Origin of the sequence: Methylogaea oryzae, assembly GCF_019669985.1 — a bacterium.
GTDB classification, from domain to species: Bacteria; Pseudomonadota; Gammaproteobacteria; order Methylococcales; family Methylococcaceae; genus Methylogaea; species Methylogaea oryzae.
In genome coordinates this window covers 113,382-168,920 of sequence record NZ_AP019782.1, presented here as the reverse complement: position 1 = coordinate 168,920, position 55,539 = coordinate 113,382, and the positions used below count along the sequence as shown (strand labels likewise).

Genomic DNA, 55,539 nt, shown 5'->3' with positions numbered 1-55,539 from the left:
CGCGGCCCACGCCGCCTTCCCCGCCCCAGATTTTCCATTCGCCATCGCACGCCCTCTCGCACCGAAACCTTGCGGGAATTGTAGTCGCGAACGACAGGATATCGACATGAGCCATGCGCCTGCCATCGCGCCCTTGCCGCGAAACGCGGCAAAAGCCGCTTTGCCGGCGCCGTGCGCCTTACTCGATATTCTGTACTTGCTCCCGCATCTGTTCGATCAGCACTTTCATCTCCACCGAGGCGCGGGTGGTTTCCGTGTCGGCGGATTTGGAGCCCAGGGTATTGGCTTCGCGGTTGAGTTCCTGCATGAGGAAGTCCAGGCGGCGGCCGATGGGTTCCTTGGCCCGCAGCACCCGCTCCACTTCGTCCAGGTGTTCGGCCAAACGATCCAGCTCTTCCGCCACATCCAGCTTTTGCGCCAGGAATACCAGCTCCTGCTCCAAACGGCCGGGATCGGCGTTGACGCTAAATTCCGCCAAACGGGCGACGAGGCGTTCGCGCAAGCCCTGCAACACTTGCGGCAAGCGGATCTTGGCGGCTTCGGCCTGTTGCCGCATGAGGACGCAACGGGATTGGATTTGCTCGGCCAACTGCCGGCCTTCCCGCGCGCGCGCCGTCACCAGCGCGGCCAAGGCTTGATCCAGCAAGTTTTCGATGGGTTGGCGCAGGCTTTCCGGCTCGTTTTCCGCCTCGCCCAGCACGCCGGGCCAGCGCAACACGTCCAGGGCGCTATAGGGGGCGGGCTGCGCCATCAGGCCTTGGATGCCGTCGGCGGCGCGGATAACGCTCTGCACCAGCGCCTGGTTGACCTTGATCTCGCCGACGCCGCCGGCCTGGCGCCGGCATTGCAGGATGCAGTCCACCTTGCCCCGCTTGACCGCTCCGCCCACCCGGTTGCGCAGGTCGCCTTCCAGGAAGCGGAAGGCTTCCGGCAAGCGCAGGGACACGTCCAAGTAGCGATGATTGACCGTGCGAATTTCCCAGCTCAGAGCGAATCCGCCGGCTTCGGTTGCTTCGAGGGCAAATCCCGTCATACTCCGGCACATAACTTTTCCTTATAATTATTCGATTGGGGAATGTTAACCGATTAACCCCGCACGATTACAGGGACGCCAGTGAACCACCACGCTTCGCCCGCCAACGGCCTGCCCTATTTGCCGCGAGGGACCGAAATCGATGATTACGTCATCGAGCGTCCCTTGGGGGGCGGCGGTTTCAGCCTGGTCTATCTGGCCCGCGGCGCGGCCGATCATCGGCAGGTGGCGATCAAGGAATATTTTCCCCGCAAGCTGGCCAGCCGGGCCCAGAACCACGCCATCGTCCCCACCGACGAGGAATCCGCCCGGGCGTTTTCCCGCGGCCTCATGCACTTTTTGGAAGAAGCCAAAGTGCTGGCCCGACTCAAGCATCCCAATATTTTGGACGTGCGGAGTTTCTTCCAGGCCAACGGCTCGGCCTATTTGGTGATGAGTTTCTGCTACGGCCGCATCCTTTCCGACTATCTCACGGAAAAAAAGGGCCGCCTGAGCGAAACGTTTTTGCTGCATTTGTTCTACGCCCTGCTCGACGGCCTTCAGGCCATCCACGCTGCCGGCCTGCTGCACCTGGACATCAAGCCGCAAAACATTCTCATCCGCCCCGGCGGCAGCCCGCTGCTGCTGGATTTCGGCGCCGTGCAGCCCTATCCCAACTCCCTCACCTGGAAACCGGGCAAGGTACTGACCAAGGGGTTTTCGCCCATCGAGCAATACAGCTCGCGCCACGGCACCATCGGGCCGTGGAGCGACATTTACGCCCTCGGCTCCACCATGCGCAGCTGCCTGGACGGCCGGGCGCCGCCGCCGTCCATCGAACGGCTCAAGGAAGACCCATTGCAACCGGCGTCCGCCATCTACGCGAAAACCTACTCCCCTCCCCTGCTGCAGGCCATCGACTGGGCCATGGCGGTGGAACAAGCCAAGCGCCCGCAAACGGCGGCGGAGCTGCGCTACATGCTGCCCGCCATCCAGGACAACGGGGACTAGGATTGCGGCGGCCGCCGCAGGCGCTTGAGGTATACTGCGCAACTTTTACCCGGAGCTTGCCCATGAGACCCAGCGGACGCCAACCGGATCAGCTGCGCAACATCACGCTGACCTGCCACTACACCAAACACGCCGAAGGGTCGGTGCAAGTGGAATTCGGCGACACCCGCGTCATCTGCACCGCCAGCGTCGACGAACGCGTGCCGGGCTTCCTCAAGGGCAAGGGCAGCGGCTGGATCACGGCGGAATACGGCATGCTGCCCCGCTCCACCCACTCGCGCATGGACCGCGAGGCCGCGCGCGGCAAACAAGCCGGCCGCACCCAGGAAATCCAGCGGCTGATCGGCCGCTCCCTGCGCGCCGCGGTGGACCTGACCGCCCTGGGCGAGCGCACCATCACCATCGACTGCGACGTGATCCAGGCCGACGGCGGCACTCGCACCGCCGCCATCACCGGCGGCTTCGTCGCCCTGTGCCTGGCGGTGGACAAGCTCATCAAAAACCGCAAGATCAAGGCCAGTCCGGTGCACGGCCAGATCGCCTCGGTGTCCGTTGGCATCCACCAGGGCGTGCCGGTGCTGGACTTGGACTACGCCGAGGACGGCTCCGCCGAAACCGACATGAACGTGGTGATGAACGACGCCGGCGCCTTCGTGGAAGTACAGGGCACCGCCGAGGGCCACGCTTTCCGCCGCGACGAACTGAACGCCATGCTGGACCTGGCCGACAAGGGCATCACCGAGCTCATGGCCAAGCAGCGCGAAGCCCTCGACGCCGCCCGCAAAGGCTAGGATCGGACCATGGAACGCATCGTCCTCGCCAGCGGCAACCGGGGCAAAATCCGCGAGATCCAAGCGATCCTGGGCGAGGGCCGCTACACCGTGCTGCCGCAATCCGACTTCGCCACGCCGGAAGCGGAAGAAACCGGCCTCACCTTCGTGGAGAACGCCATCCTCAAGGCGCGCAACGCCGCCCACCACAGCGGCCTGCCGGCCATGGCCGACGACTCCGGCCTGGCGGTGGACTGGCTGGACGGCGCGCCCGGCGTCTATTCGGCCCGTTACGCCGGCATCGGCGCCAGCGACCAAGCCAACCTGGAAAAGCTGCTGGAAGCCATGCAGGACGTGCCCGACGAGCAACGCGGCGCGCGCTTCATCTGCGCCATGGTGTTCCTGCGCCACGCCGCCGACCCCTGCCCCCTCGTCGCCCTGGGCCAATGGGAAGGCCGGATTTTACGGGAAGCCCGGGGCGACAACGGCTTCGGCTACGACCCCGTTTTCTGGGTGCCGGAGCAAGGCCGCGCCTCCGCGGAACTGCCGCCGGACGTCAAAAACCGCCTGAGCCATCGGGGACAAGCGGTGCGGGCGTTATGCGCCCAGCTGGAACGAGCCTTCAACGGGACGGAACCGCGCTAATCCCCCGAGCGCCGCGCGCACGTCGCCGCCCCGCCAGGGGCCGGAAAAACGCGGCGGTTTCGCGCCCCAACCACAACGGCGGCAAATCCGGCCGGCAGCCCTGCTAAACTGGGTTATCCCTTCCCCAACCCGAGGCCATCCCGGTGAATATCGCGGCCGTTGCCAACGAAAAAAAGCTGTTCGTGCTGGACACCAACGTGCTCATGCACGATCCCACGGCCATCTTCCGCTTCAAGGAACACGACATCTTCATCCCCATGGTGGTGTTGGAGGAGTTGGACAAAGCCAAGAAAGGCCTGTCGGAACTGTCCCGCAACGTGCGCCAAGTGAGCCGTTTTCTGGACGACCTGATCCAGCACATGGACCTGGCCGCCATTCGCGACGGCATTCCGCTGGCGAGCGCCGAGTACGCCGCCCGCATCGACAGCAGCAGCGCCGGCCGGCTCTTCCTACAGGTGCATCCGCTGGACGCCAGCCTGCCGCAAGGCATGACCGGCAACATGCCGGACAACTCCATCCTCAGCGCCGCCCTGGCCTTGGCCAAGGAGCGGCCCGACACCCTGGTGATCGTGGTGTCCAAGGACATCAACCTGCGCATCAAGGCGGCGGCGCTGGAGATAAGGGCGGAGGACTACCACAACGACCAAGTACTGGAAGACGTCAACCTGCTGTATAGCGGGGCTTACGAACTGCCGGAGGACTTCTGGAGCAGCCACAGCCTCCGAGGCGAAAAGTGGCAGGAAAACGGCCGCAATTTTTTCCGCGTGAGCGGTCCGCTGGTCCCGCAATGGAGCCCTTGCGAGTTCGTTTACCAGGCGACCCAGCCGGGTTTCGAAGCCGTGGTGCGCTCGGTGGTGGGCGACGTGGCGGTGCTGGAACTGGCGCGAGACTTCCGCGAGGGCGGCCTGAACGCCTGGGGCGTGCACGCCCGCAACCGGGAGCAAAATTTCGCCTTCAACGTGCTGACCGATCCGGACATCGATTTCGTCACCCTGCTGGGCACCGCCGGCACCGGCAAAACGCTGCTGGCCCTGGCCGCCGGACTGGGCCAGACCCTGGACGACAAGCGCTACCGGGAAATCATCATGACCCGCGAAACCATCCCCATCGGCGAGGACATCGGCTTCCTGCCCGGCACCGAGGAGGAAAAAATGGGACCGTGGATGGGCGCCCTGCTGGACAACCTGGAGTTGCTGGCCGCCCGCGAGGAAAGCGGCGGCAGCTGGGAAAAAGCCGCCACCCAGGACGTGCTGCTCAAGCGGGTGAAAGTGCGCTCCCTCAACTTCATGCGCGGCCGCACCTTCCTCGACCGCTACATCATCCTGGACGAGGCGCAGAACCTCACCCCCAAGCAAATGAAAACCCTGGTGACCCGCGCCGGCCCCGGCACCAAGATCATCTGCATCGGCAATATCGGCCAAATCGATTCGCCCTACCTGACCGGCACCACCTCGGGCCTCACCTACGCGGTGGATCGCTTCAGGCCCTGGCCGCACGCCGCCCACATCACCCTCAAGCGGGGCGAACGCTCGCGCCTGGCGGATTTCGCCTCGGAAAATTTATAGCCCGACCTTGAAAGCGGCGGCGGCGAGCGCCACTATGAAAGCTGACCACCGCTGGAGACGCGCCATGCCCGATTTGTTCCCGCCCCGCCGGCTCCGCCCCGTTTGGCTGGCCGTCTGCTGCCTGGCATTGGCCGCCTGCGGCGCAAGCAATCCGCGCGTCAGCTACGACTACGACCCGGCGGCGGACTTCGCCAACTTCAAGCAATTCGCCTGGGCGAACCCGGCCACGCCGCGCCGGCCGGACGATCCGCTGCTGGATAACAGCCTGCTGGACGACCGCATCAAAACGGTGATCGAACACCAATTGCTGCAAAAAGGCATCACCCGCAGCAGTAACGGCAGCGCGCCGGACTTCCTCGTGAGCTACCAGGTGGTGACGCGCAAATACCGCGCGGCCAGCCCCGCGCCTTTTGCTTACAGCCCGTTTTACCCTTACGGCATGGGATACGGTTACGGCCGGGGCGGCTGGGCCTACGGCGGCGCCTGGGGCATGGCCGGCGATTATTGGGAAGAATACGAAAGCCACTCCCTGGTGGTGGACTTCCTTCAGCCGGCCACCGGCAAGCAGCTATGGCGCGGCGTCCTCCACGACGCCTTGGAGCTGACCGGCGACCCGGCGGCGCAGAAATACCATCTGGACGGCAAGGTGCACTACTTGCTGCAAAAGTTCCCGCCGCTATTGGCGCCGAGAAAACCGGCCGACTGACCGACGACCGACGGCCCCCTTATTTTTCAACCGACCACCGACAGGAAAGCCATGACACCGCAAGAGCAACAAGCGCTGGAAAAGTTTCTGGGCCACCTGGTTCAAGCGCCGGCCACGGCCAAAGACCCGCAGGCGGACGGCCTGATCCAAGCCGCCCTGGCGAAGCAACCCGACGCCGCTTATTTGCTGGTACAGCGAGCCATGCTGCTGGAGCAGGCGCTGGAGCAAGCCAAGGCGCAAATCGCCCAGTTGCAATCCCAAGCCGGCGGCAGCGGCTTCCTGCCGCGCAACAACCCCTGGCTGGCCGGCGCGCCGACGGCGCAACCCGGCGCCATGCCGACGGCGCAGCCCGCTACCGCCCCGGTCAGCGGCGGCGGCGCCTCCAGTTTTCTGGGCAATGTCGCCACCACGGCCGCCGGCGTAGTGGCCGGCTCGTTCCTGTTCCAGGGCTTGGAGCACATGCTCCACCCGCAACATGGCGGCTGGATGGCCGACGACGGCTTTAGGGGCGGGGAAACCGTGGAGGAAACCACGGTCATCAACAATTACTACGGCGATGCGCAGCCGGACGACCAGCCCGGCGCGATGGATTTGGTCGATTTTGCCGACGACGGCGACACGTCGGACGACGACAGCAGCTGGATTTAAAACCACGCCAGGGCAGGGAAAAACGCCGCGACAGGATAGAGCGGCCAGGTTTTTTCAGCTGTTTCGAGAAAAAACTGAAACTATCCGGAAAACGCCGGTCTAACTGCTCAGTTTCAGTCGTTCGCTCGCAGTGCTTAGCTTCCCCTGCCACTGCACCCTGCTACGACGACAAGGATGTCGTCCGTTTTTTCCCCGATTATTTTCCCGCCGCCAACCAGGCGTCGAAATGGGATTTTTCCACCGCGCCGCTGACCGCGATCCGCTTGTGGGCCGCATCGTAAAAATAAGCGCGCGGCAATTCGCCGTACCAAGCCGGATCGATTTCGTAACGCAGCCGCTGAGCGTCGTCCTCGGCAAAGATCCACGACTCGGCCTTGCCCAGCCCGTGCAGTTCCAGCACGGAACTCGCCTCGCCGCCGGCCGAGGCTTCGTCGGTAGAAATCAGCACCATATCCATGCCGGGATGCTCGCGCAGGGTTTTCGCCAGAAAATCCAGCTCTTTCATGCACACGGAGCACTCCAAAGACCACAGCAACACCACGAAAGGCTTGCCCTGCCGAGCCTGGGCGATTTGCGCCAAGCTTCCGGCGCGATAGGCGCGAGGCTGTTCTCCGGCCTGCGCGCCGGCCCAGCCGGCCAGGAACAGGCTCAACATCAGGAAACATTGCATCAGGGTGCGGGCAACCGTCTTCATGGGATTTCCTCTACGCTCGTCGTTATTCCAAAGCCATCAAACGATAGCCCTGTTCGCTGCTGTTCCAGGATAAAAAAATCTGCCGGCCGTCGCTGACCAGTTCCGGGTAGTCCGACGCGCCTTTGGCTTGCGCGACCGTTTTGACGGCGGACCAACGCTCCCCGCCGTCCTGCGACAGCATCGCCTTGATATGGGTAAGGCGGCCGTCGAACTCCTGCCACACCAGCGCCACCCGATACCCCAAACTCAGGACGACGGGATGGCTGGCAAGCGCGCCGGCGTCGCCGAAAGGCATGAAAGGCGAGAAATGCTTACCGTGGTCGTCGGAACGGGCGTAAAACAGGCCCTGGCGGTTTTTGCCCTGGGTGAACCAAGCCACGTGGTAACGCCCATCCGGGCCGATGGAGAAAGCCGGGCCTTGCACCGGGCAAACGTCCGCCTCCCAATCGTCGTCGGTCACGCGCCAGGACGACCAGCCTTTGCCGTCGGACGTCACCTTGACCAAGCCGTGATCCCTTTCCTTGATGGGAAAGACGAAGCGACTGAACAGCACCGGCAAGCCGTCGCTGTCGAAGGCCACCTCGATGGGGCAGCGCTCGCAAGCCGTGCGCAACACGCGCCTGGCGACGGGCGTGCGCGCCGCCGCCGTATCCAGGCTGGCGTAATAGAGGGAGCCGCCGCGGGCCGAATCGCGGCCGCCGTTGCCGTCGCGCTCGTCGTGCCAGAAAAAGTGCGGCCGGCCCTCGCCGTCCACCGCCAATTGGGCGAGATAGCCCCGGGCGCTGGCGGCTTGATCGCTCACCGGAACCGGCTCGTTGAAACTATTGCCGCCATCGCTGGAATAGCTGAAATAGGCGGTGCCGGACTGGGCGGCGTCGGCCGAGTACGTGACCCAAATACGGCCGGCCTTATCCACGACGATATGGGGCCGGTCGTCGTTACTGACGCGAATGGACTGGGCCTGGCGATTCACCGCGACCGGCCGGCCAAAGCTTTTGCCCAAATCGCTGGACGCGTCCACGTAGACATGCTGCGTGTCGGCGGTGACGCGCCACAATCGCCCGTCCGAGCCAAACGCCGCCGCCACGGGCGCGGCGGCCGAACCGGCGCCGCGGGTGCGGGCGCGATCCATGGCGCAACCGGCCAAACTTAACGCCAACGCAGCGGCCAGCAGCGTCGCCAGCGCATGCAGTACTCGAATGCGCCTGCCGGCGGACAACCCCAACATCATGCACTCTCCCATCGTCTGCATCAGCATTGAATAATACGCCCGATTTTACCCCGGCATCTGCCGAACCCCAATGGAGAGGATGCGTGGGCTGCTGCGCTTACTCCACCCTAAGCATCTGGAAACCGTCGCGGCGCGTGGTCCATTGCAGGAATATCCGCTGACCGTCGCCCACCAGCAAAGGGTAATCCGCTTCGGATTCGGTGCGCCCCAGGGTTTTGACCGCCGACCAATGCTCGCCCCCGTCCGTCGACAACATGGCCTGAATGCGCTTCTCCTTGCCGTCGAATTCTTGCCAAGCCACAGCGACTTTCGCCCCCAAGCTCAACACCGAAGGGTGGCCGGCCAAGGCGCCGGCATCCCCGAAAGAGCGCGGCGGAGAAAAATGCGCGCCGTGGTCGGAGGAATAGGCGTAGAACAAGCCGCTGCCTTTCGCCCCCTGGGAGAACCAGGTGGCGTGGTAGCGGCCATCGGGTCCGATGGACAACGCCGGCCCCTGTTCCGGGCAAACGCCGATGGACCATTCGTCGTGGCTGACGCGGCTGGACGACCAGGCATCGGCCGCCCCGTTCAACTTGATCAAACCGTGGTCTCGCACAGTGCCCGAATAAATGGCGCGGGCAAACAGCACGGGACTCCCATCCACGTCGACTTTCACCGCCGTCCGGCAGCATTCGCAAATATCGCCCGCCGCTTTGCGGCTCGACTTGGACAGCCCCCCCGCGGGGCCGCCGACCGCGTAATAAATGGACGCGCCGGCATCGCGCCAGTCGGCGCGGTCCCGTTCGTCGTGCCAAAACACGAAGACGCGGCGATCAGGCGTCACCAACACGTTATTTTCATAGGTGTTGGCTTCGGCGGCGGTGTCGCTGACCAATACCGGCTCGGAAAAACTTTTGCCGCCGTCGGTGGAAACGCTGTAATAACTCGACGACGGTTGCGGCAACTCGGCGGAATAAACCACGTGGATCACGCCGCCGGCGTCCACCGCGATCTGCGGACGATCCTCGGCGCGAACCCGGACGCGCTGAGGCGCCTGGTTAACCGCCGTCGGCGCGGCGAAAGTCTTGCCGTCGTCGCCGGACACATCCACCAGCACCTGCTTCCCCTCCACCGACACCCGCCACAAACGGCCGTCCGGCCCGAACGCCGCCGACATCGGCAAGCGCCGGTCCTCCTCGGAAGCATGGCCGTGCATCGCGTGGCCCATCCCCTGCAATTCGCCGGAAGCGCCGCAACCGGCCAGCCACAGCGGCGCCGCAACCGCCGCCAGGCAAGGAGCCAGCCAGCGCCGAATCGGCGAAAACGCCGCGATGAGAGAAACAGTCATAGGGATGCGATCCAACGAAAAATGGAACAACGCTTCGCCGCGCTTAGAACGTCACCGCGATGCGGTTGACGATGCGATAGGAAGGATCGACCTGGTTGCCGCCGTGATCGGCCACGATGGGCGCCCCCACGGACAGGGCCATGTTCCAATTGCTGCCGCCCGCATAGCGCACGCCGGGAGAGATATAGACGATATTGCTGCCGGAATTGGGATCCACCGCGCCGCGCCCGGTCAGCGGACTGAGCGTGCTCTGCGGCGCCCGCCACTCGCCGTTCAGCTCCAGCACCAGCGTCAGCGGAACATTGTTGGAGGAAGCCTGCAGGCCGCTGCGCACCGGACCGGAACCGACCGCATAGGACAAGGCGATGTTGTAATTGAAGATATCGCCCAAATTGGTGTGCTGCGCGCCCTGGTTGACGAAGGTGTACATCAGGCTGCTATCCAGGGAAAACTGGCCGAGCCCCTGGGTGAACGCCACCCCCAGCATGGGATCCCAGGAATCCGAACCCGGCTGATGGTGCGTTTCGAAACGGGTGTAGGCGCCGCCCGTGCCCGTGTCGGGATCAATCGGCGTGCGCACGCGGGTTCGCACCGTGGATTCGCCGGTCGGCATTTTCAAACCGGCCAGCGCGGAAACATTGGTCAGATTATCTTCGGAATGGAAAAACCGATATTGCCCGAAAGCGGTAATATCTCCCAACCCTGCGGCATCGCCCAGATTATTGACGGCGGTATTTGCATCATTGGGCTGGCGCACGTTAAAGCGGAAGTTATAAGGAACCCTAATACCCAAGCTTAAATCGTCGGTAACGCCATAAGCGGCAAACGCCGAAGGCTGTAAAAAAGAATCTACGCTGTGAATATCCCCATGGGCATCGTCCTTGGCATTCGCCTTCATAGCCATCATCTGGCTGGAGGAATACCGATCGAAGCTGATATATTGAGTGCGAAGCCCCGTCGCCCACATGCCTTGCGGCAAGGTAACGCCGGTGTCGGTGATAATCGGCGAGGCCGTGCCCAGCCCGAAACCGAGGGAACCATGATCGGCAAGCGCCGGGGCGCTCAGAACGACGGCGAGAGATAAAACGGCAATTTCTCGACAAACACCGCAGGACGATTTCAATCCGGACATACGACCGATTCTCCCCAACAAGAGTAGTTTTATGGTTTTGGCCACGGCAAAAGAATACCGGCGGACTCGCACGATCAGGCGCCGCAGCTTACGCACCGCCACTTAACCAAAACTTATTGGGACACCAATACCCTGAAGGTGAGGCATATGCCTCGCAGTATATCGCTGGGTTATTCCGACCCGACCAACCCCCGATAACGAACCAGCTCGGCCTCTGCGGCGGACAAATAACCGTCGGCGCTCAGCAAGCGCGCCCGGTGCAATCGATAACCCGCCGCCGGCCAGTTTCGCGTCGCCGGCGGCAACAGAGCCGCGGCGGCCTCCGTCGCGCCGGCAAGCCGATCCAACAGGGCCAGCAAATCGTTGCCGACGAGCATGCGGACCTGGCCGGTCTTCTGCCGCCGCTGCATCACCGGCGCCTCCCGTTCGACCACGGGAAAGTCGTCCCGGTTGACCGGCGCGTCCCGGTACAAATCCCGCAACGCGGCATCTCCCGCCACCAGTCGCGCCGCCAAAGGCACGGCATCCATTTGGCCGAACAATTCCGGCTTCTCCCGCACGGCCGCCTCCGCCGGCAGCGGCGCCGGCCCAGTGCGGGCCAGCAAGCCCAGCACCGGACGCCGCACGGAAAAATCGCCGCGCCACAGGCTCACGTCGGGAAAGGCCTGCTGCAAGGTGCGGACGACGGTGGCGAATGTCTCCGGCGTCAGCTGGTAAGCCGGCAACCACTGCATAAACCAACCGTCGTCGCGCAAACGGCGGCGCACGGTCTGGAAATGCTCCAGGGAATAGAGGCTGCCGGCGCCGACCTCCCAGGGCACGAACAAATCGCCGACGATCACATCGTACCGCCCGGCGCTCGCCGCCAAGAGATTGCGCCCGTCCTCCGGCACAACGCGGGCGGCGGCGCTCCGGAACAAGCCGTGCTGGTAATCGCCGAAAAACTCCCGGGCGGCTTCCACCGCGGCGGGCAACAGCTCGGCCACGGCGACACTCCCCGCGCCCGCCGGCAAGGCGCCACCGGCGCTGATGCCGGTCCCCAAGCCCAGGAAAAACACCCGCTCCGGCCGCGGATGCAAACGGACCGGCAAATACCCCAGCAAGGCCTCCTGGAACCGCGAACAGGTGCCTCCCAGGGTGTAGTGGTTGTTGACCTTGATACGGCGCTGGCCGTCGTCCTTTTGCACCACCGCCACCGTCGCCGCGCCGTCTTCCTTCAACCACAGCAAATGCTCGTCGGCCTCCAAGCGCAGCGACGGCGATGGCGACACGTCCAGGACGGTAAAAACCAAAATCAGCAACAAGGCCGGCTGCCAGAGGCGTCCCTTGAGCCCCTGGCGCCAGGCCAACACCAGCGCCGCCGCCAGATAAACCGCGGCGATCGCCTGGATGGAGCCCCACAACCCCAGCCAAGGCAACAGCGCGAAGCCGGCCAGCGCCGCCCCGGCGATGGAGCCGGCGGTGTTGGCGGCCGCCGCGCGGCCGACGGCCGCGGCCAGCCCTCCATCCCGGCGCAAAGCGTCCAGCAAAAGGGGAAATACCGCGCCCAGGCACAACAAAGGCAGGCCGATCACCCGCGCCACCAGCCACAACACCTCCAGCAGGTATTCCGCCCAGTCCAGCCCCGCGCCCGCGTAACGCAAACCGTCCGTCGCCCGCAAAAACAACGACGGCGTGGCCGCCACCGCCAAGCCGGACAGGCAGAGCAGCAGGAACAAATCCGGCCGCGCCGGCCGCCGCAAACGGCCCAGCCCATGGGCCAGGGCCGCCCCGCCCGCCAGGCACGACAGGAACACCACCAGCACGGCGGCGAAGGTGTAAACGGAGTTTTGCAGCACCTGGGCGAACATCCGCGTCCACAACACTTGCAGCGCCAGAGTCGCCAAGCCCGACCATAAGGCCAGCAGCGGCGTCCCCCACGACGACCGCCGGGAAGCCGGCACGGAAGGCGAGGAAATCGCGACGGGCGGTTGCGGCAACAACAGCGCCAGCGCCCCCGCCGCGCCGATCAGGGCCACGGCGACGACGTAGCTGGCGTCGTAGCCTATCCAGCCCGGCAGGAAGAAGCCGGCGGCGGCGGCCCCCAACGCCGCGCCCAAGGTATTGACGCCGTACAGCGGCGACAACCCCCGCCCCGCCGCCACACGGCTCAAAGCCGGCAGCGTGCCGCCCATGCAAAACGCCGAAGGAAACAAGCCCGCCAGGGCCAGGCAAAACTTGGCCGTCAGCAGCCAGGCGAAATCCGCCTGCCACCGTTCGAACAGCCAGGGATACAACAGCCGGTAGGCATCGGGAAGAACGAAATACAAGCAAGCCGACAAAGCCGCGACCAGCTCCAAACCGCCATAGAGCCGCAAAGGCCGGATGGCGCGGCCGGCCGGAGCGCTCCAATAAGCGCTGCCCGCCGCCAAGCCCAGGAAAAACGCCGTCAGGGTGACGGCCGCCGCTTGGCTGCCGGCGCCGAACAACAGCCCCAAGGCGCGCATCCAGCACACTTCGTAGAGCAACGCGCCGGCCCCGGACAGGAAATAAAGGCCGGCGACGGGCCTTATCGTTCCGCCAACCACAGACGCAGCCTTAAGCCCCATTCGCTGGAATACCCCAGCGCCACATAGCGGATCGCGCCGTCCGGCCCCAGCACGAAGGCGGCGGGCACGCCGCGAATGCCGTAGCGGGCCGCCGCCTCTCCGTCTTCGTCGAGCAGCACCGGCTGGACGATGCCGCGCTCCTGCAGGAAACGGCCGACCGCGACGGCATCGCCGGACTGCAAGGCCACCGTGATCAGCGGCACGTCGCCGGCCAAGGCGTCGATATTGTGCTGCATGGCTTTGCACACGCCGCACCAAGTGGCCCAGAAATAGACCAGGGCCGGCTTGCCTCGCAGTTGCGCCAAATCGAAGAACCGGCCGGACACGATCGCGCCGGACAAAGGCGGCGCCAAGCCCTGCGCCACGTCGCGCCCCCGGTAGGCCTGCACCGCCAGAGCGGCCGCCAGGATCAAGGCATAGGGCCAGAGGCCGCGCGGAACCTTCACGGCCTCAACGGGGCTTGGGCAGCGCCGCCATCAGTGCGTGGCCGTGCTGCTTGAGCCAGCGGCGTTGCTCGCGGTACTGGGGCAAATGATCCTCCACCAAATCCCAAAACGGCTTGGCGTGGTTGCGGTGGCGCAAATGGCACAGCTCGTGGACCACCACATACTCCAGCACCGGCGGCGGAGCCAGGATCAATCGCCAGTTGATATTGATGTCGCCGCGCGGGCCGCAACTGCCCCAGCGGGTTTTCTGGTCGCGCACGGCGATGCTGCGGGGGTGCAGGCCGTGGCGAACCGCGTGGTGCTGCACCATGCGGCGGGTGTGGTCGGCCACTTGGCGGCGATACCAGGCTTCCAGCTTGTCCCGCACCAAAGCCTGGCGGGCGTCCGCCGCCAGGCCGCCGGGCACGCTGACGCGAAAATGCCGATCGAAAGCCACCCGCCCGCCCCGCTGGCCGGCTTGTTCGACCACGGTGAGGGGAAAGTGCTCGCCCTGGAACGGCAGGCTGGCCCCATCGGCCAACGCCGGTTCCCCGCCGCCGGCGCGAGCGGCCAGTTCCGCCTGCTTGCCCAGGGCCCATTGCCAATGGTCGGCGACAAACGCCTGCAACTGCGCCGCCGGCATCCCCTGCGGCACCACCACCTCGATCCGGTCGTGATAAACGGAGATGCGCGCCCGCTTGGCGCGGGCGCTGCGGCGCAGGCGATAAGTCCCGTCCGACGGCTGCTCCGGCGCTTGCGGCGACCGGTTGCGCAAAGACCGCAAGAATGCGTCTAACAAACCCCACCGTCCTTGCTTATGGTCAGCACTTCCAACTCCTTGTCGCCCATTGGCCGTTTCCAGCAGACCTCGTCGCCCACCTCGGCATCCATCAGCGCCGCCGCCAGGGGAGAAACCCAACTGATTTTGCCTTGGGCGGCGTCGGCCTCGTCTTCGCCGACGATGGCGAACGTTTCAACCGCGCCCGCCCGGTCGCGCACGGCCACCGTCGCGCCGAAATGCACTTTGTCGTCGGGCTGGGTTTCCGGCCTGACCAATACCGCGCGCTCCAAGCGCTCTTCATAAAAACGCAGATCGCGCTCCACCCGCTTGAGCTGCTGCCGGTCGGCCATGTCGTCGCTGCCCGACAACAAGGACTTGCGCGTCGCCAATTCGCGCAAACGCTGCTGCAGCAGGCGAAATCCTGCGGGCGTGACATAATTGACGTGGGGACTTTGCGGACGTGGCGGCAAATCATCGGCGTCGTCGCCGTCGGTTTCTTTAACGAATGCGCGGCTCATGGGCGTGGCTAGGGCTCCTGGCTGTATGACGTGCGTTTGGGGAGGATGCCCGCCATTTTCCGGCCATCGGAGCGCGAGCGCAAACCGGGCCAAGCCGCTGCGGGGCTGCGAATCGTTCCGAATCAGGGGATTCTGATATGATTGCCCGCCCGTCACTGGGCGTTGTTTATAAAGCATCGACACCACTGAGCCATGAACTTCCTGATCGGACGCCAGCCCATTTTTGACCGCCAACGCAGAATTTTCGCCTACGAATTACTGTTTCGCGGCGAACGAGGCGACGGCACCCTGGCCAGCAACCAAGTCATCCTCGACGCGCTGCTGCAGTTCGGTCTTCCCCGCGTCGTGGGAGACAGCAAAGCCTTTATCAACTTCACCCGGAACAATCTGCTGGAGGGCACGGCGTCCCTGCTGCCCAAGGAGCGGGTGGTGATCGAGATACTGGAAGACGTGGAAGTGGACGACGCGCTGGTGGCGGCGGTTCAGGGCTTGCGGGAAGAAGGCTATACCATCGCCCTGGACGACTTCGCCTACAACGACCGCTGGTTGCCGCTGCTGCCGCTGGCCCATATCGTCAAGCTCGACGCCTTGGCCGAAACGCCGGAGACCCTGGCGAACAACGTGGCCAAATTGCGCCCCTACAACCTCAAGCTGCTGGCGGAAAAAATCGAAAACGAGGAACAGCACCGGCTGTACGCGGAGCTGGGCTGCGAGTATTTCCAAGGTTATTACCTCGAGCGCCCGAAGCTGGTCAGCGGCAAGCGGGTGGACGGCGCCAAGCACGCGGCGCTGATGCTGCTGGCGGAAATCAACAAGCCCGACGCCGACTTCGACGCCATCTGCAAGATCATCGCCCGCGACGTAGGCCTCAGCTACAAACTGCTGCGCTACATCAATTCGTCCTATTTCAACTTTGCCGGCAAAGTGGACTCCATCAGCCGCGCGGTGATGCTGCTGGGCTTGGTCGAATTGCGGCGCTGGGCCAGCCTCATCGCCCTTTCGCAGGCCGTCGGCACTCAAGGCGAAGACATGCTGCGCACCGCCCTGACCCGGGCGAAAATGTGCGATGATTTGTCCAAATCCGTCGGCATGGCCGATTCGGAATCCCATTTCCTCGCCGGCCTGATGTCGGTATTGGATCGTTTGCTGGAGATGCCCATGGACGAAGTGCTGCAGGGACTGCCGCTCACGGATACGCTGCTGGCCGCGCTGTTGCGCCAGGAAGGCGATCTGGGCGAAGCGATCCTCTGCGCGGATGCCTACGAACGCTGGGACATGAAAGGAATACGCTACAAAAACCTCGACCCTGGCTTGATCGGCAAAACCTTCCTCGAAGGCCTCGCCTGGGCCAACACGGTAGTCGCCGGCATAAAATCCAGCGCCTGATCCCCACCCGACTCACTGCCTTACCAAGGGTCCGTCCCATGAGCGACTCCCTAACCCAGCAAACCATCGCCTTAGCCGGCCTGGCCCAGTCCGCCTGCCTGGTGCAGCAAATCGCCCGGCGCGGCCAGGCCGACGACGCCGCCATGGCGGCCAGCCTGGCCAGCCTCTTCAAAATCGATGCGAAAGATGCGCCCGACGTATTCGGCGGCCTCGGCGGCATACAACTGGGCTTACGCCAACTGCTGAAACAGTTGGGCGGCCCGGGCATGGATCCCGAGCAAGCCGGCTACGCGGCCACGTTGCTGATCCTGGAGCGCAAATTCATGGCCGACTCGGCCATGGTGGACGCCGTGCGCGACGGCGTCGAACGCATCGCGCTCAAAGCGGAACACAGCCCGTCCATACTGGACGACAGCGTGGTGGCGGAATTGGCCGGGCTCTACCAGCAAACCATCAGCACCTTGCTGCCGAAGGTGATGGTGGGCGGCGAACCGGGGTATTTGCGCCAAACGCGCAATACCGACCACATCCGCGCCCTGCTGCTGGCCGGCATACGCTCCGCCGTGCTGTGGCGCCAAAGCGGCGGCAACCGCTGGAAGCTGTTTTTCCAGCGCCGCCGCGTTCTCGACACGGCGGTCTCGCTGCTGGCGCGCGCTTAAAACCGGCGCCGTCCGATTTTTGACGGACGCGCACCAGCCGCGTCAATCGTACTTCAGGTACTTGAAGCGCGGGTCATCCGGCGTTCCTTCCAACACGCCGCCGCTTTCCTCCGCCGGCCGCCATTGCAGCACCGCCTCGATTTTGCGCGCCAAGGCGAAATCCCGATCGGTAACCCCCTTGGCCGAATGGGTGGTCAACTTGACGACGACAAAAGCGTAGGAAACGGCCAAATCGGGATGGTGCCAAGCGGCTTCCGCCAAATGGCCGACGGTGTTCACCGCCATCAGGCTGGCCTTCCAACCGGAAGTTTTGTACTTGCGGCGAATCCAACCGTTTTCGTAATACCAGTGGGGCAGCTCCGCCTGTAACTTCGCGCGGATTTCCTCTTCGCCGTAGGTTTTCAACGATGCATCGCTCATGGCGCCTCCTCAAGTCGGACAGGGGTGACTGCGCATGACCAGCCGCAACGGCGAGGCGCAACGGCGCCCCGATAAAGAGACTGGCACGCTCTCTGCTAATAGAAAAACCGCCGTCCGCCGGCAACGCCGGCGTATAGCCCCAAAGCAGCGCCGAGCCGGCTCCGGCGGCCCTTTGGCGCAGGCGTTCGGCTTTTGACGCTATAGTCAAAACTCGGTATAAAACACAGCATAATAACTAACAAGTCCGCGGGAGCGTCGTATCCATGAAAGAGTTCATCAACAACTTGCCCCTCCGCAAGCAAATGTTCGGCCTGGCGGGCGTCGGCGTCATCGGCATTGCGGCGGTAACCGTGGTGCAGCTGTACCTGAGCGACGCGCCGTTCAGCCTCGCCTCGCCGCCGCTGTGGATCGGCATCGCCGGCGACCTGTTGCTGATTTGGCTGGCCTTCTACATGGGCGACAACGCCGCCAAGCGCGCCGAACACCTGGTCAACGCCCTCACCGCCCTGGCCGACGGCGATTTGACGGCGGCCACCCCGCTGGCCGGCAAGGACGACTTCTCCTGGATGGCCTGGAAACTGTCCACCGCGCAAAAAGCGCTGGTCAACATGATGAAGGAAATCCTCACCAGCGCCGAACAATTGGCGCAGGCCTCGCAACAGCTGTCCGGCATCACCGAAAGCAGCCGCGAGCGGGTCAACAACCAGAACATGCAGACCGAACAAGTGGCGGCGGCCATGAACGAAATGTCCACCGCCGTGCAGGAAGTGGCCCATAACGCCGCCAACGCCGCCTCCGCCGCCCAGGAAGCCGACCAACAAGCCCGCAGCGGCTTCCAGGTGGTGAAAGACGCCATCGCCAGCATCAACATCCTGGCCAACGAAGTGGAGCGCACCGGCGAAGCCATCAGCCGCCTGAAGGAAGACAGCGTCAGCATCGGCGCCGTATTGGACGTGATCCGCAACATCGCCGAACAAACCAACCTGCTGGCCCTCAACGCCGCCATCGAAGCGGCCCGCGCCGGCGAACAAGGCCGCGGCTTCGCCGTGGTGGCCGACGAAGTCCGCACCCTGGCCAGCCGTACCCAGCAGTCCACCCAGGAAATCCAGGGCATGATCGAGCGCCTGCAAGCCGGCGCCAACGAAGCGGTGAACGCCATGTCCAAAGGCAGCTCCAGCGCCAAGGACAGCGTGCAGCAGGCGACCCACGCCGGCAAGTCGCTGGAAACGATCAACCACATGATCGACAGCATCAAGGACATGAACACGCAGATCGCCACGGCGGCGGAAGAGCAAAGCATCACCGCCGACGAAATCAACCGCAGCGTGGTCAGCATCAGCGAAATCTCCCACGACACCGCCCAGGCCGCCAGCCAGACCGCCTCGTCCAGCGAACAGCTGGCCGAACTGGCCACCCACCTGCGCGGCCAAGTGACGCGCTTCCGCATCAAGAAATAACCACCGCGCTCCCGCGCACGATCGACGCCGCCCGGCCGCAAGGCTAGGCGGCGTTTTTTTGTGCCGGCGGCGGCCTACGTGCGCCTGCACTCACCCATACGGCGGCGCACCGACTCCAGGCCAGTTGGCGCATTGACACCGATTTAGGAGCGGCGTAGATTCGGAACGGGAGCAACTTCCGGGCCTTTGCCTCGCTAACTGGCCCGCTAAAATGCGGCGACAAGCTGTCGCCGACACCCGACAAGATAAAAGGAGTCATCTTGGTATCGCCAAGGCCGGTAGCAAAAATTGAAACCGAAGAGCCAACCACTCGGTTGGCCGTGCTAATTGACGCCGACAATGCACAAGCGTCGGTCATTGAAGGCTTACTCGCTGAAATCGCAAGGTTTGGAGAAGCAACCGTAAGGCGCATATACGGCGACTTCACCGCACCGACCAGCGCATCGTGGAAGAAGGTGCTGCAGCGTCATGCAATCAAGCCTATTCAACAGTTTGCGTACACAACCGGAAAAAACGCCACGGACAGCACGCTGATTATTGACGCGATGGACTTGCTGTATACGCGCAAATTCGACGGCTTTTGCCTAGTCACCAGCGATAGCGACTTCACCGGCTTGGCAATGCGATTACGCGAAGAAGGACTTACCGTTCTAGGGTTTGGCGAAAACAAGACGCCCGAGGCGTTCCGCAACGCTTGCCACAAATTCGTGTTTACCGAAGTGCTTCGCCCTGACTCACAGACGGAGTCCGTCCCCCCGTCGTCCGCGACCGAAAACGCGCATCCCCCCATCCAGCCTTCAACGCCTCCCCAAGCAACGGAGCCCAAACCCAAATTCCCCAAAAGGTTTGTCGTGACGGCGCTTGAGCAATCGGTCGACGACACCGGATGGGCCAATCTCGGCACCTTCGGAAGCTACCTGACCAAGCTACAACCCGACTTCGATCCCAGGCTTTACGGTTACAAAAAGCTTTCCGACCTAGTCAAGGCGAACACCACCCTCTTTGCAATAGAAGAACGGACGGTACCGGGCTCAAACCACAAGGCGCTATACCTTCGCGCCAAAAACCAAGCGCAACGCGACGACAAAGGCAAGTGAGCCAATGCCAAGCGTCAAAAACGTCCCTGGCCCCTATCGTTTTTTCTTTTACAGTTTCGATTGCGGCGAACCCAGGCACGTTCATGTGCAGCGGGATAAACTGATCTGCAAATTTTGGCTGGCCCCCATTAGCCTAGGGAAAAACGGCGGGTTTTCCCCAAGAGAACTCAACACCATTCGCAAACTCGTTGAAACCCATCTACCTCAAATATTGGAGGCATGGCATGAACACTGCGGTTAACGCCATAGAGCCACGGCTCCTAAATGTCCAGGTTACCGAAGACGAAATCGTCGCTCGCTTGGTCGATGGACGCACCATCAGCGTCCCTTTGGCTTGGTCGTGGCGCCTATCGGAAGCCTCGGAAGAACAGCGGCGGAACTTTGAAATCCTCGGCGACGGCCAAGGCATCCACTGGCCCGAACTGGATGAAGACATCAGCGTGGAAGGCATGCTGCACGGCTCGCCTGGCCGCCGCCCGCCGTCCGCGACAGAACAAGCGGCTTAACCCCGCCCCGCCAATCGCACCGCCCAAGCAATATCCGCCGCCTGGCGGTTTTCCTTCACGTCGTGCACACGAAAAATCCGCGCGCCGGCCATGACGCCCAGGGCGGTGGTGGCCACCGTGGCCGGCACCAGTTCGGCCGGGGTTTCCACTTGGCAGATGGCGCCCATGAAGCGCTTGCGGCTGGTGCCCAGCAGCACCGGGTAGCCGCTGGCGGCGAAGCGATCCAAAGCGGCCAGCAGTTCCAAATTATCCTGGCGGCGCTTGCCGAAGCCGATGCCGGGATCGATCACCAGATGCTCCCGCGCCACGCCGGCCTGTTCCGCCCGCGCCGCCCGCTCCAGCAGGAAAGCCAACACCTCGTCCACCACCGCTTCGTAATGGGGAGCCTCCTGCATGGTCTTGGGATCGCCCTGCATGTGCATCAGGCAATAGGGCACGCCGCGCCGGGCCGCCAACTCGAACATGCCGTCGTCGTCGCGGCCGGCCGCCACGTCGTTGACCATGTCCGCGCCGGCGTCCAGGGCGGCCTCCGCCACGGCGGCGCGGGTGGTGTCGACACTGACGGCACAGTCCGGCAACGCCGCGCGCAAGGCGGCGACCACCGGGGCCACCCGGGCGATCTGTTCCGCCGCCGGCACCGGCTCCGATCCGGGCCGGGTGGACTCGCCGCCCACGTCGATGATGTCCGCGCCTTCCGCCAGCATGCGTCTGGCTTGGGCCAGGGCCGCGTCCGGATGGAAGTGAAGGCCGCCGTCGGAAAAACTGTCCGGCGTGACATTGAGTATGCCCATAATCAAGGGGCGGTGGGATTGCAGCAGGGCCAATACGCGATTCATAAGGGTTTCGGCGGGGAAAATGGGCATTTTACAACGGCGCCCACCGCTCGCCCCGCCCTGTCGAAGGCCGGCCGGCCTTTTCTGCTAAAATCCCACCATCCATCCCCACCCCTTCCCCCCATGGCCGAACACATCCTGTTCCTCACCGGCAAGCTGGCGGAGCGTCAATTGCGCCACGTGCTGGAAACCATGCGGCCGGAGTTCGCCTACACGGTGCACCAACTGGGGCTGAAAGTGGCCGCCTTGATGACGGCGGACATGATCCAACGCCGCTTGAAAGACACGTTCGGCGCCGACTGGGTGATGGTGCCGGGCCGCTGCCGCGGCGACCTGGAGGCCTTGAGCGATGCCATGGGTATCCGCTTCGTGCGCGGCCCGGAAGAGCTGAAAGACTTGCCGGCCTATTTCGGCAAGGCGCGACAGAAGCCCGACCTCAGCCACTACGAAGTCGCCATTTTCGCCGAGATCACCGACGCCCCCCATTTGGACATCGACGCCATCCTGCGCCAGGCGCGGGATTATCGGCAAGACGGCGCCGACGTGATCGACCTGGGCTGCTTGCCCAGCACGCCCTTCCCGCACATGGAGCAGGCCATCGCCGCCCTGAAGGCGGAGGGCTTCAAAGTCAGCCTGGACTCCCTGGAAAACGACGACCTGCTGCGCGGCGGCAAAGCCGGGGCGGACTTCCTGCTCAGCCTGCACGAAGACAGCCTGTGGATCGCCGATGAAGTGGCCTCCACCCCCATCCTCATTCCGGCCAAACACGGCGACCTGGACTCCCTCGACCGAGCCATAGCCGCCCTGGACGCCAAGGGCCGCGACTATCTAGTGGACCCGATCCTCGACCCCATCCATTTCGGCTTCACCGACTCCCTGGCGCGCTACCACGAGACGCGCCGCCGCCACCCGCAAGCGAAAATCCTCATGGGCGTGGGCAACCTCACCGAACTGACCCACGCCGACACCGCCGGCATGAACGCCCTGCTGCTGGGCGTGTGCTCCGAGTTGAACGTGTCCGCCATCCTCGCCACCCAGGTCAGCCAGCACGCCCGCAAGGCGGTGGCCGAGGCCGACGCGGCGCGGCGCATCATGCACGCGGCGCACCGACTGGGCACCCTGCCCAAGCACATCGACGACCGCCTGATGGCCCTGCACGAGCCGGCGCCGTTTCCCTACAGCCCGGACGAGATCGCCGAATTGCAGCGGGACATCCACGACCCCAGCTACCGGATACAGATCAGCAACGCCGGCCTACACATCTTCAACCGCGACGGCCTGCACACCGCCGCCAGCCCTTTCGAGCTGTTCCCCAAGCTGGGGGTCGAAAACGACGGCGGCCATGCTTTTTACCTGGGCGTAGAACTGGCGCGGGCGGAAGTGGCCTGGCAGCTGGGCAAGCGCTACGCCCAGGACGAACCCTTGCGCTGGGGTTGCGCCGTCAGGCCGGCCGAAGAACAGGTCGATCCCCATGCCTACAAGCCGGCGGGCAGCACTTTGCAGAAAAAGCACGAAACGGAAGCGGACCAACAACCCCCTCTCCCTACGGGAGAGGGTTAGGGTGAGGGGTGTAAACAAGCATGGCCGCAACAAAGAACACGCTTCTTTAGTCCCCCTCACCCCAGCCCCAACCCTCGCTTCGCTCTCCCGCGGGGAGAGGGAGCAAGAAGAACTAGCCTACTGAAACAAATGATCCTCGAAACCCTGGTCACCACCGTCTCGCCGCAAGGCGTGCCCCACATCGCCCCCATGGGCGTGCATGTGGAGGGCGACGGCCTCATCATCCTGCCGTTCAAGCCCTCCACCACCTTGGATAACCTGCTGGCCACCCGCCAGGCGGTGATCAACCGCTGCGACGACGTGCGCATCTTCGCCGGCTGCCTCACCGGCCGGCGCGATTGGCCGCTGGTTGCGGCGGACCGCGTCCAGGCGCCGCGCCTGGCGGATTGCCTCAGCCATGCGGAGGTGCAGCTGGCGCGGGTGGAAGACGACGAACTGCGCCCCAAGCTGTATTGCCGCACCGTGCACGAAGCCAGCCACAAGCCGTTCCAGGGCTACAACCGCGCCCAGTTCGCCGTGCTGGAAGCGGCCATCCTGGTGAGCCGTCTGCACATGCTGCCCCTGGCGAAAATCGAAGGGGAACTGCACTACCTGAAAACCGCCCTGGAAAAAACGGCCGGTGAAAGGGAACAGGAAGCCTGGCAATGGCTGATGGATGCCGTCAACGAATTCAAGCGCAACCAATCCGCCGAGGAGGAATGCCCGTGACCGGGATGCTGGCCAGCGTCACCAATTTGGAGGAAGCCCGCCTGGCACTGCAAGGCGGCGCCGACATCATCGATTTGAAAAACCCCGTCGCCGGCGCCCTGGGCGCCTTGCAACACGACGCGGTGCGGCGCATCGTGCGGGAGCTGCAGGGCGGGAAGCCCATCAGCGCCACCGTGGGCGACCTGCCCATGGAACCGCAACGGCTGGCGCAAGCCGTACAGGCCATGGGCGATACCGGGGTGGATTACGTGAAGATCGGCTTCTTTGCCGGCGGCGACCGGCAAGGCTGCCTGGACGCGCTGCGCCCCTTGGCCGACGAGCGGCGCCTGATCGCCGTGCTGTTCGCCGACCAGCAACCCGACTTCGCCTGGATCGAAGCCATCGCCGCCGCCGGCTTCGCCGGCGCCATGCTGGACACGGCGAACAAGGGCCATGGCGGCTTGCGCCAAGTCATGGCGCCGACGCGCCTGGCGGAATTCGTCGACACGACCCGAAGCCACCGCTTGCTGTGCGGCCTGGCCGGCTCCTTGCGCGCCGAGGACATCGCCCATTTGCTGCCCTTGCGGCCGGACTACCTGGGTTTCCGCGGCGCGCTATGCGAACAGCGCCGGCGCACGGCGAGCCTGGACTCGGAGGCCCTGGCCCGCGTACGCGGACAAATGGAAAATCCGTCCCCGGCTTTCGCCCAGGGCCGGGCCACCGCCTAGGAACGCAGGTTGTAACCCACTTCTTCGTGCAGGGCGATGTCCAAACCCTGCACTTCCTCGTCCTCGGCGACACGCAGGCCGATGACGCAATCCAGCAGTTTCAGCGCGCCGTAGGACACCGCCCCGCTCCACAGCGCCGTCACCACCACGCCCAGCACCTGCACGCCCAATTGGGAAAGGATGGTGGCGCCGTCCGGCAGGCCCATGCCGCCCCAGGACGGCGCGGCGAACACGGCGGTGAGGATGGTGCCCATGGCGCCGCCGACGCCGTGCACCGGGAACACGTCCAGGGAATCGTCGATTTTCCACACCCGCTTTACCGTCAAGGTGGCGGCGTAGCACACGCCGCCGGCCAGTGCGCCGATGAACACCGCGCCCAGCGGCCCGACGTAACCGGAAGCGGGGGTAATGGTGCCCAGGCCGGCCACCATGCCGGTGACGATGCCCAGCACGCTGGGCTTGCCGTAGCGCACCCATTCGATGGCCATCCACACCATGGCCCCGGCCGCCGCGCCCATGTGAGTCACCAGCATGGTCATGCCGGCTGCGCCGTTGGCCGCCAAGGCGCTGCCGGCGTTGAAGCCGAACCAGCCGACCCACAGCATGCCGGCGCCGGTCACCGTCATGGTCAGGTTATGGGGAGGCATGGCCACCTGGGGAAAGCCCTTGCGGCGGCCCAGCACCAGCGCCGCCACCAGTGAGGCGATGCCGGCGTTGACGTGCACTACCGTGCCGCCGGCGAAATCCAAAAAGCTTTTGTCCGCCAGCCAGCCGCCGCCCCAAGCCCAATGGCACACCGGCGTATAGGAGAACACCAGCCACAATACGCAAAACCACAAGGTGGCGGAGAACTTCATGCGCTCGGCGAAGCCGCCCACAATCAGCGCCGGGCTGATGATGGCGAAGGTAAGCTGATACATGATGAAAACGGTTTCCGGCAGATTGCTGCTGACGCTGTCGCGGCCCAGGCCGGCGAAAAACACCCGCGAAGCGCCGCCGATCCAGCCGTCCCAAGCCCCGCCGTCGGTGAAAGCGACGCTGTACACACCGGCGATCCACAGCAAGCTCACGAGCCCGGTGAGGGCGAAACACTGCATCAACACGGACAAGACGTTCTTGCCGCGCACCAAGCCGCCATAAAACAAGGACAAGCCGGGGATGTTCATGAACAGCACCAAAGCGGTGGAAGTTAGCATCCAGGCGGTATTGCCCGAATCCAACTCCGCCGCGCCGGCCGGCAAAGGCAAGCCCGCCGACAAAATCGCTCCCCAGAAACCGTATTTCCTCAAACCCAACCGCCAGTTATTTGCTTTCGCCATCGCCGACACGCCCCTTAACAGTGCAAAAAACGCCAATCCAAGCAGGACCCAGCGCTATTGCAAGCTTCCTGCCATGCGCCTTTTTGGCGCTTTTCAGCCCTATCCCGGCACATCCGGCGCGCCAGCATTGTGCACAAGCACCGACATGAGGCACGCCGCCGTTTTCCGCCGCTCCCTTCAGTCGTAACTAATGCCGCCACCGGCAAAATCGGCTAGTATTGGCGGCCATCGCCACAATCGGGGGATAGATCCATGGGCATCGGCATTTGGGAACTGGTTTTATTGTTGTTGATCGTGCTGGTGCTGTTCGGCACCAAGAAGCTGGGCACCATCGGCTCCGATTTGGGCAGCGCCATCAAGGGTTTCCGCAAAGCCATCAGCGACGACGACGGCGCCGCAGCGCCGCCGAAAAAAACCGAAACCGAAGCCAAGGACGATTGACCTTGCCCCGCTCGGCATAACCCGCCGTGTTCGACGTCGGCTTTTGGGAAGTGGTTCTGGTGGGACTGGTGGCGCTGTTGGCGTTCGGCCCCAAGGAACTGCCGCGCCTGGTGCGCGACACCGTGCGAGTGATGCGCAGCCTACGCGCCGCCGCCGCCGCGGCCGGCGACGAACTGCGCCGCGAGCTGCGGCTGGACGAACTGGACCACCCGCCGCAAGCCGGCTCCGCCCTGGGGCAGATCAAGGATCTGGTCAACGAAATCCGTCAACCGTTGCCGCCGCCGAACACCGCCGCCAGCCGGCCGACCCCAGACCAAGACGACGAGCACGCCTGAGCCGATGCCCCAGGAAGAGTTGGAACAGCCCTTCATCGCCCATTTGGTGGAGCTGCGCGACCGGCTGCTGAAAGCCGCGCTGATGATTTTGCTGGTTTTCGCCGCCCTCACCTTCGTCGCCAACGACCTTTACAGCTACCTGGCCGGCCCGTTGCTGAGCCACATGCCCGCCGGCAGCCAGATGATCGCCACCGACGTGGCCTCTCCCTTCCTCGCGCCGCTCAAGCTGGCGCTGGTGGCCGCCATCTTCATCACCATGCCGTTCAGCCTGTACCAAGCCTGGGCTTTCGTCGCCCCGGGCCTGTACGGCCACGAAAAACGCCTGCTGGCGCCCCTATTGCTGGCCAGCACCGTGCTGTTTTACACCGGCATGGCCTTCGCCTACTACGTGGTGTTCCCGGTCATTTTCGCCTTCCTCACCGCCACCGCCCCGGTCGGCGTGGCGGTGATGACCGACATCGGCAAATACATGGACTTCGTCCTCACCCTGTTTTTCGCCTTCGGCGCCGCCTTCGAGGTGCCCATCGTGGCCCTGCTGCTGGTATGGAGCGGCTTGGTCACCGCCCAAGGCCTGGCCGAGAAAAGGCCCTACGTCATCGTGGCGGCCTTCGTCATCGGCGCGGTGCTGACCCCGCCGGACGTGGTGTCGCAAACCCTGCTGGCGGTGCCCATGTGGCTGCTGTTCGAGGCCGGCCTGCTGGCGGCGCGCTGGCTGCCGGGACGCGGCAGCGAGGTTAAGGCGCCATGACGCTGTCCCGCTTGTTCAGCCCGCGCACGGCCATTTTCCTGCACGACCTGTTCATGGTGCCCCTAGCCTGGCTGGGCGCCTACTGGCTGCGCTTCAACCTGGACCCCATCCCGGTCGACATCTGGGACGACGCCTTGCTGTACCTGCCGGGAGTCATGCTGCTGCAAGCCGCCATCTTTCGCGTCTTCGGCTTTTACCGGGGACTGTGGCGCTTCGCCTCCATCCTCGACCTGGTGAAAATCGCCAAGGCGGTAAGCAGCGGCACCCTCGCCATCACCGTAGGCCTGATGCTGTACAACCGTTTCGCCGGCGTACCGCGCTCGGTGATTCCGCTCTACGCCATCCTGCTGCTCATGCTGCTGTGCGCGCCGCGCTTCCTGTTCCGCCTGCGGCAAGATCGGCGCATCCTCACCGGCACGGGCCAACGCGCGCTCATCGTCGGCGCCGGCAAGGCGGGGGAAATGCTGGCGCGCGATCTGTTGCGCGAACGGGGCGCGGCCTACGTGCCGGTGGCCCTGGTGGACGACGACCCGGCGAAAGCCGGCTGGGAGGTGCACAACATCCGCGTCTACGGCGACTGCGGACGCATCCCGCGGCTGGTGAGCAAGCTGCAAATCGACGTGCTGCTCATCGCCGTCCCCTCGGCCAATCCCAAACAAATGCGCCGCATCGTGGAAATCTGCGAAGCCACCGAACTGCCGGTGCTAACCCTGCCGTCCGTCACGGACATCCTCTCCGGCCAAGTGACCAAGGAAACGCTGCGCGACGTCTCCATCGAAGACCTGCTCGGCCGCAGCCCCGTCAAGCTGGACTGGAACGCCATGCGCAGCCATATGCAGGGCAAGCGGGTGCTGGTCAGCGGCGGCGGCGGCTCCATCGGCTCGGAGCTGTGCCAGCAACTGGCGCAGTTGCCCATCGCGGAACTGGTGGTATTCGAAAAATGCGAATACAACCTGTACCGCATCGAAATGGAGCTGTCCCGGCTCCACCCCGAACTGGCCATCCACGCCATACTCGGCGACGTGGCCGACGCCGCCGCGGTGGAGCACGCCCTGGTTCGACACAAGCCGGACCTGATCTTCCACGCCGCCGCGTATAAACACGTGCCGTTGCTGGAAACCCAGGTGCGGGAAGCGGCCCACAACAACGTGCTGGGCACCCGCCGCCTGGCCGAAGCCGCCCTGGCCCACGGCGTGGACGAATTCGTGCTGATTTCCACCGACAAGGCGGTGCGCCCCAGCAACATCATGGGCGCCAGCAAACGGGCCGCCGAACTGCTATGCCAAAGCCTCAACGGCCTCGGCGCCACCCGCTTCATCACCGTGCGCTTCGGCAACGTGCTGGGCTCCGCCGGCAGCGTCGTTCCGCTGTTTCGCGAACAAATCCAGGCGGGCGGCCCCATCACCGTCACCCATCCGGACGTCACCCGCTACTTCATGACCATCCCGGAGGCCTGCCAGCTCATCATGCAGGCGGCGGCGGTGGGCCAAGGCGGCGAGGTGTTCGTGCTGGACATGGGCGACCCCATCAAAATCGCCTACTTGGCCGAGCAAATGATCCGTCTCAGCGGCAAGCGCCCCGGCACGGATATCGGAATCCGCTACGTCGGCCTGCGTCCCGGCGAGAAACTCTACGAAGAACTATTCTTGGACGAAGAGCGCCCCATGCCCACGCCCCACGCCAAGCTGCTGCTGGCCCGCTCGGGGCATCATTGGGACTGGCAGGAGCTGAGCGCCATGCTGAACCGCTTGGCCGAGGCCTGCAACCGCTTCGACGACGCCCAGACATTGACCCTACTGAAAACCCTGGTGCCCGAATACCATAACGCCGCCGACCCCATCCCTTCCCACTAAATCCCCTCTGGACCACCATGGAAACCGTCGACACCGCAGACATAGACCGCTACTTGGCCGAAGACCTCGGCAACGGCGACCTCACCGCCGCCATCGTACCCGAAGCGGAATGGGCCGAAGCCAGCGTCATCACCCGCGAAGCCATGGTGCTGTGCGGCAGCGACTGGTTCGACGCCGTGTTCCAGCGGCTCGATTGCCACGACACCATCGCTTGGCGCTACGAGGACGGCGACTACGTGGAGGCGGGCAGCTATTTGTGCGAGCTGGAAGGCCCGGCCCGCAGCCTGCTCACCGGCGAGCGCACCGCCCTCAACCTGCTGCAAACCCTGTCCGCCACCGCCACCCTGGCGCGCCGGTATGCCGAGGCGGTCAAAGGCACCGGCTGCACCGTGCTGGACACCCGCAAGACCCTGCCCGGCCTGCGCCGCGCGCAAAAATACGCCGTCCGCTGCGGCGGCTGCGCCAACCACCGCATGGGCCTGGACGACGGCATCCTCATCAAGGAAAACCACATCGCCGCCGCCGGCTCCATCACCGCCGCCGTCAAGGCCGCCGAGGCCCTCAACGCCGGCGTCACCATCGAAGTGGAAGTGGAACGCCTCGACCAACTGGAAGAAGCCCTCGCGGCCGGAACCGGGCGCATCCTGCTGGACAACTTCAGCCTGGACGCCATGAGGCAAGCCGTCGCCCTCAATGCCGGCCGCGCCAAACTGGAAGTCTCCGGCAACGTGGATCTGGACAACATCCGCGCCATCGCCGAAACCGGCGTGGACTACATCTCGGTGGGCGCGCTCACCAAGCACGTGCGGGCGGTGGATTTGTCGATGCGGATTACGTTGGTGAAGGAATAACTCACCTGTATCGAAATGTCGGGCGGGTTTCATGCCGGGCTGCCGATGCCCGGCATCGTTCGGATAAATGCGAATTTGCTCCCGGCAAATTTGCGGTGCGCTGAGCGAGGACCTCCGCACAACCACGGCGCAGCAGGCGCGCCGTTATTCAGCGCCCATCGCCCAGCCTTACCTTGGACAAAAGCATCGCCTGGGTTTCAAGCACCCGGGCGAAGGCGGCATAAATCCGCGCGGACGTTGCGAATATCGCCTCCGGCGCTTCGTCCAATACCATTTTCAACGCCCAACTCAACGTGCAGAACACCGGCTGCAACACGCCTCCGCTCTCCGCCAGCACTTCGAAACCGGCCTCTTTTTCCTGTATTCGGACCAGCAATTCGGCCAGTTCCTGATGCCTCGACGGGTTCATAAGCATCTCGGCTCCCTGCATAAAGCTTTCCGCAATGGAAGCCAGCTCCCGTTCGCTGCGTTGCGTGAGGTGTATCATCGCCTCGACATCCCCATCGACAGCAGCGAAAGCGCTGCCGACGTTATTGCCGATTTCCGCAATGCCGCGCTCCAAAATCGTATAACCGCCCATGCCCGCGACCAGCGCATACCGCAACAACTCGATATAAAACGCCTCTTGGCTCGCCGCCCCCCTGAAAAGCGGACGGAAGCCGATTCCGCCCACGCCGTCGCATTGTTCGGAAAAGAGGTATGACACATAAAACGCTAAGGGCACGCCTTGCGCCGCGGTTTTTTCCGCCAGCGCCTCGCCGCTAACCGAGCCCTCCATGTACCCGAACAGCGCCATCACCGATTCCGGCGAAATATCCGCACCGCCATAACCGCCGCCGAGCGCCGTCTGCATGATGTAATTGCCGCCGCTATAGGGCGAAGTCTCCCGGAAATACGCCTCCTCGCCGCAACTGATATAAAGCACCGGCGTTCCCACCGCCGCCGCCATGTGGATGGTCCCGGTATCGTGGGAAATCAATATCCGGCACTTTTTCAACAGGCCCGCGGCTTGCGCGACGGTTGTCTTGCCGCACATATTCAAGGGCTTTACCGCGCAAAGGGAATAAACCCTCTCGCACAGCGCCCTATCCGCGCCGCCCCCGACCAGCACGGTCTTATACCCTTCCGCGCTCAGCCGATCGGACAACGCCGCAAAATGCTCCGCCGGCCATGCCTTCGCGTAGCTGCTCGCCCCGGGACTTAAAGCCACCAGGCCTTCTTCTATCTCCACCGCCTCGCAGTTTATGTAGGGCAGCGTTACGCCGCTGCCGACCGCACCGGCGCAGCCCTTATACAGGTCGAGGAGATGAATCCGGTTTTCGTTCCTGAAGCCGTGGACGAAGGCCACCAGGTAAATATTCCACAGATCGAGAAAAAACCGCCGCCCATCCGGCGCCATCACGCCGCCGTGTTTTTCCGGCGCGTCCAGCTGCGTGTTGAGCCATAGGCTGAAGGCGTCGTGGGCAAGGTTATAGACCACGTCATAGCCCGACAGCCGTCTTATCTCCTCCCTCAGCCCGCCGTCCAACAACAGCGCGTCGTCGATGCCTTCGCCGCTGTCGGACATGCGCTCCAAGGCGTTTTTATTCGCCCCGTATAGCGCCACGGGGAAATACAAAACGTTATCGACGAACGGCGCGCCTTCGACGATGCCCTGGAAGCTGTCCATCTGCAAAAAATCGAGGCGAGCGCCGGGGTATTTTTCCCTGGCCAGCTTGAGAAAAGCCGTCGTCAGGATAATGTCGCCTGGGCGTTCGAGCTGTATCACCAGCACGTTGCCGATCTGTTTTTCCATTTTCTCTCCCATTTTCAGCCGTCCCGATCGGCGTGCATCATCCGCAAGGCGCCGCAGGAAGCATCTTGCCCGGATTGAGTATGCCCTTGGGGTCGAACTGGGCTTTGACGGCGCGCATGAGGCGCATGGATTCGGCATCCAGCTCGCGGTCCACGTAATCGCGCTTGGCCAGGCCGACGCCGTGTTCGCCCGACAGGGTGCCGCGCAGGCGCAGCACCAGTCCGAACACTTCGTCCAGGCAGCGCTCGGCGCGCTCCATGTCTTGCGGCTGCGCCAGCAGGTTGACGTGGATGTTGCCGTTGCCGGCGTGGCCGAAGTTGACGATGGGGATGCCGTGCTTGGCGGACAGTTCGTCCAGGCCGGCGATGAGGGCGGGCAGTTCCGTCACCGGCACCACCACGTCCTCGTTGATCTTCAGCGGCGCCACCTGGCGCAGGGCCGGCGACAGGGCTTTGCGCACCTGCCACAGGTGTTCGGCCTCATCCCAAGTAGCGGCGGCGGACAGATCGAGCAGGCCGTCGTTGCCCGCCGCCTGCCCTACCCGCTCGGCGGCTTCCGCCAAACCCGCCTTGAGGCCGTCCACCTCGATCATCAACAATGCGCCGGCGCCTTCCGGCAAGCCCAGCGGCGCGTGGCGCTGGGCCAGTTTCAAGGCGTTGCCGTCGATGAACTCCAAGGTGCAGGGCGCCACCGGCTGCGCCATGATCGCCGCGACGGCACGGGCCGCCGCTGCCACGTCGCGGTAGACGGCGCGCAGGGTGTGCTTGGCTTCCGGCCTGGGGGTGAGCTTGAGGGTGGCTTCGGTGATGATTGCAAGCGTCCCTTCCGAGCCGACGATGAGGCGGGTCAGGTCGTAGCCCACCACGCCCTTGGTGGTGAACACGCCGGTACGGATTTCCTTACCCGCCCCGGTGACAGCGCGCAATCCTAAGGTGTTGTCCCGCGGCGTGCCGTATTTGACCGCGCGGGGCCCCGCCGCATTGCAGGCCAGGTTGCCGCCGATGCTGCAAAAAGCCGAACTGGTGGGATCGGGCGGCCAGAAGAAGCCGGCCCGGCCCACGGCCTGCTGCAGGGCTTCGTTGGTCATCCCCGGCTGCGCCACGGCGTAGCGGTTGTCGGGGGAAAATTCCAACAGGCGGTCCATCCGCTCCAGGGACAGCACCAGCCCGCCTTGGATCGGCGTGGTCGCCCCGGTGGTGCCGGTGCCGCGTCCGCGAGCGACGAGCGGCACTTCGAACTCGTGGCACAGCCCCGCCAATTCCCGCACCTGATCGTGCTCGGCGGCGAAAGCCACCGCCTGCGGCAAGGCGTGGCGCTTGCTGTTGTCGTAGCCGTAGGCCCAGCAGTCGGCGGGGTCGGTGCGGCAGTTGCCGGCGCCGACGATGTGTTTGAGGCGGCGGAGAAACGGCTGCGGCAGCGTCACCGCGGCGACATTCACTCGCCGAACAGCTGCTGATCCACCAAATCGCACAAGCAATGGGTAACGAGCAAATGCACTTCCTGGATGCGGGCGGTGGACTCGCTGGGCACGCGGATTTCGATGTCGGACTCGCGCAACAGGGGCGCCAAGGGGCCGCCGTCCTTGCCGCTCAGGGCCACCACGCTCATGTCGCGGTCGTGGGCGGAAGTCACGGCGCTGAGGATGCTGCGGGAATTGCCGCTGGTGGTGTAGACCACCAGCACGTCGCCGCCATGGCCCAAGGCGCGCACCTGCTTGGCGAACACCTCGTCGTAGGAATAGTCGTTGGCGATGGAGGTGAGGGTCGAGCTGTCGCAGGTCAGGGCGATGGCGGGCAGGCCGGGGCGCTCCCGTTCGAAACGGTTGAGCAGTTCCGACGACAAATGCTGGGCTTCGGCGGCGGAACCGCCGTTGCCGCAACACAGCAGCTTGCCGTCGGTGAGCAGGCAGGCGGCCAGTTTTTGCGCGGCCAGCTCGATGTTGCCGGCCAAGAGATCCAGCGTGTCCTGCTGCGCCACACGGCTGGCGGCGAAGTGCTGGTGAATGCGGTCGTGAAGGTTCATGAGGGGAATGGTCTTAAGCCCGGAAAGCGTCCTGCACCCATTTTATCCGAACTCCGCCGGCCTCGGGCGTCAACGCCACCACGTCGAGGCGGGCCGGCCTGTCCAGGCGGTGGCGGGTGAGGTAATGCTGGGCGCAGAGCAGCAGCTTGGCCTGCTTGCGGGCGTCGACGCTTTCCAGCGCGCCGCCGAAGCGCGGATTGCTGCGGTAGCGCACTTCCACGAACACCAGGGTGCGGCCCTGCTCCATGACAAGGTCCACCTCTCCCTGGCGGCAGCGGTAGTTGCGCACCACCAGGGTCAACCCCTGGCGCTGGAGATAATCCAGGGCGGCGTCTTCGGCTTGCTTGCCAACCCCGATCAATGGACCGCCGGGGCGGTCGCCTGCGGCGCGGCGGGGGCGCGCGGCACCGGCGCGCCGTTGTCGAACTGGGCGCAGGACAGCTGCCGGTGGATGCGGTTGCCCGGCGTCAGGCTCAAGCCGCCGCTGGCGCCGTCAAACGGCGCGCCGCCCTCGCGCAAAGCCGGCAGGCGGCGGCTCAAGCGGTAAGCATCCATGCCCATGGCCCACAGGCGCGGATTGGCGGCGGCATGGGCGCCCCAGGCGTCCCAAGCGGTCTGGCGCTGGGCCGCGTAAGCCTCGGACAGCAGCCAGGGCGCGTCGCAGAACAACACCCCCGCCAAATCCTGATCCTGGGCGCGATTGGCACGGCCGGCGTAAACGGAGGAAGTGGCGTACAGGGGCAAACGGGTGGCGCCGTAATAGCGCAGTTGCGGCACGATCAAGCGGGCGTCGCGGACGTCGCCGACAAAAAAAACGGCGTCCGCGTCGGCGCGGGGCGTCTGCGGGTTTTCCTTGCTGGGCTCGCCCACCTGCAGCAGCTTTTTGATCGGCGCGGCGAAATCTTTTTCCCCCGGCAGGTAAGTCTGCACCGCCATTACCCGGCCGCCCAGCTGCCGCCAGTAATCGTTGAAATGGCCCACCATGCGCTGGCCGAAATCCTTGGCGGGAATCAGCAACAGCGCGTTCTTGCGCCCCTCTTTCCAAGCGTAATCGGCGGCCTGCTCCAGCTCCTCCTCCGGCAGCAGGCCGAACTGGAACAAGCCGTCGCGGGCGCCTTCGATGCGGTTCAAAGCCAACGTCGGCTTGGCTAAATCGTCCATCCCGGCGAGCACCGCCACGTGCTCCTTGCGCAAAGGGCCGATAACCACCTCGGCGCCCTCTTCCACCGCCTTGCGGTAAACGGCCGCGACGTCGCCGGCCTCGCTGTCGTAAAAACGCAGGACCGGTTTGGGCTGGGCGGCGTCCGCCGCATAAGCCGAAGCGATGCCTTGGCGCACCGCTTCGCCGTAGGCGGCGCTAGCGCCGGTGGCGGGCAACAGCACGGCGATGGCGGAAGCCACGCCGACGGTTGGCGAGGAAGGCGGAGGCGCAGCCGGGGACTGCGCCGGCGCAACGGCGGATGCCGGCGCCTGTTGGGTTGCTGCGGCGGCAGGCGGCGTCGCGCCTCGGCTCAGCACCGCCAGCACCAGGTTCGTGTCGGCCGGATGGCCCGGGTAATCGGCGCGCCATTGCACCAGGCTTTGCTGCGCGGCCTCCGGCGTTGGGCGAGCCGCCAGGATGCGACCCAAGGCCAGCCAGCCGCTCAAGGGATCGCCGGCCACGGCGGCGGGACCGCCCAAGCGCTCCGGCGGCAGCAAGGCCAGGGCCTCGAGGATCGCCTCCTGATTGCGCCGCCGCACCGAGGGCTCGGTGTACAAACCGTCGGCGGCCACCCGCTCCTTCACGGCGTTCGGCAAATCGCCCTGCAGGGAATAAGCGGCGGCCCGCATGGTGTGCCATTGCAGCTTCACCCCGGCATCCAACTGCTGGGGGTGCAGCACGTTCAGTTTCGTCAAGGCGGCGTCGGCCATGCCGGCGTCCAAGTCGCCGCGGGCCGCTTCGAACACCGCCCGCGGCGACGCCATCACCTGCACGGTTGCGGGGGCCGCGGCCTGGGGCGGGGCCGGTTGCGGTGACGGCTTAGCTGAAACCGCGCCGCTAGGTGCCGGCGCGGCGCCGGGCGCGGGGAATTTTTGCGAAGTGGGCGCACAGGCGCCGATTGCAAGGAATAACGGCAGCACCGACAATGCACGGAAGAATTTCATAGCGCTAAACCAGGGTTGGGCGACGGCGCGGGGAAACACCACACTACAGGAGCGCCGACCGATGTCGCAAAGCAAGGGGGTACTATACCTAGTCGCCACGCCCCTGGGCAATTTGGCGGATTTCAGCTTCCGCGCCGTGGAAGTGCTGCAATCCGTTGCCGTCATCGCCGCCGAGGACACCCGCCACAGCCGCCCGCTGCTGAACCATTACGGCATCGGTACGCCGCTGGTCGCCTACCACGAGCACAACGAGGACGCCGCCGCGCCGCAGCTGCTGGCGCGGTTGGAGCGAGGCGAATCGGTGGCGGTGATCTCCGACGCCGGCACGCCGCTCATCAGCGACCCGGGCTTCCCCCTGGTGCGGCTGGCGCGCCAGGCCGGCATCCGCGCCGTGCCGGTGCCCGGGCCCAGCGCCCTAATCGCCGCCCTGTCCGCCTCCGGCCTCCCCTGCGACCACTTCCACTTCGGCGGCTTTTTGCCGCGCAAGGGCGAGGCGCGCCGCAGCGAGCTGAAGACGCTGCTCGACCGCCGCGAAACCCTGGTGTTCTACGAATCCAGCCACCGGGTACTGGACTGCCTGGAGGACATAAACGCGATTTTCCCGGCCGACCGGCCGCTGGCCATCGCCCGCGAGCTGACCAAGCATTATGAAACCATCGTCAACTCCACGGCCGGCGCCGCCCACGCCCTGGTGGCGCAGGACGCCGACATGCAGAAAGGCGAGTTCGTGCTGCTGGTGCAAGGCAAGCGGGAAACCGCAGCGGAAGACATCGACGCCGAGCAGGCGCGGGTGCTGGGCATCCTGCTGGACGGCGGCTGCTCGGTGAAAAGCGCAGCCGCCATGGCGGCGGAAATCACCGGGGCGCCGCGCAAGCTGCTGTACCAAGCCGCGCTCAAGCGCTCCTCGGCGCAATAACCTAACGCCGCCAAACTTGCCAAGTCGCCGGCAAGGGAGTATTACCAGCGGGCTGGCCGAACTATCGGCCGGCGTCGGCGCATCGGCAACAGGCAAACGCGCCGGACTTGGCCGGCCGCACCCCGCGGCTCGCCCCTCATAACCATAACAACACCGGAGGAGCGCCATGCGCGACGTAATGCTGAAGATATTCGACTTCCTTGCCCCCTACGGCCTGGACAAACTGCCTCGCGCGCTGATGTTCGGCGGCGGGCTGGTGCTGGTGCTGGCCCTAGCCACCGGCAGCGTGCAGATGTCCCAAATCTGGCTGGGCTTTTTCGTCCGCTGGCTGCACGTAGGTTCCGGCATCATGTGGATCGGCCTGCTTTGGTATTTCAACTTCGTGCAAATCCCCTCCATGCCGCAGATTCCCGACGAGCAGAAGCCGGCCATCAGCAAGGTGATCGCCCCCGCGGCGCTGTTCTGGTTCCGCTGGGCCGCCCTGGCCACCGTGGCGACCGGCATCGCCCTGTTCATCATCGGCCCGGTGGGCAACAAGGTTTACATCGGCATCGGCATGGCTTTGGGTCTGGTCATGGCTTTCAACGTGTGGAACATCATCTGGCCCAACCAGCAGAAAGTGCTGGGCCTGGTGGAAGCCACGGCGGAAGAAAAGCAAGCCGCCGGCCGCGTCGCCATGCTGGCCAGCCGCTTCAACACCATGTTCTCCATCCCCATGCTGTATTTCATGGTGGCGGCGCAGAACGTGCCCTAGCCCGCCTCCCACGCTTCGGCATTCCCCTTGCCGGAGCGTGAAAGCCGTTTCGGCTGCCCTCTCCCTCCGGGAGAGGATTAGGGTGAGGGGTTAAATGGCCATGTCCGTCGCCCTCATCCTAACCTTCCCTCTGGGGAGCAGGGACTTTACGCCCCTCCATCCCGCCAGAGCCAGCGTAAATCCTGTATACTCCGCCCCGGAGTCGGCCAGACAGTCGCTGCTTTCTTTACGGAAGTGGAGGAAAGTCCGGGCTCCACAGGGCAAGGCGCCAGGTAACGCCTGGGAGGCGCGAGCCTACGGAAAGTGCCGCAGAAAATATACCGCCTAAGCGCCGCAAGGTGCCGGTAAGGGTGAAATGGTGCGGTAAGAGCGCACCGCGCTTCCGGTAACGGAAGTGGCAGGGAAAACCCCGCCCGGAGCAAGACCAAATAGGGGAGCATGGGGATTCGTCCCCGACGCGTGGCCCGCGCGGCTCCCGGGTAGGTCGCTTGAGGCGTTTGGCGACAAACGTCCCAGATGAATGACTGTCCACGACAGAACCCGGCTTATCGGCCGACTCCCCCTTCGATTCAAAAAGAAACGGCCCTTGCGGGCCGTTTTTTTATGCCGCGAACAATTCCGCCAGTTTTTCTCCCGGCTCCTCGGCCCGCATAAACGCCTCGCCCACCAGAAAAGTATGGACATTGCTGGCGCGCATCAGCGCCACGTCGCTTGGCGCCAGAATACCGCTCTCGGTGACGACGATGCGGCCGGCCGGGATATGGGGCAGCAAATCCAGGGTGGTTTGCAGGGTGACGTCGAACGTGCGCAGGTTGCGGTTGTTGATGCCGACCAGGGGCAATCCCAGCACCAGGGAGCGGTCCAGCTCGGCCCTGTCGTGCACTTCCACCAGCACGTCCATGCCCAGCGCCGTGGCGCACTGCGCCAAATCCGACATTTGCCCGTCGTCCAGGGCGGCGGCGATCAGCAGGATGCAGTCGGCGCCGATGGCGCGGGCCTCCAGCACCTGGTATTCGTCCACGGTGAAGTCCTTGCGCAGCACCGGCAGGGCGCAGGCGGCGCGGGCCTGTTGCAAATATTCCTCGCAGCCCTGGAAGTAGTCCCGGTCGGTAAGCACCGACAAACAGGCGGCGCCGTGGGCGGCATAGCTCTTGGCGATATCGGCCGGCCGGAAATCGGGACGGATCACGCCCTTGCTGGGGGAGGCCTTCTTGATCTCGGCGATAACGCCGGCTTGTCCTAGAGCGATCTTGCTTTGCAGCGCCCTCACGAAGCCGCGCGGGGCATCGGCTTCGTCGGCCCGGCGGCGCAACTCGGACAAAGGCGTGGCGGCGGAACGCTCGGCGATTTCCTCCGCCTTGCGGGCAAGGATTTTCTTGAGGATATCCGGCGGATTGCTCATGACTTGCGGCCGAAGAAATGGCTGAAAGTCACCAGCTCATCCAGCTTCTGCCGCGCCGCGCCGCTGTCGATGACGTCTTCGGCGACAGTGATGCCATGGGCCAGGGTATCCACCAAGTCGGCGGCATAAATGGCCGCGGCGGCGTTGAGCAGGACGATGTCGCGGGCCGGGCCGGCTTGGCCGTCCAGCACGGCCAGCATCAGCTTCAAGCTGGCCGCCGCGCTGTCCACCGCCAGGCTGCGCAAAGCCGCGCGCGGGATGTTGAACTGCTCCGGCGCGATGGTGTAGCGCTCGATGCGGCCGTGGCGCAGCTCGGCCACGCGGGTCGGCGCCCCCAGGCTGATTTCGTCCAAGCCGTCCTCGGCGTTGACCACCAGCACGTGCTGACTGCCCAGCTTTTGCAGCACGCGGGCGAACTTATCCACCAGGGCTTCGTTGTAGACGCCGACCAACTGGTGGCTGGCGCCGGCCGGATTGGTGAGCGGCCCCAGCAGGTTGAAGATGGTGCGCACGCCCAGCTCGCGGCGCGGGCCGATGGCGTGTTTCATGGCGCCGTGGTGGCGCGGCGCGAACAAAAAGCCCACGCCCACCTGCTCGATGCACAGCTTGACCTGGTCCGGCGTCAGGTCCAGGTTGACCCCGGCCGCTTCCAGCACGTCGGCGCTGCCGCAAACGCTGGAAAAAGAGCGGTTGCCGTGCTTGGCCACCTTGCCGCCGGCCGCCGCCACCACGAAGGCGCAGGTGGTGGAGATATTGAAAGTGTTGCTGGCGTCGCCGCCGGTGCCGCAGGTGTCGATGAGGTGCGGTCCGCGCACCGGCACCTTGGTGGCCAGTTCGCGCATCACCTCGGCCGCCGCGGCCAGCTCCTCCACGCTCTCGCCCTTGGCGCGCAGCCCCACCAGGAAACCGCCGATCTGCGCCGGGGTGGCCCCGCCGCTCATAATCAGCCGCATGACTTCTTTCATTTCGCTGGGCGCCAGGTCTTGGCCGTCCAACACCTTTTGCAAGGCGGTTTTCATGTCCATGGAGTGCTCCCGGATCGTTTTTGTTCTAGGGCGCCGACAGGGCGCCCGTTGTTCTATGACCGTCAGCCGTGCAGGAAATTGCGCAACATGTCGTGGCCGTGGTCGGTGAGGATGGATTCCGGATGGAACTGCACCCCCTCGATGGGCAGCGTCTTGTGCCTGACGCCCATGATTTCCTCGAAGCCGCCGTCCGGCGTTTGCGTCCAGGCGGTGATCTCCAGGCAATCGGGCAAGCTCTCTTTCTCGATTACCAGCGAATGATAGCGCGTGGCCTGGAACGGGTTGTTCAAGCCGCGGAACACGCCCTGGTCGGTGTGGTAAACCAGCGAGGTCTTGCCGTGCATGATGCGCTTGGCGTGGATGATGTTGCCGCCGAAAGCGTAGCCGATGCTCTGGTGGCCCAGGCACACGCCGAGGATCGGGTACTTGCCGGCATAGCGGTGCAGGGTTTCCACCGAGATGCCCGCCTCTTTCGGCGTGCAAGGGCCGGGCGAGATGACGATCTTGTCCGGGTTGATGCCCTCGATCTCTTCCACCGGGATCTGGTCGTTGCGCACCACGGTCACGTCCGCCCCCAACTCGGCCAGGTATTGCACCAGGTTGTAGGTGAAGGAATCGTAGTTGTCGATCATCAAAACCTTGCAGGCGCTCACGGCTGACCTCCTTCCAGGCCGGCTTCGGCCATGGCCACGGCGCGGAAGATGGCGCGGCCTTTGTTCATGGTTTCCTCCCACTCGTTGAGCGGCACGGAGTCGTACACCACGCCGGCACCGGCCTGCACGTGCAGCTGGCCGTCCTTGATGACGGCGGTGCGGATGGCGATGGCGGTGTCCAGGTTGCCGGACCAGCCGATGTAGCCCACCGCGCCCGCGTAGACGCCGCGCTTGACCGGCTCCAGCTCGTCGATGATCTCCATGGCGCGGATTTTCGGCGCGCCACTGACCGTGCCGGCGGGGAAAGTGGCGGCCAGGACGTCGAAGGCGTCGAGGCCCTCGCGCAAACGGCCCACCACGTTGGAGACGATGTGCATGACGTGGGAATAGCGCTCGATGACCATCTTGTCGGTCACTTTCACCGTGCCGGTTTCCGCCACCCGGCCGGCGTCGTTGCGGCCCAGGTCGATGAGCATCAGGTGCTCGGCGATTTCCTTGGGGTCGGCCAGCAGGTCCTTCTCGAAAGCCAGATCCTCTTCCGGCGTCTTGCCGCGCCGGCGCGTGCCGGCGATGGGGCGCACGGTGACATGCTCGTCCTCCAGCCGCACCAGGATTTCCGGCGACGAGCCGACGATGTGGAAGTCGGCCAGGTCGATGTGGAACATGTAGGGCGAGGGATTGAGGCAGCGCAGCGCCCGGTACAAGTCCAGCGGCGCCGCCCGGTAGGGGATGGACATGCGCTGGGACAGCACCACCTGCATCACGTCGCCGTCGACGATGTAGTCCTTGATGCGACCCACGGCGTTTTCGAAACCTTCTTGCGTGAAGCCGGAAACAAAGTCCGCTTCTTCCACTTGGCGCGGCGCGGCGGGCGGCGCGGCGGTTTGCGCAGCCTTGCGGCGCAAGCCGGCGGCCAGCTCGGCCAACCGCGCTTGAGCCTGTTCGTAGGCGTTCGGCTGGCTGGGGTCGGCGTGGGTCAGCAACAGCAGCTTGCCGCTGAGGTTGTCGAACACCAACAGCTCTTCCGACACCATCAGCAGGATGTCCGGCACGCCGAGGGGATCGGGCTTGCTGCCGGCCTTGAGCTTAGGCTCGATATAACCGATGGTCTCGTAGCCGAAATAACCCACCAGGCCACCGGTGAAGCGCGGCAGGCCGTCGATGTGGGGCACTTTGTAGCGGGCGGCGAATTGCTCGATCCAGACCAGGGGATCGGCGCTTTGCAAATCCTCGACCGGCTGGCCGTCCTGTTCCACGGTGACGCGGTCGCCGCGCACCTTAAGCACCGTGCGGCACGGCAGGCCGATGATGGAATAGCGGCCCCATTGCTCGCCGCCCAGCACCGACTCGAATAAATAGGAATACGCGCCTTCCGCTAGCTTGAGGTAGGCGGAGAGCGGGGTGTCCAAATCGGCCAGCACTTGGCGGGCTACGGGGATACGGTTGTAGCCCTGGCGGGCGTAGTCGGCGAATTGTTCGGGCGTCATGTTCTACTGTCCAATGTTCTCGGATGGTTTCGGTTGGCGACGGGTTGCCCCGCGGCGTGGCGTAAAGGTTTCAGCGCCAGCTACGCCATCGTTGTCCGAGCATGGAGATGCGCCCTGTCATGGGTCTAAGCCGCCCGCCGCAATAAAGCGGGCAGTTGGGCGATGGAATCGATCACGCCGTCCGCGCCCAGGTCTTCCACCCGCTCGCAGCTACGGTAGCCGTAAGGCACCACCAGGATGCCGTAGCCCGCCGCGCGGGCCGCCTGCACGTCGTTGGTGGAATCGCCCACCATCAGGCATTGTTCGGGCCGCACGCCGAAGCGTTCGGCGGTTTTCAGCAACGGTTCCGGATGCGGCTTGTGCTTGTCGAACTGATCGCCGCAACCGATGTAATCCATATAGGCCGCCACGCCCAGCTGTTCCAGCAGCGGCAGGGTGAACTTGGAGTGCTTGTTGGTGAGCACCGCCAGCTTGTAGCCCTGCCGTTTCAGCTCGGCGACGCCTTCCAGCACGCCGGGAAACAGCCCGCCCCGGTCGCAGACGTGGGCAGCGTAAATTTCCATGAACAGCGGCAACGCTTGGTCGAACCGCTCCGGCTCGCCTTCCGGCCACATCTCGCCGGTCAAGGCGCGCTTCACCAGCATGGGCACGCCGTTGCCGATCCAGCCCCGCACCGCCTCCACGCCGCGCGCCGGCAGGCCCAGGCGGGCCAGCATGGTATCGGCGGCGTAAGCCAGGTCCGGCGCGCTGTCCACCAGCGTGCCGTCCAGGTCGAAGACGATGAGGGCGGGAGGGTTCAAGGGCTTACCGCTTGGCCTGGGCCAGTTCGTCGCGCAGCGACTTGATGATGCTGTCGTAGCGGTTGGGATCGCTATCCTTGCCCGCGCCGAACACGGCAGAACCGGCCACGAAGGTATCCACGCCGGCTTCGGCCACTTCGCGGATGTTGGCCGGGCCCACGCCACCGTCGATTTCCAGGCGGATGTTGCTGAAGCCGGAAGCGTCGATGCGCTTGCGCACTTCTCGGGCCTTGTCCAGCACGTAGGGAATGAACTTCTGGCCGCCGAAGCCCGGATTCACCGACATCAGCAGGATCATGTCCAGCTTGTCCATGACGTGGTCCAGGTGGTGCAGCGGGGTGGCCGGGTTGAATACCAGGCCGCACTGGCAGCCGTTGTCCTTGATCAACTGCAGGGTGCGGTCGATGTGGTCGGAAGCTTCCGGGTGGAAAGTGATGATGCTGGCGCCGGCCTTGGCGAAATCGGGAATGATGCGGTCCACCGGCTTGATCATCAGGTGCACGTCGATGGGCGCGGTGACGCCGTGCTTGCGCAGGGCTTCGCACACCAGGGGGCCGATGGTCAGGTTGGGCACGTAGTGGTTGTCCATCACGTCGAAATGGACGATGTCGGCGCCGGACTTCAATACCTGGTCCACTTCCTGGCCCAAACGGGCGAAATCGGCGGAAAGGATGGACGGTGCAATCCAATTTGAATTCATGTTCGTACTCGCTGGCTAAAGGGAATCGAAATGCGCCGAAAACGGGCTCCGGCAACAAGACTGGAGCGGCGCCGACGGTTTTGGTTGCGGGCTATTTTCACATTAAGCCCGGACCCCGGCAAGGCTGCGGCTAACCGCCCGGCTTGCGGTAGCCCTGCGGCCGGATCGCCACCTTGGTTTCCACGGCGGTGCACAACCGCCCCTCCCCATTGTAATAGGCGTAATGGAATACCGGGCTGGCGCGTCCGCGGTGTTGCAGTTCCGCGCGGATGTCCGCTTCCTGCCCCTCCGTCACCTGGAAGCGCAATTCCAAGTCCGTGCCCGCCTCGTGCTGGAAATCCAGCGCCAGGTGGCGCGTCCATACCGCGTAACCGGGAAACAAATGCATGCATGCCATGGGCGCGACGGGATCGGCCAGGGCCGCCTGGAAACCGCCGAACAGGCCGCCGCCGGCATTGCGCGAAATCCAGGTCTGCGGCAACCGCACCCGCACCGTGCGCCAGCCGTCGGACACCTCCAGCACCTTGATGCGCATCAGCCAGAACGGCGGAAACCACTCCAGCTTGCGGCGGTCGCTGAGAAAAGGCGCATGCCAGATGAGGCGGCGCAGGTTCATGGCTTAACCCAAGCTCTTGCTCGCCACCTCGTACACGTCCTTGGACACGCCCGGCTCGGCCATGATGCGTTTCAGGGCGGCGGTCATGGCTCGTTGCCGCGCCTCGTCCAGGCGGCGCCATTGGCTCAAGGGGGCCAGCAGGCGGGCGGCGATTTGCGGGTTGAGGGCGTTGAGGGCGATGACCTGCTCCGCCAGGAAGTCGTAGCCGCTGCCGTCCAGGGCGTGGAAACGCACCGGGTTGGACTGGCTGAACGCGCCGACCAGGGAGCGCACGCGATTGGGATTCTTCAGGTCGAAGGCGGGGTGGCTCAACAGCTCGCGCGCCACGTCCAGCGTGCCGGGGAGGTGGCACCCGGCCTGCAGGGCGAACCATTTGTCCACCACCAGGGCTTCCTCCCGCCACTGTTCGTAGAATTCGGCCAGGCAGGCGCCCTTGGCGGCAGCAGAGCTGTTGACCAAACAGCCCAGGGCGGCGATCTGGTCGGTCATGTTGCGGGCCTGGTGGAATTGCTCGGCGCACAGGCGGTGCGTGTCGTCCGTGTCCAGTTCCGCCAAATAACCCAGGCAAACGTTTTTCAAGCGGCGGCGGCCGATGGCCTGGGCGTCGAAACGGCCCGATTCGTCGCGGTGATGTTCGGCATACAGCCGCCGGAAATCGTCGGCCAGGGCGGTGGCGATTTCCTTTTTGAGCAATTGACGGGCGGCGTGGATGGCATCCGGGTCGATGATTTTCATCAGGCTGCCGATGTAGTCCTCCGACGGCAACCCCAGCAGCAGGGACAGGAAGGACAAATCCTCCCAGGGCTGCGCCAGCAGGTGGCGGTAGGCTTCCACCAAGTGCGGGTCGGCTTTCTTCGGCTGCTCGCCTTCGATAATCTGCTCCACCAGGTTGAGCATGATCTGGCTGGCCAGCACCTGGCCGGCGTCCCAGCGATTGAAGGCGTCGCTGTCGTGGCGCAACAGGAACGCCAACTCGTCGTATCCGCGCAGCACGTGCAGGCGCACCGGCGCGGAAAAGCCGCGCAGGGCCGACACCACCGGTTTGGCCGGCAGATTGACGAAGCGGAAGGTTTGTTCGGCTTCCGTGACGCTCAACACCCGCGTGGTCGCCGCGTGCGGCGCCCCCTCCCCTTCCAATTGCAACGGCAAATCGGCGCCGTCCGGCCCCAGCAAGCCCAAAGCCAAAGGAATGTGGTGCGGCTCTTTCACCGGCTGGCCCGGCGTGGGCGGGCAGCTTTGCTTGACGCGCACGGTGAGGCTGGCGTCGGCGGCGCTGTAGTCGGCGGTCAAACGCAGCACCGGCGTGCCGGCCTGGCTGTACCAGCGGCGGAACAGGGCGAGATCGACACCGTTGGCCTCCTCCATGCAGCGCACGAAGTCGTCGCAGGTGACGGCTTGGCCGTCGTGGCGTTCGAAATACAGGTCCGTGCCTTGGCGAAACCCTTCCTTGCCGAGCAGGGTGTGCAGCATGCGCACCACTTCCGCGCCTTTCTCGTAGACGGTGAGGGTGTAGAAGTTGTTGATCTCGATGTAGGACTCGGGCCGCACCGGATGGGCCAAGGGGCCGGCGTCCTCCAGGAACTGGCGGTTGCGCAACAGGTTGACGTCCTCGATGCGCTTGACGCCGCGCGATGTGCGGTCGGCGGTGAACTCTTGGTCGCGGAATACGGTGAGGCCTTCCTTCAGGCTCAACTGGAACCAGTCGCGGCAGGTGATGCGGTTGCCGGTCCAGTTGTGGAAGTATTCGTGGCCGATCACGCCTTCGATATGTTCGTAGTCCGCGTCGGTGGCGGTGTCGGGGCGGGCCAGCACGTACTTGGTATTGAACACGTTGAGGCCCTTGTTCTCCATGGCCCCCATATTGAAGTGGCTGACCGCCACGATCATGTACAAGTCCAGATCGTATTCGCGGCCGAAGGCCTCCTCGTCCCAGCGCATGGCGTTTTTGAGGGATTGCATGGCGTGGTCGCACTTGTCGATGTCGTGCTTTTCCACGTAAATCTGCAAGGCCACTTCGCGGCCGGAAGCCGTGGTGTAGGCGTCTTCCAGGCACTCCAGCCGGCCGGCCACCAGGGCGAACAAATAGCAGGGTTTCTTGTGCGGGTCTTCCCAACGCACCCAGTGGCGATTTTTCTTCAATTGGCCGGCGGCCACCCGGTTGCCGTTGGACAACAGCACCGGGAAGCGCCACTTATCTCCGATAAGCGTGACGGAATAGCTCGCCATCACGTCAGGCCGGTCGAGGAAATAGGTGATGCGGCGGAAGCCCTGCGCCTCGCACTGGGTGCAGAGCATGTCGTTGGATAGGTACAAGCCTTCCAGCGCGGTGTTGGCGGACGGATCGATGCGGGTGACGATTTCCAGCAGGAACACCTCCACCTTGGGCGCGCCCGGAATAATGAGGCTTTCCGGCGTCACCTGGTATTCGTCCTCCTGCAGCACCCGGCCGGCAAGGCGCACGGATTCGAGCTTGAGATTCTCCCCATCCAGCACCAGCGGCGCGCTGGCATCCGCGCCGGCCGGATTCTTTTGCATGCGCAAACGCGAGGTGACTTGGCAGTCCCGCTCGTCCAGCAGGAAAGTCAGCTCCACCTGCCCGATCAAATACTCGGGCGGCGTGTAGTCCTTTAAATAAACGGTTTTGGGTGTCGCTTCGCGCATACGCTGTTGCCTTGATTCGCCGCCATCGGCGAGGATTGGGTTAATGAGGTTCAGATCGCCGTTGCGGCAAAAGCGGCCAGCAGCAGCCAAGCGACCATCAGCGACATGCCGCCCAGCGGAGCCAGCTTGGCGTATAACGGCTCACCGCCGGCCGCCAGCCAGTATAAACTGCCGCTGAACAGCGCCATGCCGGCCACCATGGCAATGCCGCTCCAGCGCAGCCAGCGGGAGTCGGCGTATTGGCGGGCCAGCAACGCGATCATCCCCAGCACCAGGGTGTGCCAGAAATGGTACTGCACGGCGGTTTGGAACACCGCCGCCATATGCTCGTCCATGCGGCCGCGCCACAGGTGGGCGCCCACCGCTCCCATCAGCGTGGCCAGAAAGCCGCTGACGGCGCAGGCGGTCAAAAAAAGTCGGGACATATTGAGAAAACCTCGATCTTGGCGAACGGCCGCGCAGCCGGCCTCTAAGCTTGAAGTTTACGGCTATCCTAGGGATAAACCCAAGCAATACCGGTTGGCGAGGCACGGAACATGAACAAGCGGACGGCAATTTTGGCGGCGCTGCTGCTCAGCGCAACGGCAAGCGCCAGCGATGTCTATCGGTGCCAAAGGGACGGCAAGGCCGTCTATACCGAATCCCCGAAAAACGGCGACAAGTGCAGCTTGCTGGAACTGCAAAACACCGAGCCCAGCGCCGAGGAGCTGGCGCGGCAGCAAGAGGCGCGCCAGCAGCAGGAGGCCCAGCGGCAAAGCGAAGCGCAAAAGGAACTGGAAGAGCGCAAAGTGCGCGCGGAGGAAGACGCCGCCCGCGCGGCGGAGCGCCAAGCCCGCGCCGCCGAAGCGCAAGCCCGCTACCAGCGGGAGATGCTGGAAGCCCAGGAACGGGAGGAAGGCGACGGCGCCTATTATTACTACCCCCGAGCGATCTACTATTCCCCAGCGCTGCAACAGCGGCAAACCCGGACGACAGAGTCGGGCAACGTCGACGTCCGTATCGGCATCGGCCATAGCGCCCCGGCCCTCGGCAACGCGCCGCGAAACACCGGCAACGCCACCCCCAGCATCACGCCGGGGCCGTCGCGGTAAAGCAGGCTCAAAACCGGTAGTTGGCCCCGATGCTGCCCCCCAGCCCCTGATAGGACGCGCCCGCCTCGCCGTCGAGAACGAAATAGCGCCCGGCCAATTCCAGTCCCCAGCGATGCCCCACATCCCACGCGCCGCCCACGGCGACCTGGTGGCTGACGCCATCCATCCGATACGCGTAGACGGCGACGCCCGTATCCGCCTCCAGCGCCTTGTCGCGCCAACGCACGTCGTAAGCGGGGTAGGACCAGCGACCCTGCGACCAAGCCGCCGTGGCGTTGTGCTTGCCGACGGTCAGACGGTAATCCACGAACAAATTGACCTTGGGCGTCAGGGCATACTGAAGGCTCGTCAACAGCGCATGGGTGTCGGTATTCCAAACGCCCCACTGGGCGCCGCGGGTGAGACCGTACTGATAGCCCAAGCTGGCGCTGAGCCGGTCGGTCAACCGCGCACCGGCGAGCGCCCGCCCGCTCCATTCCCAGCGGTCGCGCAAGGCGCTGTCCTTGTGCCCTATCGCGCCCCCTTCCGATTCCAAAGCGAACCAAGGCGCGGTATAGCCATCGAAAGGCTTGAACAAAGCGCGCGCCAGCAAAACGCCCCGTAGCGACGACAGGCGCTCGAAACGCTGGTATTGGCTGCCGTCGACCCGGGCTTCCAGCGCCAGTCCCAGGCGCTCGCCCAACCGCCAATCGACCCCGGAAACGCCGGAGACCCGATAGGAAAAATCGCCCCGGCGAAACTGGTTGTCCGCGCCGCGCGTCACGTTGTCGTCGTACGCCGCGCCGCCGCCCAGGCGACCGTAATATTCCCCGCCCCAAGCGACGCAAACCGCCGAAGCCAATACCCACGCCCACGTTATCCGCCAGACGGCTGCCATAATCGTTTCCCGCACATATAATCGGTGGCGAGGGCGAGTCTAAAACCGCACAGGAGCGAAGGCAATGACCGACGAAGCTTTCGAGGCGCGCCGCCGCGCGCTGCTGCGCTGGCTGGGCGCCGGCTTTTTCATGCTCGGAGCCAGGCCGGCGGCCCACGCCGGCGCACTGGGCGATGCCCCGGGGCCGCTACCACCGGGGCGCTCCATTTACCGAATCGACGGCGATGTGTTGGTCAATGGCCAAACCGCCGACGAACAGACGCGGATCGGAGCCGGCGACCGCATCCAGACCGGACCGGGCAGCCAAGTCGTGTTCGCGGTAGGGCAGGACGCTTTCATACTGCGGGAACGTTCCGAGCTGCGACTCAGCGGCGGCGGCGGTTTGATCGTGCACGGCTTGCGGGTCGTCACCGGCGCCCTGCTGTCGGTGTTCGGCAAGCGCGAACACGAGGTGCAAACCCAATTCGCCACCATCGGCATTCGCGGCACCGGGGTATACGTGGAAGCGGAAGCCGAGCGCAGCTACGTTTGCACCTGTTACGGCCGTACGCAAATCACCGCCGAAGGCGCGCCGGAACAAACCGAAAGCATCGTGTCGGTTCATCACGACGCCCCTCGCTACATCAGCGGCGAAGGCGAACGGCGCATCCAGCCGGCGCCGGTTAAAAACCACACGGACGAGGAACTGGCCTTGATCGAAGCCTTGACGGGACGAACGGCGCCTTTCTCCTTCACCATGCCGGGAAGAGGGAGCGGCGGAGAAAACTACTGACCCGCGCCAGCCGAACCCGGCCGCCGCGGCCCAATCGACGGCGCAAAAGAAAAGCCCCGCAGAGCGACTCTGCGGGGCTTCGGCGGGCGCCTTGCCGGCGGCCCGCTGACTTAAGCCGCTAAGGCTTAAGCGGCGTCGACCAGCGCGCGGATTTCGCGCGCGGCTTCGGCGGGGGACGGCGCGCCGTAGATGGCGGCGCCGACCACAACGATGGTCGCACCAGCCTGGATCACGCCCTGCACGGTGGACTGCTTAATGCCGCCAGCGACGGAGATGCGCATGGGCAGCCCCAGGCGAGCCACCGCCTGCAGGTCGGCGAACGGCGTCTGGCCAGCGGCCTGCGCGTCGAGACCGGTGTGAACGCCGATGATCTGCGCGCCCAGCTGAGCGGATTCACGCGCGCAAGCGACTTTGTTGGGCACGTTGATCAAGTCCACCTGGACTTCGGCGTTGAACTTGCTGGCCGCCTTGATGACGCCGGCGATGGTTGCGCCGCCGGAAACGCCCAGCACGGTGCAAATGTCGGCGCCCGCCGCGTAGAACGGGGTGGCTTCGTATTCGCCGGCATCCATGGTTTTCAAGTCGACCAGAATCAACTTGTTGGGGAATCTTCTTTTCAGCTCACGAACCAGCGCCACGCCATTGTGCTTGATGCACGGGGTACCGATTTCGAAGATGTCCACATAAGGAGCGGCGGCGGCGGCAAGACCAAGGGATGCATTAACATCCAAGGAATCAATCGCCAACTGAATTAATGCTTTTGCCATGATATTACCTTTTTATTTTGATAGTTAAATAAAAGCCGAAGATTACGGCTGGAACTGTAAGTGAGGAAAGGCTCGCATGTCAACGGCGTCGTTTCCGCCCCTCGGGACACGCTCCTACGCCGTGCGAGGCAACACCATCGAGCGGGCGGTTTTGCCGCGCATCAACGTTAGCGCCCCAACACCGCATTGCGGGTACTTTCCGCGATCTTCATGATTTCGACCACCAAATACCCGGAGACCTTCAGCTCCTGCAAGGTTTTCATCAAATGCCCCAGCACGGCGTTTACATGGCGGTCGCTCAACCCCCGTTTCACGGCCCGCGCATGAGAACTGGTTAAATCGTTGCCCACGTAATCGTAAGGACCGCCGAAAGCCACCGTCAGAAAGGCCTTTTGCTTATCCCGCTGATCCTGCATGCTGACGCCCTCGAAGAAGGGGCTCAGGCTGCCGTCGGCCAACACCTTTTGGTAAAAAATGTCGACGGCGGCGTTCACCGCGGCCGCGCCGCCCAACTGATCGAACAAGGTCTCGGACATGTTACGCTCCAATGTTGTTGTTTTGATATGCCGTCAGGAGCTGACATTTACGTCCAGGCCTTCGGATACAGCCCCTTACCGGAATATACAAAGCCCGTCAACACACTGTCAAATGAGCGGCAAACGACGCCGGATGGCGCGTTCAGCGGGCGCTCCCGCCGAGAATACAGCGCCGGTTGACCTCCCCGAAGCGGCCGGCGCTAAAATGCGGGAAGCCCTGTTTTTCCCGGAGACCACCCCGCCATGCTCAGCTTGATCAGCTATTTCGCCGCCTTCGTCGTCTCCGTCGTCATCATGGTAGTCACCGACGACGATCCGACCAGCGTTTCCCTGGTGGAGTGGGCCATGTTCGGCGTCATGGCCTATTCCGCCAACGAACTGCGCAAGCGGTTGATGAAAATCTACCGGCGCGGCAACTGGGATTAACAACCGCCCCTCCTGCCTCCCCCAGCACGGCAAACACCGACACCCCGCCGGATTGGCGGCACACCGCCGCAACTCGCCCGCGCCCGCCCCCACGCCCGATAAGTGGCGACCGCACCCCGACGAACGGCCCCGGGAGCCGCGGCGGCGGCGCTTATACTTTAAGCCAACGGAGATCACCATGAAGACACCTTTCCGACAAGCCGGCTTTACGTTGATGGAGATGCTGATCGCCATCGCCATCGTCGCCATCCTCGTCTCGATGGCGCTGCCGTCCTTCAACAGCATGCTGGACCGCCAACGGGTGCGGGGCGCGGCGGAAAACCTGTTCGCCGACCTGCAATTTGCGAAAACGCAGGCCATCAAATGCTCCCGCTCCATGGATCTGATCGCCGCGACGGGCAGCCCCTGGAGCTACTGCGTCGCCACCAACGGCAGCAACTGCGCCGCCGCGGCGACCTCGGACTGCGCGACGGCCGGCGTTTGGAAAGCCACTTCCGGCGCCGACTTCACCCATGTAACCCTGAACGCCAACGCCAGCGTCACGTTCGACGCGCTGCGCGGCGGCTGCGCCGGCGCCAGCTGCGGCACGGCCATCACCTTTACCGGCAGCAGCGGCGCGACCAAATCCGTGACGGTATCCGCCATGGGCCGCATCAGCCTGCAATAAACGAGGAGAAACGGGATGTTGACCGTGACGAGCAAACGACACGGAGGCTTTACCCTGGTGGAACTGCTGGTCGGCATGGTGATCGGCATGACCGTGCTGGCGGCGATAACCCAAATCATGGTGTCGTCCAACAGCACCAATCTCGACACGTTGCGCATGGTGCGCTTCAACCAGGAAATGCGGTCGGTGATGAACCTGATGACCTCCGACATACGCCGGGCGGGATTCAATGCCTACGCGGTATCCCAGGTCGGCCAGGGAACCACCATGGCCAATCCTTTCGGCGGGCTTTCCGTGGACGATGTCGCCATCAGCACCGCCAGCCCCGGGCCGCTCAGCGGCGGCTGCATACGCTACGGCTACGACGACTCCTCCAATGCCGCCACCAACGCCGACGGCGTACTGAACGGCAACGAGCAATACGGATTCAAGTTGAACGGCGGGGCGGTGCAACGCCATACCACGGCGACCGCATGCGCCGATGCCGGCTGGCAAGCGCTAACCGACACCTCCAACCTCACCGTCACGGCGCTGACCTTCACCCTACAGGACAACCTGGTTTGCCAGGGCACGGCGCCCAACGCGTTCAACGGCATCCACGACCAAACGGTAACGATCACCTTTACCGCAACATCACCGCTGGTAACCGGACTCGCGCGCACGCTGACCGAAACGGTGCACGTGCGCAACAACCGCTATCAGTATTTCGCCGCGGGCGACTGCGCCCCCACTTGATACGGAAAACGAACGGGCACCGTAGAGGCCGGAATTATGAAAACCGTTTACCCCATCCACCAGCCGCCGCACCGGCAACGCGGCGCCGTAACGCTGTTCGTCGCCCTGGTCGCGCTGGTGTTCATCACCATCATGACCGTCTATACCGCCAGCGTCGGCGTCATGGATCAACGCATGTCCGGCAACGAGCTGCGGCACCAGCAAGCCGAGGCGGCGGCCGAAGCGGGCTTGAACCAAGCCGTCGCCTATTTTAAAGCGAAGCCGACCACGGCCATTGCCGCCCAAACCTCGGCCGGCGCCGGATGGTCCACAGCACAAGACATCGTGCCGGCGGCGATCACGTTGCCGAACGGCGCCCAAGTGCAATGGGCCCGGGCCTTCCACTGCACCCAAGCGCTGGTGACCACGATTTGCCCGACGCCCAAAGACGCGGCCGGCGCCGCCGTTACCACGCCTTACAATTACAACGTCTTCCGCGCCCAAGGCACCTCGAGCGACGGTACCGGCACAGTGCAGGTCGAGCAGCAAATCGCCTTCGCCGCCAATATCGCGGCCGGCGGCGCCATCCCCAATGCGGCGCTGACGGCGGCCGGCATCGTCCCCATGGGCGGCAACTACAACGTCGTCGCCAACCCCAACGGCGGCGGGCCCGGCGTGCCGGTTTCCGTCTGGTCGCACTCTTCGGTATCGGGCGGCGGCAGCGCCTCCACCTGCAACCAGTCGGGATATGACTCGCAAACCAGCCAGTGCACCAGCGACCAAATCACGAGCGGCGGCACCATGGGACTGGACGTGGTGCAAAACGATCCCTACGTGTCCGCCGGCGGGCGCTTCCCCGACGACGTCTTCCAGTATTTCTTCGGCGTCTCCGCCGATCCGACCGCCTCGCCCCCCGGCTGGCAAACGGTCTACAACATGGCCCAGCAGATCACGGACTGCAGCACTTTGGGGCCGACGTCGGGCGGGCTGATCTGGTACACGGGCAGCCTGTGCGACCTGCCGTCGAACACCACCATCGGCGCCGCCACGGACGACCCCGCCACCACGGCCACGGAAGGACCGGTCATCCTGGTGGCGCAGGACGCGAATTTCAAAATGAACGCCAACACGGTGTTCAACGGCGTGATATTCCTGTTTTCCACCGCTTCGCCGCCAGTGAGCCCCGGCTCGGTCCTGCTCAACGGCGGCCCGGTGGTAAACGGCGCATTTCTGGCCAACAGCGGCCTGGACAACCTTTCCGGCACCTACACCGTCAAGTACGACGCCAGCATCCTGGCGCAACTGGCTCCCGCCCCCAGCGGCAACAACAACAACCCCATCAACGGCCACCCGGCGGACGTACCGGGCAGTTGGCGCGATTTCTAATTTTTTAAAGTATGGTGACGAACATGCAAACGCGCGCAAAGCATCAAGCAGGCTTCAGCCTCGTGGAGGTTTTGGTGGCGGCGGCCATATTCAGCCTGGGCGTATTGGCCGTGGTCAAGCTGCAAGGCGAGTTCCTACGCGGCAGCGGCGAAGCCGATGCCCGCTCCGTCGCCGTGCAGCTGGCGCAGCAAAAACTCGACGATTTGCGCCGTTTCGGCACAGGCACGGGAGCGTCCGCATTCGCCTTCACCGAAATCGACACCAACGCCGGCGGCGCCAAAGACGCCAACGGCAACCTCAACCTACCGGCGGACACCAGCACCAGCAATGGCAGCAACGTCGTAGGCAACACGGACTACAGCCTGAGCTGGACGGTAAGCCCCCAATACTTCGGCTCCCCCGTGAGCCAAACCGCCGTCGTCGACCCGGCCGGCAGCGCCAGCGCCAGCGTGGCGCAAAAGCAAGTCACCGTGACGGTAAGCTGGGTGGACCAAACGGGAACGACACAAAGCGTGCAGTTGGCGGACATCATCAACTCCATGTCCCCCGACTCGGCGGCCGGCCTGTCGGGAGGACCGTCCGCAGGAGCCGGAGCTTCCAACACCGGACCGGAAGTCATCTACACGCCCAGCACCTCGGCCGGCGTGGTACCGGTCGACGTGGGCGTGGACACCCACCGGGAAACCTTGGTGCCCACCGTTTCCGGAGGCCAGGTCAAATTCACCGCCTACACCTATGCCGCGACGGGCGTGCTGCTAAGGCAGGAAGATTTCACCACCGTGGGCTGCACCTGCACCTTGGGCGCGACCCAAGGCAGCGGCCGGACGCCGGCCCACGCCGTTTGGGTGGCGGGGACTACCAATTCCTTCCGCGACGTGGACGGCGACGTGGTGACCAAGGACGTGGGCACTAAGGCGAACAACCAGCAGGACGATATGTGCACCGCCTGCTGCCGCGACCATCACGATCCGGGCAGCAACGCCACCGACACCGTTGCCGCCAACCCCACCACCAGCGACCCATTGACCACCGGCGGCGGCGACGGCACAGCCGACGGCCTCAAGTATTGCGACCCCGCCAACGGCATATTCGACCGCTGCTACGATCCCTTCCGCGACGCCGGCGGCGCCGACGACTACACCAACGGCAAGCACAACCACTACACGACGGCGGGCGCCATCGCGACAGCGGGCCAGAACTATGTTGAATCCTGCCGCATGAAGCGGGTGGGCGGCTACTGGCGCGTGTACCAGGATTGGCAGCTGGTCAACACGCAAGCCTTCTCCCTCAACGACTTCACCACCACCGGCAGCACGGCCAAAGACGATTACGCCGCCTACGTGCAGCACATCGTCGACAATATCCTGAACGACAACTCCATCACCAAATTTTAC

59 protein-coding genes and 1 other RNA gene (1 of these 60 cut by a window edge) are annotated in these 55,539 nt (G+C 64.6%); 31 read left to right on the top strand and 29 right to left on the bottom strand.

Annotated elements, in window-relative coordinates; all coding sequences use genetic code 11:
- Positions 1-178 precede the first annotated feature (178 nt).
- Positions 179-1,033, bottom strand: coding sequence for a YicC/YloC family endoribonuclease (locus K5607_RS00810; RefSeq protein WP_246598922.1), 855 nt, complete (start codon positions 1,031-1,033; stop codon positions 179-181).
- A gap of 81 nt (positions 1,034-1,114) precedes the next feature.
- Here K5607_RS00810 and K5607_RS00805 point away from each other — a divergent pair, with 81 nt between their 5' ends.
- From K5607_RS00805 to K5607_RS00780, 6 genes are all read left to right on the top strand, one after another.
- Positions 1,115-2,023 carry a serine/threonine protein kinase gene (locus K5607_RS00805; RefSeq protein ID WP_054774480.1) on the top strand — a complete coding sequence of 303 codons (909 nt, stop codon included), beginning with the start codon at positions 1,115-1,117 and terminating at the stop codon, positions 2,021-2,023.
- Positions 2,024-2,085: 62 nt separating this feature from the next.
- Positions 2,086-2,814, top strand: coding sequence for a ribonuclease PH (rph, locus tag K5607_RS00800; RefSeq protein ID WP_221047921.1), 729 nt, complete (start codon positions 2,086-2,088; stop codon positions 2,812-2,814).
- A 9-nt stretch (positions 2,815-2,823) separates the two neighbouring features.
- Positions 2,824-3,438: an RdgB/HAM1 family non-canonical purine NTP pyrophosphatase gene (gene rdgB / locus K5607_RS00795; RefSeq protein ID WP_054774410.1), complete on the top strand. Its 615-nt coding sequence runs from the start codon at positions 2,824-2,826 to the stop codon at positions 3,436-3,438.
- 143 nt (positions 3,439-3,581) lie between these two features.
- Positions 3,582-5,003 (top strand): PhoH family protein, encoded by a 1,422-nt coding sequence (locus K5607_RS00790; RefSeq protein ID WP_221047920.1) that lies wholly within the window; start codon positions 3,582-3,584, stop codon positions 5,001-5,003.
- 64 nt (positions 5,004-5,067) lie between these two features.
- Complete coding sequence (locus K5607_RS00785; RefSeq protein ID WP_162232452.1) at positions 5,068-5,709, top strand: DUF4136 domain-containing protein; 642 nt, start codon at positions 5,068-5,070, stop codon at positions 5,707-5,709.
- A 51-nt stretch (positions 5,710-5,760) separates the two neighbouring features.
- On the top strand, positions 5,761-6,357 hold the full coding sequence (locus K5607_RS00780; RefSeq protein WP_221047919.1) for a DUF2076 domain-containing protein: 597 nt from the start codon (positions 5,761-5,763) through the stop codon (positions 6,355-6,357).
- Positions 6,358-6,553: 196 nt separating this feature from the next.
- Here the strand turns inward: K5607_RS00780 and K5607_RS00775 are convergent, their stop codons facing one another.
- From K5607_RS00775 to K5607_RS00740, 8 genes are all read right to left on the bottom strand, one after another.
- Positions 6,554-7,051 (bottom strand): TlpA family protein disulfide reductase, encoded by a 498-nt coding sequence (locus K5607_RS00775; RefSeq protein ID WP_054774788.1) that lies wholly within the window; start codon positions 7,049-7,051, stop codon positions 6,554-6,556.
- A gap of 22 nt (positions 7,052-7,073) precedes the next feature.
- Entirely contained in the window at positions 7,074-8,309 is a 1,236-nt protein-coding gene (locus K5607_RS00770; RefSeq protein ID WP_221047918.1) for a sialidase family protein, read from the bottom strand.
- A 70-nt stretch (positions 8,310-8,379) separates the two neighbouring features.
- Positions 8,380-9,609 carry a sialidase family protein gene (locus K5607_RS00765; RefSeq protein WP_221047917.1) on the bottom strand — a complete coding sequence of 410 codons (1,230 nt, stop codon included), beginning with the start codon at positions 9,607-9,609 and terminating at the stop codon, positions 8,380-8,382.
- A 43-nt stretch (positions 9,610-9,652) separates the two neighbouring features.
- Positions 9,653-10,741, bottom strand: a complete 1,089-nt coding sequence (locus tag K5607_RS00760; RefSeq protein ID WP_054774843.1) for a transporter — start codon at positions 10,739-10,741, stop codon at positions 9,653-9,655.
- A 170-nt stretch (positions 10,742-10,911) separates the two neighbouring features.
- Positions 10,912-13,308, bottom strand: coding sequence for a fused MFS/spermidine synthase (locus K5607_RS00755; protein ID WP_221047916.1), 2,397 nt, complete (start codon positions 13,306-13,308; stop codon positions 10,912-10,914).
- The gene (locus K5607_RS00750) at positions 13,290-13,775 is read right to left on the bottom strand and encodes a protein disulfide oxidoreductase (RefSeq protein ID WP_221047915.1); all 486 of its coding nucleotides are present in this window, start codon (positions 13,773-13,775) and stop codon (positions 13,290-13,292) included. The genes K5607_RS00755 and K5607_RS00750 overlap by 19 nt, the downstream gene beginning before the upstream one ends.
- A 4-nt stretch (positions 13,776-13,779) precedes the next feature.
- Complete coding sequence (locus tag K5607_RS00745) at positions 13,780-14,553, bottom strand: M48 family metallopeptidase (RefSeq protein ID WP_221047914.1); 774 nt, start codon at positions 14,551-14,553, stop codon at positions 13,780-13,782.
- Entirely contained in the window at positions 14,547-15,053 is a 507-nt protein-coding gene (locus K5607_RS00740; protein WP_054773833.1) for a GreA/GreB family elongation factor, read from the bottom strand. The genes K5607_RS00745 and K5607_RS00740 overlap by 7 nt, the downstream gene beginning before the upstream one ends.
- Before the next feature lie 192 nt (positions 15,054-15,245).
- Between K5607_RS00740 and K5607_RS00735 the strand changes: the two genes are divergently transcribed.
- Entirely contained in the window at positions 15,246-16,439 is a 1,194-nt protein-coding gene (locus K5607_RS00735) for an EAL and HDOD domain-containing protein (RefSeq protein WP_221047913.1), read from the top strand.
- A 38-nt stretch (positions 16,440-16,477) separates the two neighbouring features.
- Entirely contained in the window at positions 16,478-17,098 is a 621-nt protein-coding gene (hflD, locus tag K5607_RS00730; protein WP_221047912.1) for a high frequency lysogenization protein HflD, read from the top strand.
- 42 nt (positions 17,099-17,140) lie between these two features.
- On the opposite strand, the gene K5607_RS00725 is transcribed toward hflD, so the two are convergent.
- Entirely contained in the window at positions 17,141-17,518 is a 378-nt protein-coding gene (locus tag K5607_RS00725) for a 4a-hydroxytetrahydrobiopterin dehydratase (protein ID WP_221047911.1), read from the bottom strand.
- Between the two features lie 263 nt (positions 17,519-17,781).
- Between K5607_RS00725 and K5607_RS00720 the strand changes: the two genes are divergently transcribed.
- The 4 genes from K5607_RS00720 (at position 17,782) to K5607_RS00705 (ending at position 20,578) form a co-directional block, all read left to right on the top strand.
- Positions 17,782-18,975: a methyl-accepting chemotaxis protein gene (locus K5607_RS00720; RefSeq protein WP_054773830.1), complete on the top strand. Its 1,194-nt coding sequence runs from the start codon at positions 17,782-17,784 to the stop codon at positions 18,973-18,975.
- 260 nt (positions 18,976-19,235) lie between these two features.
- On the top strand, positions 19,236-20,072 hold the full coding sequence (locus K5607_RS00715; protein ID WP_054773829.1) for an NYN domain-containing protein: 837 nt from the start codon (positions 19,236-19,238) through the stop codon (positions 20,070-20,072).
- Between the two features lie 4 nt (positions 20,073-20,076).
- Positions 20,077-20,313, top strand: a complete 237-nt coding sequence (locus tag K5607_RS18265; protein ID WP_082411576.1) for a DUF4160 domain-containing protein — start codon at positions 20,077-20,079, stop codon at positions 20,311-20,313.
- Complete coding sequence (locus K5607_RS00705; RefSeq protein WP_221047910.1) at positions 20,297-20,578, top strand: DUF2442 domain-containing protein; 282 nt, start codon at positions 20,297-20,299, stop codon at positions 20,576-20,578. Before K5607_RS18265 ends, K5607_RS00705 begins: the two co-directional genes overlap by 17 nt.
- On the opposite strand, the gene folP is transcribed toward K5607_RS00705, so the two are convergent.
- On the bottom strand, positions 20,575-21,414 hold the full coding sequence (gene folP, locus K5607_RS00700) for a dihydropteroate synthase (RefSeq protein WP_221047909.1): 840 nt from the start codon (positions 21,412-21,414) through the stop codon (positions 20,575-20,577). The two genes, K5607_RS00705 and folP, sit on opposite strands and share 4 nt — an antisense overlap.
- A 120-nt stretch (positions 21,415-21,534) precedes the next feature.
- On the opposite strand from folP, the gene K5607_RS00695 reads away from it, so the two are divergent.
- From K5607_RS00695 to K5607_RS00685, 3 genes are all read left to right on the top strand, one after another.
- Positions 21,535-22,971: a DUF6513 domain-containing protein gene (locus tag K5607_RS00695; RefSeq protein ID WP_221047908.1), complete on the top strand. Its 1,437-nt coding sequence runs from the start codon at positions 21,535-21,537 to the stop codon at positions 22,969-22,971.
- A gap of 129 nt (positions 22,972-23,100) precedes the next feature.
- Positions 23,101-23,679, top strand: coding sequence for a DUF447 domain-containing protein (locus K5607_RS00690; RefSeq protein ID WP_054774367.1), 579 nt, complete (start codon positions 23,101-23,103; stop codon positions 23,677-23,679).
- A 5-nt stretch (positions 23,680-23,684) separates the two neighbouring features.
- The gene (locus tag K5607_RS00685; protein ID WP_343222981.1) at positions 23,685-24,386 is read left to right on the top strand and encodes a (5-formylfuran-3-yl)methyl phosphate synthase; all 702 of its coding nucleotides are present in this window, start codon (positions 23,685-23,687) and stop codon (positions 24,384-24,386) included.
- Here K5607_RS00685 and K5607_RS00680 read toward each other — a convergent pair.
- Entirely contained in the window at positions 24,383-25,582 is a 1,200-nt protein-coding gene (locus K5607_RS00680; protein WP_425515781.1) for an ammonium transporter, read from the bottom strand. The genes K5607_RS00685 and K5607_RS00680 overlap by 4 nt on opposite strands.
- Here K5607_RS00680 and K5607_RS17970 point away from each other — a divergent pair.
- The 6 genes from K5607_RS17970 (at position 25,545) to nadC (ending at position 29,933) form a co-directional block, all read left to right on the top strand.
- Positions 25,545-25,892 carry a hypothetical protein gene (locus K5607_RS17970; RefSeq protein WP_246599044.1) on the top strand — a complete coding sequence of 116 codons (348 nt, stop codon included), beginning with the start codon at positions 25,545-25,547 and terminating at the stop codon, positions 25,890-25,892. The two genes, K5607_RS00680 and K5607_RS17970, sit on opposite strands and share 38 nt — an antisense overlap.
- Positions 25,893-25,957: 65 nt before the next feature.
- The gene (gene tatA, locus K5607_RS00675; RefSeq protein WP_221047905.1) at positions 25,958-26,146 is read left to right on the top strand and encodes a twin-arginine translocase TatA/TatE family subunit; all 189 of its coding nucleotides are present in this window, start codon (positions 25,958-25,960) and stop codon (positions 26,144-26,146) included.
- Between the two features lie 26 nt (positions 26,147-26,172).
- Entirely contained in the window at positions 26,173-26,481 is a 309-nt protein-coding gene (gene tatB, locus K5607_RS00670; RefSeq protein ID WP_221047904.1) for a Sec-independent protein translocase protein TatB, read from the top strand.
- Positions 26,482-26,485: 4 nt separating this feature from the next.
- Positions 26,486-27,229 carry a twin-arginine translocase subunit TatC gene (gene tatC, locus K5607_RS00665; RefSeq protein WP_054774531.1) on the top strand — a complete coding sequence of 248 codons (744 nt, stop codon included), beginning with the start codon at positions 26,486-26,488 and terminating at the stop codon, positions 27,227-27,229.
- Positions 27,226-29,082, top strand: coding sequence for a nucleoside-diphosphate sugar epimerase/dehydratase (locus K5607_RS00660; protein WP_221047903.1), 1,857 nt, complete (start codon positions 27,226-27,228; stop codon positions 29,080-29,082). The genes tatC and K5607_RS00660 overlap by 4 nt, the downstream gene beginning before the upstream one ends.
- Before the next feature lie 17 nt (positions 29,083-29,099).
- The gene (nadC, locus tag K5607_RS00655; protein ID WP_221047902.1) at positions 29,100-29,933 is read left to right on the top strand and encodes a carboxylating nicotinate-nucleotide diphosphorylase; all 834 of its coding nucleotides are present in this window, start codon (positions 29,100-29,102) and stop codon (positions 29,931-29,933) included.
- 148 nt (positions 29,934-30,081) lie between these two features.
- Here nadC and K5607_RS00650 read toward each other — a convergent pair whose 3' ends face one another.
- Genes K5607_RS00650 through K5607_RS00630 form a run of 5 tightly spaced genes read right to left on the bottom strand, consistent with a single transcriptional unit; the run spans position 30,082 to position 35,895 of the window.
- Positions 30,082-31,866 carry a glycosyltransferase family 9 protein gene (locus K5607_RS00650; protein WP_221047901.1) on the bottom strand — a complete coding sequence of 595 codons (1,785 nt, stop codon included), beginning with the start codon at positions 31,864-31,866 and terminating at the stop codon, positions 30,082-30,084.
- Positions 31,766-33,166 carry an FAD-binding oxidoreductase gene (locus K5607_RS00645; RefSeq protein WP_246598921.1) on the bottom strand — a complete coding sequence of 467 codons (1,401 nt, stop codon included), beginning with the start codon at positions 33,164-33,166 and terminating at the stop codon, positions 31,766-31,768. The genes K5607_RS00650 and K5607_RS00645 overlap by 101 nt, the downstream gene beginning before the upstream one ends.
- Entirely contained in the window at positions 33,163-33,750 is a 588-nt protein-coding gene (locus K5607_RS00640; protein WP_054774180.1) for a phosphoheptose isomerase, read from the bottom strand. Before K5607_RS00640 ends, K5607_RS00645 begins: the two co-directional genes overlap by 4 nt.
- 13 nt (positions 33,751-33,763) lie before the next feature.
- A complete protein-coding gene (locus K5607_RS00635; protein WP_054774181.1) occupies positions 33,764-34,111 on the bottom strand; it encodes a YraN family protein in 348 nt (115 codons plus the stop codon).
- Positions 34,108-35,895 (bottom strand): penicillin-binding protein activator, encoded by a 1,788-nt coding sequence (locus K5607_RS00630; RefSeq protein ID WP_221047900.1) that lies wholly within the window; start codon positions 35,893-35,895, stop codon positions 34,108-34,110. The genes K5607_RS00635 and K5607_RS00630 overlap by 4 nt, the downstream gene beginning before the upstream one ends.
- 61 nt (positions 35,896-35,956) lie before the next feature.
- On the opposite strand from K5607_RS00630, the gene rsmI reads away from it, so the two are divergent.
- From rsmI to rnpB, 3 genes are all read left to right on the top strand, one after another.
- Positions 35,957-36,811: a 16S rRNA (cytidine(1402)-2'-O)-methyltransferase gene (rsmI, locus tag K5607_RS00625; protein ID WP_221047899.1), complete on the top strand. Its 855-nt coding sequence runs from the start codon at positions 35,957-35,959 to the stop codon at positions 36,809-36,811.
- 166 nt (positions 36,812-36,977) lie between these two features.
- Positions 36,978-37,565, top strand: coding sequence for a urate hydroxylase PuuD (locus K5607_RS00620; protein WP_217995095.1), 588 nt, complete (start codon positions 36,978-36,980; stop codon positions 37,563-37,565).
- 198 nt (positions 37,566-37,763) lie between these two features.
- An RNA gene (gene rnpB / locus K5607_RS00615) (RNase P RNA component class A) lies at positions 37,764-38,129 on the top strand.
- 37 nt (positions 38,130-38,166) lie between these two features.
- Here rnpB and trpC read toward each other — a convergent pair.
- The 9 genes from trpC to K5607_RS00570 all read right to left on the bottom strand — a co-directional run bounded on the left by trpC (position 38,167) and on the right by K5607_RS00570 (position 47,334).
- Positions 38,167-38,967, bottom strand: coding sequence for an indole-3-glycerol phosphate synthase TrpC (trpC, locus tag K5607_RS00610; protein ID WP_054774428.1), 801 nt, complete (start codon positions 38,965-38,967; stop codon positions 38,167-38,169).
- Positions 38,964-39,992, bottom strand: coding sequence for an anthranilate phosphoribosyltransferase (gene trpD / locus K5607_RS00605; protein ID WP_221047898.1), 1,029 nt, complete (start codon positions 39,990-39,992; stop codon positions 38,964-38,966). Before trpD ends, trpC begins: the two co-directional genes overlap by 4 nt.
- 62 nt (positions 39,993-40,054) lie before the next feature.
- Positions 40,055-40,645 (bottom strand): anthranilate synthase component II, encoded by a 591-nt coding sequence (locus K5607_RS00600; protein ID WP_425515780.1) that lies wholly within the window; start codon positions 40,643-40,645, stop codon positions 40,055-40,057.
- Entirely contained in the window at positions 40,642-42,132 is a 1,491-nt protein-coding gene (gene trpE / locus K5607_RS00595; RefSeq protein ID WP_221047897.1) for an anthranilate synthase component I, read from the bottom strand. The genes K5607_RS00600 and trpE overlap by 4 nt, the downstream gene beginning before the upstream one ends.
- Positions 42,133-42,257: 125 nt before the next feature.
- The gene (locus K5607_RS00590) at positions 42,258-42,932 is read right to left on the bottom strand and encodes a phosphoglycolate phosphatase (protein WP_221047896.1); all 675 of its coding nucleotides are present in this window, start codon (positions 42,930-42,932) and stop codon (positions 42,258-42,260) included.
- A 4-nt stretch (positions 42,933-42,936) separates the two neighbouring features.
- Complete coding sequence (gene rpe, locus K5607_RS00585; protein ID WP_221047895.1) at positions 42,937-43,632, bottom strand: ribulose-phosphate 3-epimerase; 696 nt, start codon at positions 43,630-43,632, stop codon at positions 42,937-42,939.
- A 130-nt stretch (positions 43,633-43,762) separates the two neighbouring features.
- Positions 43,763-44,248, bottom strand: coding sequence for a PaaI family thioesterase (locus tag K5607_RS00580; protein WP_054774128.1), 486 nt, complete (start codon positions 44,246-44,248; stop codon positions 43,763-43,765).
- 3 nt (positions 44,249-44,251) lie between these two features.
- A complete protein-coding gene (pepN, locus tag K5607_RS00575; RefSeq protein ID WP_221047894.1) occupies positions 44,252-46,909 on the bottom strand; it encodes an aminopeptidase N in 2,658 nt (885 codons plus the stop codon).
- A gap of 50 nt (positions 46,910-46,959) precedes the next feature.
- Positions 46,960-47,334, bottom strand: a complete 375-nt coding sequence (locus K5607_RS00570) for a DUF423 domain-containing protein (protein ID WP_054774129.1) — start codon at positions 47,332-47,334, stop codon at positions 46,960-46,962.
- A gap of 111 nt (positions 47,335-47,445) precedes the next feature.
- Here K5607_RS00570 and K5607_RS00565 point away from each other — a divergent pair, with 111 nt between their 5' ends.
- Positions 47,446-48,000 (top strand): DUF4124 domain-containing protein, encoded by a 555-nt coding sequence (locus K5607_RS00565; protein ID WP_221047893.1) that lies wholly within the window; start codon positions 47,446-47,448, stop codon positions 47,998-48,000.
- Positions 48,001-48,007: 7 nt separating this feature from the next.
- Here K5607_RS00565 and K5607_RS00560 read toward each other — a convergent pair whose 3' ends face one another.
- On the bottom strand, positions 48,008-48,877 hold the full coding sequence (locus K5607_RS00560; protein ID WP_221047892.1) for a hypothetical protein: 870 nt from the start codon (positions 48,875-48,877) through the stop codon (positions 48,008-48,010).
- A 64-nt stretch (positions 48,878-48,941) separates the two neighbouring features.
- Between K5607_RS00560 and K5607_RS00555 the strand changes: the two genes are divergently transcribed.
- The gene (locus K5607_RS00555) at positions 48,942-49,649 is read left to right on the top strand and encodes a FecR family protein (RefSeq protein WP_221047891.1); all 708 of its coding nucleotides are present in this window, start codon (positions 48,942-48,944) and stop codon (positions 49,647-49,649) included.
- 125 nt (positions 49,650-49,774) lie between these two features.
- On the opposite strand, the gene hxlA is transcribed toward K5607_RS00555, so the two are convergent.
- Both hxlA and K5607_RS00545 read right to left on the bottom strand, forming a co-directional pair.
- Positions 49,775-50,416, bottom strand: a complete 642-nt coding sequence (gene hxlA / locus K5607_RS00550) for a 3-hexulose-6-phosphate synthase (protein ID WP_221047890.1) — start codon at positions 50,414-50,416, stop codon at positions 49,775-49,777.
- Positions 50,417-50,583: 167 nt separating this feature from the next.
- Entirely contained in the window at positions 50,584-50,952 is a 369-nt protein-coding gene (locus tag K5607_RS00545) for a group I truncated hemoglobin (protein ID WP_221047889.1), read from the bottom strand.
- 243 nt (positions 50,953-51,195) lie between these two features.
- Here K5607_RS00545 and K5607_RS00540 point away from each other — a divergent pair, with 243 nt between their 5' ends.
- The 5 genes from K5607_RS00540 to K5607_RS00520 form a co-directional block, all read left to right on the top strand.
- On the top strand, positions 51,196-51,378 hold the full coding sequence (locus K5607_RS00540) for a hypothetical protein (protein WP_054774901.1): 183 nt from the start codon (positions 51,196-51,198) through the stop codon (positions 51,376-51,378).
- Between the two features lie 178 nt (positions 51,379-51,556).
- Positions 51,557-52,045, top strand: coding sequence for a GspH/FimT family pseudopilin (locus tag K5607_RS00535; RefSeq protein ID WP_221048857.1), 489 nt, complete (start codon positions 51,557-51,559; stop codon positions 52,043-52,045).
- A 15-nt stretch (positions 52,046-52,060) separates the two neighbouring features.
- Positions 52,061-52,780, top strand: a complete 720-nt coding sequence (locus K5607_RS00530) for a PilW family protein (protein WP_054772891.1) — start codon at positions 52,061-52,063, stop codon at positions 52,778-52,780.
- Positions 52,781-52,816: 36 nt separating this feature from the next.
- Positions 52,817-54,145, top strand: a complete 1,329-nt coding sequence (locus tag K5607_RS00525; RefSeq protein WP_221047888.1) for a pilus assembly PilX family protein — start codon at positions 52,817-52,819, stop codon at positions 54,143-54,145.
- Positions 54,146-54,168: 23 nt separating this feature from the next.
- Positions 54,169-55,539 carry the 5' portion of a prepilin-type N-terminal cleavage/methylation domain-containing protein gene (locus K5607_RS00520; RefSeq protein WP_221047887.1) on the top strand. 1,095 nt of this gene lie beyond the right edge of the window, so 1,371 of the gene's 2,466 nt are visible here — the first part of the coding sequence; the start codon lies at positions 54,169-54,171; the stop codon falls past the right edge of the window.

Excerpts from the sequence above, each read along its gene's own strand:
- folP (WP_221047909.1), bottom strand. The coding sequence starts at position 21,414 with ATGAATCGCGTATTGGCCCTGCTGCAATCCCACCGCCCCTTGATTATG.
- K5607_RS00735 (WP_221047913.1), top strand. The coding sequence starts at position 15,246 with ATGAACTTCCTGATCGGACGCCAGCCCATTTTTGACCGCCAACGCAGA.
- K5607_RS00580 (WP_054774128.1), bottom strand. The coding sequence starts at position 44,248 with ATGAACCTGCGCCGCCTCATCTGGCATGCGCCTTTTCTCAGCGACCGC.
- K5607_RS00535 (WP_221048857.1), top strand. The coding sequence starts at position 51,557 with ATGAAGACACCTTTCCGACAAGCCGGCTTTACGTTGATGGAGATGCTG.
- K5607_RS00530 (WP_054772891.1), top strand. The coding sequence starts at position 52,061 with ATGTTGACCGTGACGAGCAAACGACACGGAGGCTTTACCCTGGTGGAA.
- K5607_RS00695 (WP_221047908.1), top strand. The coding sequence starts at position 21,535 with ATGGCCGAACACATCCTGTTCCTCACCGGCAAGCTGGCGGAGCGTCAA.
- K5607_RS00780 (WP_221047919.1), top strand. The coding sequence starts at position 5,761 with ATGACACCGCAAGAGCAACAAGCGCTGGAAAAGTTTCTGGGCCACCTG.
- rpe (WP_221047895.1), bottom strand. The coding sequence starts at position 43,632 with ATGAATTCAAATTGGATTGCACCGTCCATCCTTTCCGCCGATTTCGCC.
- pepN (WP_221047894.1), bottom strand. The coding sequence starts at position 46,909 with ATGCGCGAAGCGACACCCAAAACCGTTTATTTAAAGGACTACACGCCG.
- rdgB (WP_054774410.1), top strand. The coding sequence starts at position 2,824 with ATGGAACGCATCGTCCTCGCCAGCGGCAACCGGGGCAAAATCCGCGAG.
- K5607_RS00555 (WP_221047891.1), top strand. The coding sequence starts at position 48,942 with ATGACCGACGAAGCTTTCGAGGCGCGCCGCCGCGCGCTGCTGCGCTGG.
- K5607_RS00720 (WP_054773830.1), top strand. The coding sequence starts at position 17,782 with ATGAAAGAGTTCATCAACAACTTGCCCCTCCGCAAGCAAATGTTCGGC.
- K5607_RS00560 (WP_221047892.1), bottom strand. The coding sequence starts at position 48,877 with ATGGCAGCCGTCTGGCGGATAACGTGGGCGTGGGTATTGGCTTCGGCG.
- K5607_RS00630 (WP_221047900.1), bottom strand. The coding sequence starts at position 35,895 with ATGAAATTCTTCCGTGCATTGTCGGTGCTGCCGTTATTCCTTGCAATC.
- K5607_RS00690 (WP_054774367.1), top strand. The coding sequence starts at position 23,101 with ATGATCCTCGAAACCCTGGTCACCACCGTCTCGCCGCAAGGCGTGCCC.
- K5607_RS00525 (WP_221047888.1), top strand. The coding sequence starts at position 52,817 with ATGAAAACCGTTTACCCCATCCACCAGCCGCCGCACCGGCAACGCGGC.
- tatC (WP_054774531.1), top strand. The coding sequence starts at position 26,486 with ATGCCCCAGGAAGAGTTGGAACAGCCCTTCATCGCCCATTTGGTGGAG.
- K5607_RS00650 (WP_221047901.1), bottom strand. The coding sequence starts at position 31,866 with ATGCCGAATCCATGCGCCTCATGCGCGCCGTCAAAGCCCAGTTCGACC.
- K5607_RS00725 (WP_221047911.1), bottom strand. The coding sequence starts at position 17,518 with ATGAGCGATGCATCGTTGAAAACCTACGGCGAAGAGGAAATCCGCGCG.
- K5607_RS00685 (WP_343222981.1), top strand. The coding sequence starts at position 23,685 with ATGCTGGCCAGCGTCACCAATTTGGAGGAAGCCCGCCTGGCACTGCAA.
- K5607_RS00740 (WP_054773833.1), bottom strand. The coding sequence starts at position 15,053 with ATGAGCCGCGCATTCGTTAAAGAAACCGACGGCGACGACGCCGATGAT.
- trpC (WP_054774428.1), bottom strand. The coding sequence starts at position 38,967 with ATGAGCAATCCGCCGGATATCCTCAAGAAAATCCTTGCCCGCAAGGCG.
- K5607_RS00705 (WP_221047910.1), top strand. The coding sequence starts at position 20,297 with ATGAACACTGCGGTTAACGCCATAGAGCCACGGCTCCTAAATGTCCAG.
- trpE (WP_221047897.1), bottom strand. The coding sequence starts at position 42,132 with ATGACGCCCGAACAATTCGCCGACTACGCCCGCCAGGGCTACAACCGT.
- K5607_RS00640 (WP_054774180.1), bottom strand. The coding sequence starts at position 33,750 with ATGAACCTTCACGACCGCATTCACCAGCACTTCGCCGCCAGCCGTGTG.
- rsmI (WP_221047899.1), top strand. The coding sequence starts at position 35,957 with ATGTCGCAAAGCAAGGGGGTACTATACCTAGTCGCCACGCCCCTGGGC.
- nadC (WP_221047902.1), top strand. The coding sequence starts at position 29,100 with ATGGAAACCGTCGACACCGCAGACATAGACCGCTACTTGGCCGAAGAC.
- K5607_RS17970 (WP_246599044.1), top strand. The coding sequence starts at position 25,545 with ATGTTCATGAACAGCACCAAAGCGGTGGAAGTTAGCATCCAGGCGGTA.
- K5607_RS00620 (WP_217995095.1), top strand. The coding sequence starts at position 36,978 with ATGCGCGACGTAATGCTGAAGATATTCGACTTCCTTGCCCCCTACGGC.
- hflD (WP_221047912.1), top strand. The coding sequence starts at position 16,478 with ATGAGCGACTCCCTAACCCAGCAAACCATCGCCTTAGCCGGCCTGGCC.
- K5607_RS00770 (WP_221047918.1), bottom strand. The coding sequence starts at position 8,309 with ATGCTGATGCAGACGATGGGAGAGTGCATGATGTTGGGGTTGTCCGCC.
- K5607_RS00775 (WP_054774788.1), bottom strand. The coding sequence starts at position 7,051 with ATGAAGACGGTTGCCCGCACCCTGATGCAATGTTTCCTGATGTTGAGC.
- K5607_RS00660 (WP_221047903.1), top strand. The coding sequence starts at position 27,226 with ATGACGCTGTCCCGCTTGTTCAGCCCGCGCACGGCCATTTTCCTGCAC.
- K5607_RS00545 (WP_221047889.1), bottom strand. The coding sequence starts at position 50,952 with ATGTCCGAGACCTTGTTCGATCAGTTGGGCGGCGCGGCCGCGGTGAAC.
- K5607_RS00785 (WP_162232452.1), top strand. The coding sequence starts at position 5,068 with ATGCCCGATTTGTTCCCGCCCCGCCGGCTCCGCCCCGTTTGGCTGGCC.
- trpD (WP_221047898.1), bottom strand. The coding sequence starts at position 39,992 with ATGGACATGAAAACCGCCTTGCAAAAGGTGTTGGACGGCCAAGACCTG.
- K5607_RS00680 (WP_425515781.1), bottom strand. The coding sequence starts at position 25,582 with ATGCTAACTTCCACCGCTTTGGTGCTGTTCATGAACATCCCCGGCTTG.
- tatA (WP_221047905.1), top strand. The coding sequence starts at position 25,958 with ATGGGCATCGGCATTTGGGAACTGGTTTTATTGTTGTTGATCGTGCTG.
- K5607_RS18265 (WP_082411576.1), top strand. The coding sequence starts at position 20,077 with ATGCCAAGCGTCAAAAACGTCCCTGGCCCCTATCGTTTTTTCTTTTAC.
- K5607_RS00760 (WP_054774843.1), bottom strand. The coding sequence starts at position 10,741 with ATGTCCGGATTGAAATCGTCCTGCGGTGTTTGTCGAGAAATTGCCGTT.
- rph (WP_221047921.1), top strand. The coding sequence starts at position 2,086 with ATGAGACCCAGCGGACGCCAACCGGATCAGCTGCGCAACATCACGCTG.
- K5607_RS00570 (WP_054774129.1), bottom strand. The coding sequence starts at position 47,334 with ATGTCCCGACTTTTTTTGACCGCCTGCGCCGTCAGCGGCTTTCTGGCC.
- K5607_RS00565 (WP_221047893.1), top strand. The coding sequence starts at position 47,446 with ATGAACAAGCGGACGGCAATTTTGGCGGCGCTGCTGCTCAGCGCAACG.
- K5607_RS00765 (WP_221047917.1), bottom strand. The coding sequence starts at position 9,609 with ATGACTGTTTCTCTCATCGCGGCGTTTTCGCCGATTCGGCGCTGGCTG.
- K5607_RS00810 (WP_246598922.1), bottom strand. The coding sequence starts at position 1,033 with ATGACGGGATTTGCCCTCGAAGCAACCGAAGCCGGCGGATTCGCTCTG.
- K5607_RS00540 (WP_054774901.1), top strand. The coding sequence starts at position 51,196 with ATGCTCAGCTTGATCAGCTATTTCGCCGCCTTCGTCGTCTCCGTCGTC.
- hxlA (WP_221047890.1), bottom strand. The coding sequence starts at position 50,416 with ATGGCAAAAGCATTAATTCAGTTGGCGATTGATTCCTTGGATGTTAAT.